The sequence below is a fragment of the Corynebacterium sp. MSK012 genome, assembly GCF_030232435.1.
GTDB classification, from domain to species: domain Bacteria; phylum Actinomycetota; class Actinomycetes; order Mycobacteriales; family Mycobacteriaceae; genus Corynebacterium; species Corynebacterium jeikeium_D.
The window spans coordinates 57,180-114,850 of the sequence record NZ_JASPJU010000011.1 but is presented as its reverse complement, the minus strand read 5'-3'; the positions used below and the strand labels follow the sequence as shown (position 1 = coordinate 114,850).

General features: G+C 59.6%; 50 protein-coding genes (2 of these 50 cut by a window edge). 12 read left to right on the top strand and 38 right to left on the bottom strand.

Annotation, left to right across the window (positions count from 1 at the left end; genetic code table 11):
• Positions 1–2,766: the 5' portion of an error-prone DNA polymerase gene (locus tag QP977_RS08995; RefSeq protein ID WP_070827284.1), read on the bottom strand. The gene continues 474 nt to the left of window position 1, outside the view; 2,766 of the gene's 3,240 nt are visible here — the first part of the coding sequence; its start codon is at positions 2,764–2,766; its stop codon lies off the left edge, out of view.
• 247 nt (positions 2,767–3,013) lie between these two features.
• On the opposite strand from QP977_RS08995, the gene QP977_RS08990 reads away from it, so the two are divergent.
• The 3 genes from QP977_RS08990 to QP977_RS08980 all read left to right on the top strand — a co-directional run bounded on the left by QP977_RS08990 (position 3,014) and on the right by QP977_RS08980 (position 5,692).
• A complete protein-coding gene (locus QP977_RS08990) occupies positions 3,014–3,880 on the top strand; it encodes a MetQ/NlpA family ABC transporter substrate-binding protein (protein ID WP_070827280.1) in 867 nt (288 codons plus the stop codon).
• 64 nt (positions 3,881–3,944) lie between these two features.
• Positions 3,945–4,994 (top strand): methionine ABC transporter ATP-binding protein, encoded by a 1,050-nt coding sequence (locus tag QP977_RS08985; RefSeq protein ID WP_187406697.1) that lies wholly within the window; start codon positions 3,945–3,947, stop codon positions 4,992–4,994.
• A 65-nt stretch (positions 4,995–5,059) separates the two neighbouring features.
• Positions 5,060–5,692, top strand: a complete 633-nt coding sequence (locus QP977_RS08980) for a methionine ABC transporter permease (RefSeq protein ID WP_242458708.1) — start codon at positions 5,060–5,062, stop codon at positions 5,690–5,692.
• A gap of 24 nt (positions 5,693–5,716) precedes the next feature.
• On the opposite strand, the gene QP977_RS08975 is transcribed toward QP977_RS08980, so the two are convergent.
• Entirely contained in the window at positions 5,717–6,628 is a 912-nt protein-coding gene (locus QP977_RS08975; RefSeq protein WP_187406696.1) for a sucrase ferredoxin, read from the bottom strand.
• 164 nt (positions 6,629–6,792) lie between these two features.
• On the opposite strand from QP977_RS08975, the gene QP977_RS08970 reads away from it, so the two are divergent.
• Positions 6,793–7,473, top strand: coding sequence for an AMIN-like domain-containing (lipo)protein (locus QP977_RS08970; protein WP_187406695.1), 681 nt, complete (start codon positions 6,793–6,795; stop codon positions 7,471–7,473).
• Positions 7,474–7,513: 40 nt separating this feature from the next.
• On the opposite strand, the gene QP977_RS08965 is transcribed toward QP977_RS08970, so the two are convergent.
• From QP977_RS08965 to QP977_RS08955, 3 genes are all read right to left on the bottom strand, one after another.
• Positions 7,514–9,178, bottom strand: a complete 1,665-nt coding sequence (locus tag QP977_RS08965) for a Y-family DNA polymerase (protein WP_048731534.1) — start codon at positions 9,176–9,178, stop codon at positions 7,514–7,516.
• Positions 9,178–9,873, bottom strand: coding sequence for a DnaE2-dependent mutagenesis accessory factor ImuA' (gene imuA', locus QP977_RS08960; RefSeq protein WP_187404336.1), 696 nt, complete (start codon positions 9,871–9,873; stop codon positions 9,178–9,180). The genes QP977_RS08965 and imuA' overlap by 1 nt, the downstream gene beginning before the upstream one ends.
• A gap of 216 nt (positions 9,874–10,089) precedes the next feature.
• Positions 10,090–10,395 carry an antibiotic biosynthesis monooxygenase family protein gene (locus tag QP977_RS08955; protein ID WP_070549744.1) on the bottom strand — a complete coding sequence of 102 codons (306 nt, stop codon included), beginning with the start codon at positions 10,393–10,395 and terminating at the stop codon, positions 10,090–10,092.
• Positions 10,396–10,460: 65 nt separating this feature from the next.
• Between QP977_RS08955 and QP977_RS08950 the strand changes: the two genes are divergently transcribed.
• A complete protein-coding gene (locus QP977_RS08950) occupies positions 10,461–11,222 on the top strand; it encodes a hypothetical protein (RefSeq protein ID WP_016422123.1) in 762 nt (253 codons plus the stop codon).
• A gap of 4 nt (positions 11,223–11,226) precedes the next feature.
• Here QP977_RS08950 and guaA read toward each other — a convergent pair whose 3' ends face one another.
• From guaA to guaB, 4 genes are all read right to left on the bottom strand, one after another.
• Complete coding sequence (gene guaA / locus QP977_RS08945) at positions 11,227–12,801, bottom strand: glutamine-hydrolyzing GMP synthase (protein WP_048731530.1); 1,575 nt, start codon at positions 12,799–12,801, stop codon at positions 11,227–11,229.
• 13 nt (positions 12,802–12,814) lie between these two features.
• On the bottom strand, positions 12,815–14,563 hold the full coding sequence (locus tag QP977_RS08940) for an FAD-dependent oxidoreductase (protein ID WP_187406694.1): 1,749 nt from the start codon (positions 14,561–14,563) through the stop codon (positions 12,815–12,817).
• Positions 14,564–14,682: 119 nt separating this feature from the next.
• A complete protein-coding gene (locus tag QP977_RS08935) occupies positions 14,683–15,831 on the bottom strand; it encodes a GuaB3 family IMP dehydrogenase-related protein (RefSeq protein WP_048731529.1) in 1,149 nt (382 codons plus the stop codon).
• Positions 15,832–15,881: 50 nt separating this feature from the next.
• Positions 15,882–17,411, bottom strand: a complete 1,530-nt coding sequence (gene guaB / locus QP977_RS08930; protein WP_016422119.1) for an IMP dehydrogenase — start codon at positions 17,409–17,411, stop codon at positions 15,882–15,884.
• Positions 17,412–17,674: 263 nt separating this feature from the next.
• Between guaB and QP977_RS08925 the strand changes: the two genes are divergently transcribed.
• Positions 17,675–18,043, top strand: a complete 369-nt coding sequence (locus tag QP977_RS08925; RefSeq protein ID WP_038629374.1) for a DUF5319 domain-containing protein — start codon at positions 17,675–17,677, stop codon at positions 18,041–18,043.
• A gap of 137 nt (positions 18,044–18,180) precedes the next feature.
• Positions 18,181–18,504 (top strand): WhiB family transcriptional regulator, encoded by a 324-nt coding sequence (locus QP977_RS08920; protein ID WP_016422117.1) that lies wholly within the window; start codon positions 18,181–18,183, stop codon positions 18,502–18,504.
• A gap of 119 nt (positions 18,505–18,623) precedes the next feature.
• Here the strand turns inward: QP977_RS08920 and groL are convergent, their stop codons facing one another.
• The 10 genes from groL to QP977_RS08870 all read right to left on the bottom strand — a co-directional run bounded on the left by groL (position 18,624) and on the right by QP977_RS08870 (position 29,283).
• Positions 18,624–20,228, bottom strand: coding sequence for a chaperonin GroEL (groL, locus tag QP977_RS08915; protein WP_048731527.1), 1,605 nt, complete (start codon positions 20,226–20,228; stop codon positions 18,624–18,626).
• Positions 20,229–20,247: 19 nt separating this feature from the next.
• A complete protein-coding gene (gene groES / locus QP977_RS08910) occupies positions 20,248–20,547 on the bottom strand; it encodes a co-chaperone GroES (RefSeq protein WP_005510054.1) in 300 nt (99 codons plus the stop codon).
• Positions 20,548–20,703: 156 nt separating this feature from the next.
• Positions 20,704–21,345 (bottom strand): hypothetical protein, encoded by a 642-nt coding sequence (locus tag QP977_RS08905; protein ID WP_070827274.1) that lies wholly within the window; start codon positions 21,343–21,345, stop codon positions 20,704–20,706.
• Between the two features lie 103 nt (positions 21,346–21,448).
• Positions 21,449–22,528 carry a tRNA (adenosine(37)-N6)-threonylcarbamoyltransferase complex transferase subunit TsaD gene (gene tsaD, locus QP977_RS08900; protein WP_070595976.1) on the bottom strand — a complete coding sequence of 360 codons (1,080 nt, stop codon included), beginning with the start codon at positions 22,526–22,528 and terminating at the stop codon, positions 21,449–21,451.
• 58 nt (positions 22,529–22,586) lie between these two features.
• A complete protein-coding gene (locus tag QP977_RS08895; RefSeq protein ID WP_042388422.1) occupies positions 22,587–23,015 on the bottom strand; it encodes a hypothetical protein in 429 nt (142 codons plus the stop codon).
• A gap of 55 nt (positions 23,016–23,070) precedes the next feature.
• Positions 23,071–24,807 (bottom strand): pyruvate dehydrogenase, encoded by a 1,737-nt coding sequence (locus QP977_RS08890; RefSeq protein ID WP_016422112.1) that lies wholly within the window; start codon positions 24,805–24,807, stop codon positions 23,071–23,073.
• Positions 24,808–24,845: 38 nt separating this feature from the next.
• Positions 24,846–25,325, bottom strand: a complete 480-nt coding sequence (rimI, locus tag QP977_RS08885) for a ribosomal protein S18-alanine N-acetyltransferase (protein ID WP_187404339.1) — start codon at positions 25,323–25,325, stop codon at positions 24,846–24,848.
• Complete coding sequence (gene tsaB / locus QP977_RS08880; RefSeq protein WP_016422110.1) at positions 25,322–25,972, bottom strand: tRNA (adenosine(37)-N6)-threonylcarbamoyltransferase complex dimerization subunit type 1 TsaB; 651 nt, start codon at positions 25,970–25,972, stop codon at positions 25,322–25,324. Before tsaB ends, rimI begins: the two co-directional genes overlap by 4 nt.
• A 30-nt stretch (positions 25,973–26,002) precedes the next feature.
• Entirely contained in the window at positions 26,003–27,616 is a 1,614-nt protein-coding gene (alr, locus tag QP977_RS08875; RefSeq protein WP_070827271.1) for an alanine racemase, read from the bottom strand.
• Positions 27,613–29,283: an NAD(P)H-hydrate dehydratase gene (locus QP977_RS08870; RefSeq protein WP_049193256.1), complete on the bottom strand. Its 1,671-nt coding sequence runs from the start codon at positions 29,281–29,283 to the stop codon at positions 27,613–27,615. The genes alr and QP977_RS08870 overlap by 4 nt, the downstream gene beginning before the upstream one ends.
• A 24-nt stretch (positions 29,284–29,307) precedes the next feature.
• Here QP977_RS08870 and QP977_RS08865 point away from each other — a divergent pair, with 24 nt between their 5' ends.
• Positions 29,308–30,411 (top strand): esterase/lipase family protein, encoded by a 1,104-nt coding sequence (locus QP977_RS08865; protein ID WP_070827270.1) that lies wholly within the window; start codon positions 29,308–29,310, stop codon positions 30,409–30,411.
• Between the two features lie 218 nt (positions 30,412–30,629).
• Positions 30,630–31,982 carry an HNH endonuclease signature motif containing protein gene (locus QP977_RS08860; protein ID WP_049169963.1) on the top strand — a complete coding sequence of 451 codons (1,353 nt, stop codon included), beginning with the start codon at positions 30,630–30,632 and terminating at the stop codon, positions 31,980–31,982.
• On the opposite strand, the gene glmS is transcribed toward QP977_RS08860, so the two are convergent.
• Positions 31,965–33,839: a glutamine--fructose-6-phosphate transaminase (isomerizing) gene (glmS, locus tag QP977_RS08855; RefSeq protein ID WP_049190374.1), complete on the bottom strand. Its 1,875-nt coding sequence runs from the start codon at positions 33,837–33,839 to the stop codon at positions 31,965–31,967. The two genes, QP977_RS08860 and glmS, sit on opposite strands and share 18 nt — an antisense overlap.
• 111 nt (positions 33,840–33,950) lie before the next feature.
• Between glmS and QP977_RS08850 the strand changes: the two genes are divergently transcribed.
• Positions 33,951–34,802 (top strand): dienelactone hydrolase family protein, encoded by an 852-nt coding sequence (locus QP977_RS08850; protein WP_049169967.1) that lies wholly within the window; start codon positions 33,951–33,953, stop codon positions 34,800–34,802.
• A gap of 15 nt (positions 34,803–34,817) precedes the next feature.
• On the opposite strand, the gene QP977_RS08845 is transcribed toward QP977_RS08850, so the two are convergent.
• The 18 genes from QP977_RS08845 to eccCa all read right to left on the bottom strand — a co-directional run bounded on the left by QP977_RS08845 (position 34,818) and on the right by eccCa (position 55,847).
• Positions 34,818–35,099, bottom strand: coding sequence for a hypothetical protein (locus tag QP977_RS08845; RefSeq protein WP_049190377.1), 282 nt, complete (start codon positions 35,097–35,099; stop codon positions 34,818–34,820).
• A complete protein-coding gene (locus tag QP977_RS08840; RefSeq protein WP_284847261.1) occupies positions 35,099–36,361 on the bottom strand; it encodes a hypothetical protein in 1,263 nt (420 codons plus the stop codon). The genes QP977_RS08845 and QP977_RS08840 overlap by 1 nt, the downstream gene beginning before the upstream one ends.
• 32 nt (positions 36,362–36,393) lie before the next feature.
• The gene (locus QP977_RS08835) at positions 36,394–36,729 is read right to left on the bottom strand and encodes a hypothetical protein (protein ID WP_070827268.1); all 336 of its coding nucleotides are present in this window, start codon (positions 36,727–36,729) and stop codon (positions 36,394–36,396) included.
• A gap of 98 nt (positions 36,730–36,827) precedes the next feature.
• Positions 36,828–38,018, bottom strand: coding sequence for a hydroxymethylglutaryl-CoA synthase (locus QP977_RS08830; RefSeq protein ID WP_070827267.1), 1,191 nt, complete (start codon positions 38,016–38,018; stop codon positions 36,828–36,830).
• Positions 38,019–38,228: 210 nt separating this feature from the next.
• Positions 38,229–39,284 carry a hydroxymethylglutaryl-coenzyme A reductase family protein gene (locus QP977_RS08825; RefSeq protein ID WP_016422099.1) on the bottom strand — a complete coding sequence of 352 codons (1,056 nt, stop codon included), beginning with the start codon at positions 39,282–39,284 and terminating at the stop codon, positions 38,229–38,231.
• 93 nt (positions 39,285–39,377) lie between these two features.
• The gene (locus QP977_RS08820; RefSeq protein WP_070827266.1) at positions 39,378–40,463 is read right to left on the bottom strand and encodes a phosphomevalonate kinase; all 1,086 of its coding nucleotides are present in this window, start codon (positions 40,461–40,463) and stop codon (positions 39,378–39,380) included.
• A 12-nt stretch (positions 40,464–40,475) separates the two neighbouring features.
• Positions 40,476–41,453, bottom strand: a complete 978-nt coding sequence (gene mvaD, locus QP977_RS08815) for a diphosphomevalonate decarboxylase (protein ID WP_070827265.1) — start codon at positions 41,451–41,453, stop codon at positions 40,476–40,478.
• Positions 41,450–42,475, bottom strand: coding sequence for a mevalonate kinase (gene mvk, locus QP977_RS08810; protein ID WP_246821800.1), 1,026 nt, complete (start codon positions 42,473–42,475; stop codon positions 41,450–41,452). Before mvk ends, mvaD begins: the two co-directional genes overlap by 4 nt.
• Before the next feature lie 4 nt (positions 42,476–42,479).
• Positions 42,480–43,136 (bottom strand): isopentenyl-diphosphate Delta-isomerase, encoded by a 657-nt coding sequence (gene idi, locus QP977_RS08805; protein ID WP_016422095.1) that lies wholly within the window; start codon positions 43,134–43,136, stop codon positions 42,480–42,482.
• A 16-nt stretch (positions 43,137–43,152) separates the two neighbouring features.
• Positions 43,153–44,496 carry a phosphoglucosamine mutase gene (glmM, locus tag QP977_RS08800; RefSeq protein WP_016422094.1) on the bottom strand — a complete coding sequence of 448 codons (1,344 nt, stop codon included), beginning with the start codon at positions 44,494–44,496 and terminating at the stop codon, positions 43,153–43,155.
• Between the two features lie 102 nt (positions 44,497–44,598).
• Complete coding sequence (locus tag QP977_RS08795; protein ID WP_049193322.1) at positions 44,599–46,287, bottom strand: VanW family protein; 1,689 nt, start codon at positions 46,285–46,287, stop codon at positions 44,599–44,601.
• Between the two features lie 43 nt (positions 46,288–46,330).
• Positions 46,331–48,253, bottom strand: a complete 1,923-nt coding sequence (locus QP977_RS08790) for an acyltransferase family protein (protein WP_049169981.1) — start codon at positions 48,251–48,253, stop codon at positions 46,331–46,333.
• Between the two features lie 219 nt (positions 48,254–48,472).
• Complete coding sequence (gene rpsI / locus QP977_RS08785; protein ID WP_016422091.1) at positions 48,473–49,033, bottom strand: 30S ribosomal protein S9; 561 nt, start codon at positions 49,031–49,033, stop codon at positions 48,473–48,475.
• Positions 49,030–49,473: a 50S ribosomal protein L13 gene (rplM, locus tag QP977_RS08780; RefSeq protein ID WP_005509852.1), complete on the bottom strand. Its 444-nt coding sequence runs from the start codon at positions 49,471–49,473 to the stop codon at positions 49,030–49,032. Before rplM ends, rpsI begins: the two co-directional genes overlap by 4 nt.
• Positions 49,474–49,790: 317 nt before the next feature.
• On the bottom strand, positions 49,791–50,078 hold the full coding sequence (locus QP977_RS08775) for a WXG100 family type VII secretion target (RefSeq protein ID WP_016422090.1): 288 nt from the start codon (positions 50,076–50,078) through the stop codon (positions 49,791–49,793).
• 73 nt (positions 50,079–50,151) lie between these two features.
• Positions 50,152–50,478: a WXG100 family type VII secretion target gene (locus QP977_RS08770; protein WP_005510029.1), complete on the bottom strand. Its 327-nt coding sequence runs from the start codon at positions 50,476–50,478 to the stop codon at positions 50,152–50,154.
• Between the two features lie 207 nt (positions 50,479–50,685).
• Entirely contained in the window at positions 50,686–52,074 is a 1,389-nt protein-coding gene (locus QP977_RS08765; protein ID WP_070827587.1) for a type VII secretion-associated protein, read from the bottom strand.
• Positions 52,074–55,847, bottom strand: coding sequence for a type VII secretion protein EccCa (gene eccCa, locus QP977_RS08760; RefSeq protein ID WP_284847260.1), 3,774 nt, complete (start codon positions 55,845–55,847; stop codon positions 52,074–52,076). The genes QP977_RS08765 and eccCa overlap by 1 nt, the downstream gene beginning before the upstream one ends.
• A 247-nt stretch (positions 55,848–56,094) precedes the next feature.
• On the opposite strand from eccCa, the gene eccD reads away from it, so the two are divergent.
• Positions 56,095–57,510: a type VII secretion integral membrane protein EccD gene (gene eccD / locus QP977_RS08755; RefSeq protein ID WP_224784273.1), complete on the top strand. Its 1,416-nt coding sequence runs from the start codon at positions 56,095–56,097 to the stop codon at positions 57,508–57,510.
• A gap of 14 nt (positions 57,511–57,524) precedes the next feature.
• Positions 57,525–57,671, top strand: the 5' end (the start) of a protein-coding gene (gene mycP, locus QP977_RS08750; RefSeq protein ID WP_240593290.1) for a type VII secretion-associated serine protease mycosin. The gene runs 1,092 nt beyond the window's last position; the window shows 147 of its 1,239 coding nt (coding positions 1–147); its start codon is at positions 57,525–57,527; the stop codon falls past the right edge of the window.

The window sequence follows — 57,671 nt, the reverse complement described above, 5'->3', positions numbered from 1 at the left end:
GCCCTCACTTTCCGTCGCCGCCACGCCCGCCGCCCACAGTGCTTGACGACGGTCAATCCCCAGCGACCCAAGTGCCCCTGCACGCGCCAGTGCTTCCATGTGCCCAACACCCAGCCGAGCTCTGCGGGCGACATCTGCTGCGTTGACAAATGGCCGCGCTGCAACGATACGTTCCGCCACGTCATTGCCCACACTGGCAATGGCGCCGAGCCCCAAACGAATACGCCCATCGATGACGCGGGCTTCCACGCCTGAAACCGCGATATCCGGACCATCGCAGCCGATACCGTGCCGGCGGGCATCGGCAATCAACGACTGCGGAGAGTAAAACCCCATGGGCTGAGCACGGAGCAATGCGACACAGAACTCCGCCGGATAGTGGTACTTAAACCAAGCCGAGAAATACACCAAGGAGGCAAACGACTGCGCGTGTGATTCCGGGAAACCGTAGGCGGCAAAGGCCACTATCTTGTTCCACAGTTGTTCCCCAATATCCGCATCAATGCCACTGGTGCGCTCCAGCCCAGCCAGAAAACGGGCATGAAGCGCTTCCATTTTGGCCACTGAGCGCTTCGACCCCATAGCGCGACGCAGCGAGTCCGCTTCCGCCCCACTGAAACCCGCCGCATCGACGGCCATTTGCATCAGCTGCTCTTGAAATAGCGGGATGCCCAGTGTCTTCCCGAGGGACTTCTCCAGCACTGGATGCTCATAGGTCACTGGTTCGAGTCCATTTCGGCGGCGAATGTAGGGGTGCACGCTACCGCCTTGAATGGGGCCTGGGCGAATGAGTGCCACCTCCACCACCAGATCAAAGAACTCCCTCGGCTTCAGTCGGGGCAAGGTGGCCAGCTGCGCGCGCGATTCCACCTGAAACACGCCCACCGCGTCCGCGCGTGCCAACATCTCATAGACCCCCGGCTCGGCGACATCTATTTCCCACAGGTTCACTCGGCGCCCATGCTGTTCATAGACCAAGTCAATGCAATGGTGGATGGCCTCCAGCATTCCGAGGCCAAGCAGGTCGAACTTCACCAGTCCCGCTGCCGCACAGTCATCCTTATCCCACTGCACTACCGAGCGACCTTCCATGCGTGCCCATTCCACTGGCACGACATCCGCAATCGGCCGATCACAAATCACCATTCCGCCAGAGTGAATACCTAGATGCCGAGGCTGCCCACGAAGCTGCTCCGCCAGTTGCTGCACCGGCTCCGGCGGGCACGCCTCCCGGTCTCTGACCCACGCATCGATAACGCCCGGCGAGTACCCCAACACCCGCGCCGCATCGCGCAATGCACCGCGCCGCCGGTAGGTAATGACATTGGCCACCTGCGCGGCATTGTCACGACCATACTTTTCATAGACGTATTGGATGACCTCTTCCCTACGACCAGACTCAATGTCTACATCGATATCCGGTGGCCCATCCCGTTCTGGCGACAAAAACCTCTCGAACAACAGCCCGGCACTAATGGGGTCAACATTGGTGATCCCCAGCGCAAAACACACCACCGAGTTAGCGGCCGAACCGCGCCCCTGCGCCAGAATTCCCGCCCGGCGACAGAACTCACAGAGGTCATGCACGATGAGGAAGTAGCCTGGAAAACCCAGCTCTCGAATCACAGTCAGCTCATTCTCTAACTGCGCCCACGCCCGCGCTTGCACGGAGCTATCCCCAGCTCCATCGGCCGGACCATACCGCCGCCGCGCCCCCGCACGAGCAATTTCCCGTAGCCACGAATCCTCATCGTGACCAGCAGGAACCTCCCAGCGAGGCAACTCAGGCGCAATGAGATCAAGCGTAAAAGCACACTCACCTGCAATGTCCTGTGTTGCCTGCAGCACCTGCGCCCCCAGATACCGTGTTGCCGCCGATAGCTCCTCCCACGAACGCAACCAAGCTCCGCCTGCGGGCTCCAGCCGTGACTCGAACCCGTCTAAGTCCTCCCGCACAGCAAGGGCCTGCTTCGCCCCGGCCAACCGGCTTGCCGCAGGCGAGGCCGCCGTCGCAGCAGAGGAAACCACCTCCCGCAGGCCATACTTCACAGCTGCGGCCGAAATAGCCTCCTCATCATCGGCCGCCTCTGCTGTGGAGCTCAGGCGGTGCTCGAGCGCCACGTTCTCCGCACCGAAGGCCGCAATGAGCTCTTCCAAGTCGCCGACCCAGCTGACGTCGGCAAGCACCTGCCAGAAACCACCTGCGGCCTCCCCTAACTCTGGCAGCGAGGGATAGCGGACGACGGACTTCTCCCCTGCCGACATATGCGCATCACACAGCGTGTGGCTCAGGCGCCGATAGCCCTCGGGCCCCCGCCCCAGCACTGTGAGGGGCCGCTGCGGAAGCCCCAGCTCCGCGCCGATGATTGTGGCGATACCAGCCTCCGCTGCAGCCTCGGCAAAACGAGCGATTCCATAGAAACCATCGCGATCTGCGAGCCCCAACACGTTTAACCCCAAACGCGCAGCCTCGGACACCAATTCTTCCGGATCCGATGCGCCATGCAGGAATGAATAGCTCGAACGACAGTGCAATTCCGCCTTAATATCCGCAGGCGAAAATGACACGCCACCTCCGCCACTAACACCGCTTTCCGGAGCTTCAAAAGCCCCAACGATGGAATCTGACAGCTGCCCCCTCCAGCCGTTGAAGCTGCCATTAGGCTGTAGTTTTCCTGAAAATTTACCCGATAGAATACGCTCAATCCGCGACCAGCTCAGTGGCCGACCGGACTGCTCCGACTGTCCGTCCGAGATGTTTTCCATGCCATGAACATTAACCCACCCTACGGACTGCATTCAAACGTATTTTCGATTAGTATGTGCATTAAGCGCCACCCCCGGGACGCATCCGTAAGTCACACCTCAGCCACGCTCGACTGTTTAGGCTGAAGTTGAATTTTCAGCACTACCTGGGCAAGTGCTAGCCTTAACCCCAGAATTAAAGACAGCTTGGTCTAGTTCTGCCTTAAAACTTCAGCTAACAAATCCCATTAAATAAGGAGACCCCTCGATGAACCTCAAGCGTTTTTCCGCCGGTGTACTTACTGTCGCGTTCGCCGCAACCGGCCTTACCGCCTGTGGCAGCTCGGATGATGCCATTCGCATCGGCACCACGGATGCCGGCAAGAAGGCCTGGACCGTTTTCGAGCAGAAGGCTTCCGAACAGGGCATCGATCTGGATGTTCAGCCCTTCTCCGACTACCAGACCCCGAACCGCGCACTCGATGAGGGCCAGCTCGACGTCAATCTCTTCCAGCACATCAAGTTCTTGGCTGAGTACAACGTCGGCGCTAAGTCGGACCTGACTCCGATTGGCTCGAGCGAAATTGTCCCGCTGGCTCTGTTCTGGAAGGACCACAAGTCGGTTGATGAGCTGAAGAAGGGCACCGAGGTCGTCATCCCGAACGACCCGTCCAACCAGGGCCGCGCTATTAACGTGCTGGTTCAGGCTGGCCTGCTGAAGCTGAAGCAGGATGACCTGCTGACTCCGTCCCCGGCTGACATCGATAAGGAAGCTTCCACAGTCACGGTCCTGCCAGTGGACGCTGCTCAGACCCCGGCCGCTTACGGCGAGGGTAAGCCTGCCATTATTAATAACTCCTTCCTGGACCGCGCCGGTATCGACCCGAACACCGCCATCTTCCAGGATGACCCGAACTCCACGGAGGCAGAGCCGTACATCAACGTCTTTGTCACCAAGGCTGAAAATGCTGACGACCCGAAGTACGCGGAGCTCTCCAAGATCTGGCACTCCAAGGAGGTCCAGGACGCAGTCGCAGAGGACTCCAAGGGCACCTCGGTTCCGATTGACCGTTCGGCTAAGGAGCTGCAGGACATTCTGAATCGCGTCGAAGAGCAGCAGCGCGAGCAGAACTAACGCCATTGCCACTTAAGTACCGCCCAACACCAGGGAACATAGACCAAGGGGCACTGATTCATTCGTGACCAACAAGGGAACGAAGCTCGAGTTCCGCGAGCTGAACAAGCAATTCGGCGACGTCACCGCGCTCGCCGACATCAACCTGACCGTTGAACCCGGCGAAATCCTCGGCGTCATCGGTTATTCCGGCGCCGGTAAATCAACGCTCATCCGTATGATTAACGGCCTGGAAAAGCCAACATCAGGGCAGGTTTTGCTGGATGACACCGACATCGTCGGCATCTCCGAGCGCCGGCTACGGGGCCTGCGCCGCAATATCGGCATGATTTTCCAGCACTTCAACCTCTTCCATTCGCGCAACGCGATTCGCAACGTTGAATACCCGCTGGAACTGGCCGGTATGCCGAAGGCCAAGCGCCGCGCTCGCGCCCAGGAGCTGTTGGAGTTCGTCGGTCTCGGCGACAAGGCGGAGTCCTTCCCAGAGCAGCTCTCGGGTGGACAGAAGCAGCGTGTCGGCATCGCCCGTGCGCTCGCCACCGAACCGACGCTCCTGCTTGCCGACGAAGCCACCTCGGCACTCGACCCGGAAACTACTTCCGGTGTCCTGGATCTGCTGCGTCGCATCAATCGCGAAATGGGTGTCACTATCGTGCTGATTACCCATGACATGTCGGTTGTGCGCGGTATCGCTGACCGCATGGCCATCATGGAAAATGGGCACATCGTCGAAACTGGTACGGTTCACGGGGTCTTTGCCAATCCCAAGACTGAGGTTGGCCGCCGCTTCGCCACCACCGCACTGCGCGATGTTCCGATTGGCCGTGAACGCGATTCGGTGAATCAGTCTGCCGAGAGCGCAGCGGCTCGCCTGGTCACCATCACTATCAATGACGGTGTTGACCTCGGCGCCCTGGCACAGGCCACTAGTGCCCACGGTGTCGCCGCCTCGGTGGCACACGGCGCGGTCGCCAATGTGCAGGCGAAGTCCTACGGCCGCCTTACTTTGCGATTGACTCCGCTGACAGGCAATTCCGCCTCGGATCCCTCTGATTTCGATGCCGCCATTGCTGCTATTTCCGAACTGACACAGGTAGAGGAGCTTGCATCATGATTGGTCTCTTAAACTCTCTGCCATCAGTGAGTGGCAAGGACACCAACTGGGATAGCCTCGGCCCGATGCTGGGCGAGGCATTCGGCCAGACGCTCTACATGGTCTGTGTCGCCATGCTGATTGGTGGTGTCGCAGGTCTGGCAATCGGCGTGCTGCTCTACACCACCCGCGATGGTGGCGTACTGCGCAACAGGTTTGTCTACCAGGTCCTCAATGTCCTGATTAACTTTGTTCGACCAATCCCGTTCATCATCTTGGTTACAGCCATCGGCCCACTGACAAAGAACGTGGTCGGCACCACGATCGGCACCGAAGCCGCAGTGTTCGTCATGTCGATTGCCGCCACCTTCGCCATCGCGCGCCTGGTGGAGCAGAACTTGATGTCCATCGACCCCGGCGTGATTGAGGCCGCCCGTGCGATGGGCGCAAGTCCGTGGCGCATCATCCGCACGGTCGTCGTGCCGGAGGCACTGGGCCCGCTGGTACTGGGCTACACCTTCGCATTCATCGCCGTGGTCGACATGTCAGCTATGGCCGGCTACATCGGCGGTGGCGGACTGGGCAACTTCGCAATCACCTACGGCTACCAGGCATTCGACTGGAACGTCACTCTGGTGACAACCCTGGTCATTATCTTCATCGTCCAGTTGGCGCAGATCTTCGGCAACTGGCTCTCCAAGAAGATTATGCGCAGGTAGCCGCACACATTAGCTAGCCACTAGCTAGCAGCGGGTCACTTCGACCGCAGCCCAGCCCTTCTTTGGCCCTGGAGCATCACCGCAGGAAGACACAACGCCTTCCGTGGTGATTTTCTCCAGGGCCACTTCATATTCCACGACCTTGTCGCGGTCGCTGGGGCCGTCGTAAAGCGCGACGACTGCAGTCGTGCCGTCGACGTCAACGCGTGCGACATCGTCTACGCCCCACGTATCGGCTTGACGACGCACAGCCAACTCGGCCGCCTGCCCCTGCGGGGTGTAGATACCACGGCCGCGGCAGCCCTCTGCATGCACGATGCCCTGCTGAGCGTCTTCGATGACCCCCTTGGCATCCACCGCACTCAGACGTCCAAAGCTGTAATTCCATGGCAACAGCACACTCGCCGGCGCAAAGCGGTGCCCCTTAGAGTGCGAGGTTTCCCACACGACCTCTGGGTAGAGATTGTGCATCGCAGCAGCGAGCGGGCGACCTTTAATCGCACAGCAACGATCGCGCTTACCGTGCGTACAGATGAGAAACAGTGGATGGTCCAGACGAGTGGCTCCCTCGGTGGGCTGACCAAGGCGAATATCCAGAGTCATCAGGTCTTCAACATCGGCAACCATGCGGTGTTCGAGAAAAACCTCAGAGCCATCCACTGACTCACAATGCGCTATATAGACGTTAACGCCATCACACGGCTGCTGGCCGATTCGGCCTGGCTTTCGAATCAGTTGCAACGCGCCGCCGCGTTCGGACAACCAGGCTTCTAATCGACCGGTGATCTCTGCTCCCCATACCCCGCCGTCAAAAATATCGTGCGACCAACCGAGTTGGTGCTCCAACGCAATAAAGAGTTTTCCGGTCTTCGCAGTACCGGGAAGCGGCTCAGTCATCTGAGCGGAACAGGTAGTATCAAATTTGGCCTGGCTCATACGCCTAAGCGTAATTGAGTGCCCCCTGCGATTGGGGCTTAGGTCGCAGCGTTCACCCCTGTTTTATTACTATTGTGCAACACTTTGACAACAAATACTTCTGACCTCGACTTTTGTAGTTCAGCTTGTTGAAATTCCGCAACTGCGCACATACCGTCAGACGTATGAATACGAAATCGCTGGATGCTTCGCGCAACCGTACCCGTATCGCGGCATCCCTGTGCCTCGCATTGGGCCTGGCTCTCGGCGCTTGCTCCTCTGACTCATCCCCAGACTCGGCTGCTGCAGTGTCTATGAAGACTGACTCAACCGCTGGCACCTCCGATTTGTCAAGCAGCTCTAGCAGCTCCACTAGCTCGTCTGCGGCAGCGCAAACCACCATGGATGACGATGCTGCTCCGGAGGGCGATTTCAATAGTTCCTCCTCAGAAGCTGCCCCTTCCGATGGCGCTTACTTGGGTATTGAAGATGTTCGTGTCGGTTCCCACGACGGTTACGACCGCATTGTCTTTGAACTCACGGGCGAGGGCACTCCGGGATATTTCGTCCGTTACGAGGATGTGCCGACCCAACAGGGCTCCGGCAAACCGATTTCGGTCGACGGCACAGCCAAGCTGGTAATCGACTTGCGGGGCATGGGTTACCCCTTTGATTTCCAGATGGAGGACTTCCCCTCTGACCCGGTCAAGCCGACATCGACTTCCGTTATTAAGGAAGTCGTCGGCGCCGGCACCTTCGAGGGACAGACTCAGTATGTCGTCGGGCTCAAGGGAGATAAGACCCCATTCAAGGTTTTCTCGTTGAGCAATCCGAACCGCCTGGTTATTGACTTCCAATCGAAGTAATCGGGTTGCCCATCCCCGGTGCCGGCCCCTCGCTACGCCTCTACGCGTAAGCCCCCTCGATTCTCCATGCGCCGGCATGCCCTATGAGCAACCAGGCGGCGATGGTACCGTCATTCGCCATCGCACGGATTTGTATTCTTGCCGCTCGACGAGCCTCATCGGGCACCCACCAGCGCTCATCAATCGGCCAGGGCCCAGCCCACGATGACACGCGGTACGTTGTCACTCCATGCCGCACCAGAGATGGTTCCGCCGTCATGGTCGCTCGCCCAGTTACGCCCACGGTCTGCCCATTGGCATCGAGCACTTCCACCTCAGCATTAGCAGTCGCGGGAATAGTTGCCGGATTGGGGGCAAGAACGGCTCCCGGCCACGGCTGATTATTTTCCGCGGTTTTTGTGCTTTTGGGTTTTTCTCCGAAAGCGACAAATCCCACTCTTTCTCCTGGGCCACGCCCGCCCTGCATGATTGGTTGCTGTACTGCCTCTGACCCCAGTAACCCCTGCACACGCTCGGCAGCCCGGCGCGCTTTGGCTCGCGCATCATCGCTGCCGTGCCACAGATCCTGTTTTACAGTACCGGCGGCGACCACATCCAGTGGCTCTAACTGCAGCTCTACAATTCCGCGGCTGTCATCTCCATCATTTTCCTCAGCGCCGTCAACAGTTCCAGCAACAGTGCCGCTGCCTCCTCGTGGCTGCTGCCGATTCCTGTTATTCAGCCAGCCATCGAGCTGCCACCGAACCCTGTCAGCCGTAGTCTGTTCTGCCAGTGGCTCAGTGCAGCGCCATACTCTGCGCACCTCTGAGCCGTCACTAAATTGCGCCACCACCGCTAAGCGGTAACACGAATACCCATGGTTAAAAAGTTTTTCATGCAGTTGCCCAGCTAGAAAGCGCGCGACGAATGAGGCCTCATCCACTCTTCGGAGTGGACTCTCCCAAGACTGGTAGCTCACCGCCAGTCCTGGCGGCAAAGATCGCGGCGCCACCAACCGCACTTCCCCACGGCAGGCCAAATCGTGCCATCTAGCCCCCTGCGCCCCAAACCTGTTGGCTATATCCCGCTTCGGTAACGCAGCGACATCCCCCAATGTGCGCAGGCCGAGTTCCTGCCACGACTTCGCAAGCTCTGCGGGCATCTCCAGTGCACTTTCCGCCCTCAGCTCCACCAGAGAGATTCCCTGCCGAAATCTTTTGCCTTCATCTTCCCCGGGAGCTACCAGCACTCCCCTGCGCGCTGCCAAAATAGCTGTCACAATATCGTCCGCGAGCCCCAAGCTGCAGTCCACGCCCGGTACCGCAGCGGCATCAAGCAGCTTTTCCAAGGCCACATCCTGTCCGCCGTAATAACGCATTACCCCTCGCGCTGCCACAACCGCCAAGCCTGGCCGTAGAGCTTCGACCCCAGCTGCCACCGCCTCCAACCGTTGCAGCACGGACTCGAATTCTGCAGCGTCGCGCACCGCACTTTCCTCGACAACCTCCAGCTCCGGGCACAACGCTTCCGCATGGCGACGGCTTTGCCCGCGCCGTACCCCTGCACGGCGCGCACTCGGAGAACAAGCAGCTACTCCGCTATCACCCACAATCGCAACTGGACTGAGCGGATTAGCCTGCGACGTCACAGATGCTAGATGTGCTGCCTGCACTGGCCAATCAGGAAGCCATAGCGCCACCACACGGCTCGATTCCGCCGCTACCACTAGGACCTCCTCTGCGCGGGAAACGCGACCACATTGTTCTGTTCCACCTGTTCCCCCACCCGCCAACGGCACTGCCTCCGCGGAAACCGCGTCCCCGACACACTGACTTGGTAATCCACTGCTCGAATCCGGCCATAACCAGTGCCAAGCCCGGAAACACCAGCGACAGAGCTGGAAATTTCCGCAGCAGCGCCCGGCCACTGCTGCCCGACAAAAACCAGAGCACAACCACTCGTGCGCAGTCGTGCCTGCAGCGGACGTGCCTGCGACGGCGGCGGAGTGCGCGCCAACGAAGCCACCACCAAGTCAACGCCGCCCGCCAACAGCCCAATTACTTCAAGCGGCTGCATTCCAGGATCTGGCACACAGACAATGTTCGATAGCTTCCCGCCCAACTCCACCACGGAGAGCAACCCCTGTTCAGCGAGTCCAACTAGCGCAACATGACCTGTCTTCGTAACTTCCGCGATTAGACCTGCCAATACCGCACCGGGCTGTTCAATGACACTGACAGCCCCTTTTCGCACTGCTCCCGCCAACGTATTTTCCAACGCCTCCGGCACCGGCAGAGCCTCACCGAGCCCAAAGGTTGCACCAGTTGCAGTCCCACCAGACTGGGCTGCCATCGCCTGCCGCAATGCCGCAATAGTCTGTTCCTTAGACTGCCCCGCAGCAATATTGACCGCCGTTGTCACTTCTTGTTCCACCTCATCCCGCTGCTATCCCACTGCCATCTCACTGCCATCCCCACTGCCCTGCCCACCACGAACACTGCTCGAATATTCTTTCCCAACAAGCGGATTAAACACTACCCTAAATAGAATGTACGTTCGATATTAATGTGCGAAGAAAAGCGCCGCACACCACCGCGCGACGCTCTAACCTCAGCCGAGTACTACATTTCGTACTACTTAGGCCTTCACATCGAGAACTACATCGAATTCGAGCAAATCAGCCGACGACGACACCGGCTTGCGCTTTTCGCCCTCATGCGAAGCCTTGAAGGCACGGCCCTCACGCCACCCCTGGTAGGCCTCCTCGCTCTCCCACTCGGTAAAGACAAAGTAGCGGCTCTCTCCTGCAGTTGGACGCAGCAGCTGGAAACCAATGAAGCCCGGCACATCGCTCATCTTTGAAGAGTTTGCGGAAAAGCGACGTTCGAGCTCTTCTCCCGAACCCTCAGGAACGGTAATAGCGTTAATTTTTACAATGCTCATGGTCATAACACTAGCCACACAACTCTCAACAATCTATAGTTCCATCGCTACTAAAATTAAGAAGTATGACAGATTCCAGCCGGCACCAACACTCTTCAGGCTCTTACCAAGACGGGGCCGAACGCACGACAAAATTTATCAATAGTCCCGTGCGCCTGGGGACGGCAATTGGCGTCACCACCGCAGTGATCGCACTGCTCGCATTGCTTAAAGCCCACATCATCGGCTCCATTGGCTGGTGGATCATGATAGCGCTTTTACTGGTACTCATCGGCACCACACTTTTCGTGCGCCAGGCAAAAACACCCACCAAAGAAACTCGGCCCTCCTACTTCGCAGAGCCGATGCGTGAGTCACCAAACGACATCTCGTGGAATAGCAGTATAAGCGTGCTGCTCATCTTCCCCGGAGCATGGATCATTGCCGCCGTCGCCGAACGAATTTCCTCTACACCGGTCGCCTGCATAATGACCCTAGTTCTGTCCGCCATCACCGCTACCTGCGCAATCCTGCCGCGGCAATTCGGATTCCTCCCTCTCGCCGCGCATCTTCCTGACAATTTCGCCCAGCGCTGCCCCTACCCCGCCGACTCACCAGAGGCCCGCATCCTCACAGTCCTCTTCATCGCACGTCTACGCGACGGCTACGTCTTCTTCACCGACCAGCTCCCCTATTTCGCCATGCTTGACGACGATACCGTGAGCGCAGCTCTCCACACCCTAGCCGCCGATAAGCGCATCACCATCGCCAAGAACAATTCGGCCCTGACGGAAAAGGGCCGTGCCCGCGAGTTTGCACAACTCACAGACACGGCCCTTGCCAACTAGTGGCTTACTCCCACTCAATGGTTCCCGGTGGCTTGGAAGTCACATCCAGGACCACGCGGTTGACCTCAGGCACCTCGTTGGTGATACGAGTGGAGATTTTCTCCAGCGTATCGTAGGGAACACGAGTCCAGTCAGCGGTCATCGCATCCTCAGAGGAAACCGGGCGCAGCACGATTGGGTGGCCATAAGTACGACCATCACCCTGGACACCAACCGAGCGGACGTCGGCAAGCAGGACGACCGGGCACTGCCAGACAACCTCGTCCATACCTGCGGCCGTCATTTCCTCGCGTGCAATGGCGTCGGCGCGGCGGAGGGTATCCAGACGCCCCTCATCGACAGCGCCGATGATGCGGATACCAAGACCCGGACCCGGGAACGGCTGGCGAGCGACGATTTCTTCCGGCAGCCCCAGTTCGCGACCGACCGCACGGACCTCGTCCTTAAACAGCAGGCGCAGCGGCTCAACGAGGGTGAACTCAACGTCATCCGGCAGACCGCCGACGTTGTGGTGGCTCTTAATGTTGGCGGTACCAGAACCGCCACCGGACTCAACCACATCCGGGTACAGGGTGCCCTGGACCAGGAAGTCCACGGTCTCGCCCTCCGGAGCGCCCTCCAGCGCCTGTGCGACAGCGCGCTCGAAGGAGCGGATGAACTCACGGCCGATGGTCTTACGTTTGGTCTCCGGATCGGTGATACCAGCCAGAGCATCCAGGAAGACCTTGGAATCGTCGACGGTAATCAGCTTCGCACCAGTTGCGGCAACGAAATCCTTCTCAACCTGCTCGCGCTCGCCCTGGCGCAGCAGCCCATGGTCGACGAAGACACAGGTCAGACGGTCACCAATAGCGCGTTGCACAAGTGCGGCGGCAACTGCGGAGTCAACGCCGCCAGACAGACCGCAAATTGCGCGACCGGTCTCACCGACCTGATTACGGACCTGCTCAATCAGCTCTTCCGCGATGTTAGCGGCAGTCCAGTCCGGCTCCAGGCCAGCAATCTCATACAGGAACTTCTCCAGAACCTGCTGACCATACGGCGAGTGGTTGACCTCCGGGTGGTACTGCACACCGGCCATGCGCTTTTCCAAGCACTCGAAAGCCGCTACCGGAGCACCCTTGGTGGACGCCGTAACGGTGAAGCCCTCCGGTGCCTTAGACACCGCGTCACCGTGGCTCATCCACACCTCGTGTGTCTCCGGCACACCAGTGTGAGCGACACCGCCACCGTCGACGACGTTCAGCTGCGTGCGGCCGTACTCACGGTCACCGGTAGCAGCAATCGTGCCGCCGAGCACCTCAGTCATCGCCTGGAAGCCGTAGCAAATACCAAACACCGGAATGCCCAGCTCAAGCCACTCTGGGTTGAGCTTCGGGGCACCTTCGGCGTAGGCACTGGACGGGCCTCCGGACAGCACCAGCGCAGCCGGGTTCTTGGCCTTAATTTCTTCGGTCGTCGCATCATGCGAGACCACTTCGGAATAAATTTTTGCCTCGCGCACACGTCGCGCGATGAGCTGCGCATACTGCGCACCGAAGTCCACGACGAGGACGGGCTTAGTCACCTGTTCAGACACGCCCTAAAGCTTATCAAGACTTACGGACTGCAGGCATACCCAGGTTCAGTGCAGCCGGAGCATCTTCCGGCACAGCCGGGTTCACCGGAGCAATCGGATCCAGGCGCACGTAGGAGTCACCCTGCGCCGGACGCAGATCTTCCTCACCCTTATTCGGCCACAGCGACGTTGCACGCTCCGCATTCGCGGAAATCGACAGTGACGGGTTCACTCCCGGGTTGGCTGCCATCGCCGAACCGTCGTGAATCGAGAGCGTCGGGTAACCCCACACACGCAAGTACGGATCAACAACGCCGTTTTCGGGTGAATCCGAAATCGTTGCGCCGCCAATGAAGTGAGCTGTCAAAGGAATGTTTGCCAACTCACCGATAGTGCCCCCAGCCAGCACACGACCATTCCGACCACGTGCACTGAGCTTGTCCGCCGCACGTTGCGTAGCTTCGTTACCCGACGGAATCCACGTCGGATTCGGCTCCCCCTCGCCCTGCTTACTCATCAGGAAACGCACCGGCCCGATCTTTTGCAGGTACGTCGTAATCGAGTTGTCGCGATTCTGCATCACCAGAGAAATCACGGTGCGCTGCGACCACTTACGCAGATTCACGAGCTGCGTCAGGTAGTTAGGATGCTTTACGACGGTTCCCACAGCCTGCAGCCAACGCGGAGTTGCACGACCTCCTTCGGTCATAATCATCTGCAGCATTGCGATGGCATTAGAACCCTTGCCATAGCGCACTGGCTCGATATGGGTGTCCTCATCTGGGAAGAATGACGAAGTGATGGCTACACCGTTAGAGAAGTCATTTTCCGGGTCCACCTTCGTACCCATCGCGCCCAAAATAGCCTCGGAGTTAGTGCGGGTCAGCTTGCCCAAAGACTTCGGCAGCAGCGGCAAGTGCCCATCGGCCTGCTGGCGATGCAGCAAATTCTGGGTGCCCCATGCACCGGCGGCGAGAATGACGCGCTTAGCGCTAAACTGCTGCTTGCCCTTAGCTACCCAACGACCAGTGCGCTCAGTGTCAATAACCCAGGAGCCATCAGCCTGAGGATGCAGACCGGTAACGGTAGTGCGGTCAAAGACCTGCGCACCAAACTTCTCCGCCAAGTAGAGGTAGTTCTTAACCAGGGTGTTCTTAGCATTGTGACGGCAACCAGTCATGCACTCACCACATTCCGTACAAGCAGTACGGTCCGGGCCAATCCCCCCGAAGTAAGGATCGGAAACTGTTTGCCCCGGCGCACCCTGACCACCGGTCTTGGCGCCAAAGAACACACCCACCGGAGTCGAGCGGAAAGTATGGCCCACACCCATATCTTCGGCTACCTCACGCATGACGACGTCGGCAGGCGTGTCGGATGGGTTGGTGACCACCCCGAGCATGCGAGATGCATTGTCATAGTGCGGAGTGAGTTCTGACTCCCAGTCGGTAATGTGCCCCCACTGACGGTGCTGGAAGTACTCGGTGCCCGGCTTATACAGAGTGTTTGCGTAGTTAAGAGAACCACCGCCGACGCCGGCACCAGCGAGAATCATGACATCTTTCAACATGTGCACACGCTGGACACCAAAGAGTCCCAGCTTAGGAGCCCACAGGTACTTGTGAAGCCGCCAGCTGGTCTTGGCAAAGTCTTTATCTTCGAACCGTCGACCAGCTTCGAGAACTGCCACTCGGTAGCCCTTTTCAGTCAACCGCAAAGCAGAAACAGAACCACCGAAACCGGAACCGACGATTACAACATCGAAATCACGTTGTTTACTCATGGGAAAAGCCACCTTCTCTAAGGGCGTAACGCTAATGCGCGGAACTCATGTTCCTAACCCTAAGCGGAGGTGGCTTTTCAGTAAGGTAGTTTTGCGAAAAAACTATCCGATTACTTTAATTAAAAACCCTTTGGACGTACCGACAGCTCAACGCGGTGGAAGGACTTCAGGTTGGTAAAGCCGCACTTGGCCATTGCGCGACGCAGGCCACCGGCGAGATTGCGGTCACCGAACGGCGAAGCGGAAGGGCCAAACAGAGCCTCTTCCAGGCTGACCAATTCCTTCTCATCGTCGACGACCGGCCACACCGCACCGCGCGGGTACTTCGGATGTGCCGCAACAGACGGCCAGGCGTAGCCCTGCCCCGGAGCTTCGTGGACGGTTGCCAGCACACTGGACAGTGCCACAGCATCCGCACCGCAGGCGATTGCCTTGGCGATGTCACCGACGGTATCAATGCCGCCATCGGCAATGATGTGGACGTAACGCCCCTCGGTCTCATCGAGGTAGTCCTTACGAGCAGCTGCAGCATCCGCAATAGCGGTAGCCATTGGCACATCGATACCGAGCGCATCCGGGGACGTCGTAAAGCCCGTACCGACAATCACACCAGCTGCGCCTGAACGCATCAGATGCAGCGCAGTCTGGTAGTCGACAACGCCACCGGCGATAACTGGAACGTCCAGGCTGCCGATGAAGTCCTTGAGGTTTAGCGGTTCACCCTGAGCCGTGACATGCTCTGCGGAAATCAGCGTGCCCTGGATAACCAACAAGTCGATGCCGGCCTTGATAGCCAGCGGAGCCAGCTCACGGGCATGCTGCGGGGAGACACGAACTGCAGTAATCGCGCCGGTTGCGCGAATCTCCTTGATGCGCTCAACCAACAGGTCAGTATCAATTGGAGCAGAGTGCAGTTCCTGCAGCTTGCGGTTCGCTGCCTCGGATTCACGCTTGGTGGCGGCATTCTTTGCCAACTCCACCAGCTCGGCGATCTTGTCCTGCGCATCGGCGTGACGGGCCCAGATACCCTCGGCGTTGAGAACCGCCAAACCGCCCAGGCGAGCAAACTCAGCGACGGATTCCGGGCTGGCGATGGCATCTGTCGGATGCATCATCATCGGGAGTTCGAAATCGTAGGCGTCAATTCGCCAGGAGGTATCGACGTCCTTGGACGACCGGGTACGCCGAGTGGGAACGAGTGCAATATCGTCCAACTCGTAGGTCCGGCGTGCCTCGCGGCCAATACCGATTTCAACGATGTCGCGCATGAGCTTTCCTCACATGCCCTTTCCGTGGAATTTAACTCGACTAAGCCAGTTTAGCGCTGGTAGTAGTTCGGCGCTTCGACAGTCATCTGGATATCGTGCGGGTGCGACTCGCGCAGGCCTGCAGCGGTGATCTGGACGAACTGTGCGTCGTGCAGCTGCTCGACGGTAGCGGAACCGGTGTAGCCCATAGCTGCACGCAGACCACCGACCAGCTGGTGAACGATGGAGTCGATACTGCCGCGGAACGGAACACGACCCTCAATGCCTTCCGGAACCAGCTTCTCTTCGCTCTTGACATCAGCCTGGAAGTAGCGGTCCTTGGAGTAGGAGCGCTTCTCACCGGTCAGGCCGCGGCCCTGCATGGCACCCAGCGAGCCCATGCCACGGTACATCTTGTACTGCTTGCCGTTGACGAAGGTGACCTCACCCGGAGCCTCAGCGGTACCGGCCAGCATCGAACCGAGCATGACGGAGGATGCCCCGGCTGCCAGAGCCTTGGCGATGTCGCCGGAGAACTGCATACCGCCATCGGCGATAATCGGAACGCCAGCCTTCTTAGCTGCGACAGAGGCTTCCATGATGGCGGTGATCTGCGGGGCGCCCACACCTGCGACAACGCGAGTGGTGCAAATCGAGCCTGGGCCGATACCGACTTTGATGGCATCTGCACCCGCGTCAATCATGGCCTGTGCAGCGCCACGGGTAGCCAGGTTGCCGCCGATAATCTGGATGTTCTCGCCGAATTCCTTCTTAACGCGGGAGACCATCTCAAGTACACCTGAGTTGTGGGCGTGAGCGGTATCAACAACGAGCACGTCTACGCCTGCGTCAGCCAATGCGTGCGCGCGCTTCCAGGAGTCCTCGCCGGTACCGATGCCAGCACCGACCAGCAGACGGCCGGAACCATCCTTGGAAGCATTCGGGTACTGATCCTTCTTGACGAAGTCCTTGACGGTAATCAGACCAGTCAGGCGGCCTTCGCCATCGACGATCGGCAGCTTCTCCACCTTGTGAGCGCGCAGCAGGTTCAGCGCCGCATCGCCAGACACACCCTGCTCAGCCACGACCAGCGGCATCGGGGTCATGATTTCGGAAACCTTGCGGTTCAGGTCTGCCTCAAAACGCATGTCGCGGTTGGTGCAGATACCGACCAGCTTGCCGTCCTTGTCGACGACCGGCAGGCCCGAGATGCGGTAACGAGCGCACTTGGCATCTACTTCGGCGATGGTGTCATCCGGGGAACAGGTCACCGGGTCGGACACCATGCCAGCCTCAGAGCGCTTCACAATCTCGACCTGCTGCGCCTGCTCCTCAATGGACAGGTTGCGGTGCAGGATACCCATACCGCCCTGGCGGGCCATAGCAACAGCCATGCGGGCCTCGGTGACGGTGTCCATAGCAGCGGACACAACCGGAATGTTCAGACGCAGCTCACGAGTGAGCTGCGTCGAAGTATCAACGCCGGAGGGGATAACGTCCGAAGCATCCGGCAGCAGCAGGACGTCATCGAATGTAAGGCCGACTAGTGGAATCTTGTTGGGATTGTCTCCGCCGAGGCTAATTCCCGTGGGGTTGGTCATGGACTCCTCCTGCTCCACCCTTGCCGACATCCGGCCAGGGGCGCTATCGCTTCGTGGTTGCCAAACGTTATATACAGGGTAGTCCTTCAGTGATGAAACGCGACAATTAGGCGGAGCGACAGGTGCCCGACAAGGGTTAGCCGAAAGCTAGCTGAGGGTTATTCCAAGGTGAACTAAACCCCAACTAAGTGCATCGCCAATCGACAGGATTGCCGTACAGAGCTGTTACGGTAGTGGTTGTGAACCACAACTTTTTCTCATCCATGCCGCGGGATCCGTTCGAAGGAGATCCCAATGACCCGGCAAGCTTTCTCGAGCCGGATGAGCCGTTTGCTCCACTGACAGACCAGGAACGTCGAGAGGTTCTTGAAGATCTGGCCGCAGTTCGCCTATTCCGCACCGCTTTGAGCCCAGAGGGATTACTGGGCGTCTGCATGTTGTGTGAGGACTGCGGTGACGAGCACTTTTATAACTGGGAGGTTTTGGAAAACCACTACCTGATGCTCCTGTCTGGACAGGCATCTCCGGTTCACGAGCCACAATTCGATCCAGACCCCTCCCGTTACGCCCCATGGGACTACTGCGCAGGCTTTGTCGACGGTCTGCGTTCTCGACGACCTGGCCGTTTCTAAAAATTTGGTAAGAGTTTGACGGAATTGTTTGCGTAGTATCCCGGCTGGCCTCCTTAGGTTTACCAACCGTTCATTGTTGGCCTCCACACTTGAGCTCACTGCTTCAAGAAAGCTCAATGAAGGAGACATCAATTCCGATGACGTACATCGACCACTTGCCCGGGCCCAATGCGGATTTGTGGGATTGGCAGCTGCACGGCTCTTGCCGCGGGCAGGACTCCGCGACCTTCTTCCACCCGGAAGGCGAGCGCGGACGCGCACGCAGCCTGCGTGAAGCCCGTGCGAAGGCTATCTGCCGTTCTTGCCCTGTTCTTATGCAGTGCCGTAGTCACGCACTCAAGGTTGGTGAGCCATACGGTGTCTGGGGCGGTCTCAGCGAATCTGAACGAAATGAAATCCTTCGAGCTAAGCCGGCCGCACGTGAACGCGAACTTGAACGCGTTCTAGTTACTGCCATGTAGTCCCTCTCCTCTCTCGGACTCCAGCCAGTTCACATAAAACCCAAAATGCTCCCCACCCTCAGATTGAAAGGTGGGGAGCATTTTACGTGCCAAAGGCCAGGGCACTAGCACACTTGCGATTAGTGAGCGTGATCGTGCTGTGGTTCTTCTTCCGGCTTATCCACAACGGAAGCCTCGGTGGTCAGCAGCATACGCGCCACGGAGGTTGCGTTGACGACTGCGGAGTGAGTGACCTTGACCGGGTCGATGACGCCGGACTCAATCAGGTTCTCGTAAGTGTCAGTAGCAGCGTTGTAGCCGTTGCCGTTCTCCAGCTCACCAATGTGGTAGACAACGACAGCACCGTCCTTACCAGCATTCTCAGCAATCCAGAAAGCCGGACGGGTCAGAGCCTTGGCAACTGCACGGACACCGACTGCCTCGTCGCCCTCGAACTCGTCAGCGAATGCCTCGAGTTCACGGGAGATCTGCACCAGTACGGAACCGCCACCGGCGATGACGCCTTCCTGAGCTGCCGCACGAGCAGCGTTAATGGCATCCTCGACACGCAGCTTGCGCTCGTTGACCTCGGTCTCGGTAGCAGCGCCGACCTTAATGACAGCCACACCGCCAGAGAGCTTCGCCAGACGCTCTTCCAGCTTCTCGCGATCCCAGTCAGAGTCAGTGCGCTCAATCTCGGCACGGATCTGGTTACGACGCTCTTCCACAGCCTCAGCGGTGCCAGCACCGTCAACTAGGACGGTCTCGTCCTTGGTAATGGTGATGCGGCGTGCGTTACCCAGCACCTCAAGTCCAACGTCCTTCAGCTGCATGCCAGTGTCAGCCGTAACGACGGTTGCACCGGTGACAACTGCCAGGTCATCCATGAACGCCTTACGACGGTCACCGAAGTACGGTGCCTTCACTGCGGCAACCTTCAAGGTCTTGCGCATAGCGTTGATGACCAGCGCGGACAGAGCCTCGCCCTCGATATCCTCAGCCATGATCAGAGTCGGCTTGCCGGACTCGGCAATCTTCTCCAGAATCGGCAGGAACTCTGGCAGGGAGGAAATCTTCTCGCGGACCAGCAGCACCTGTGCACCGTCGAGAATTGCCTGCTGAGCCTCAACGTCGGTAATGAAGTACGGCGAGAGGAAGCCCTTGTTGAAAGACACGCCCTCGGTCACGGACAGCTCGGTGGCAATCGACTGCGACTCCTCCACAGAGACGACGCCGTCCTTGCCAACCTTGTCCATGGCACCTGCAACCAGGTCACCAATTTCAGTGTCGCGCGAGGAAACGGTTGCCACCTGTGCGATGGCAGCAGAGCTGCTGACCGGGGTGGCGCGCTGCTTCAGCAGCTCAACCGCCTTGTCGGATGCAGCGTGAATACCGCGGTTCAGCGAAATCGGGTTTGCGCCGGCTGCAACGTTGCGCAGACCCTCGCGGACCAGCGCCTGTGCCAGCAGCGTTGCGGTAGTAGTACCGTCACCGGCAACGTCATTGGTCTTGACCGCAACGGACTTAACCAACTGCGCGCCGAGGTTCTCAAACGGATCCTCAACGTCGATGTCGCGGGCGATGGTCACACCATCATTGGTGACCAGCGGACCGCCGAAGGCCTTGTCCAGGACAACGTTGCGACCCTTCGGGCCAAGCGTGACCTTGACTGCGTCGGCAAGCGTGTCCACACCGCGCTTGAGGCCTTCGCGAGCCTCTTCGTTAAAAGCAATAAGCTTCGCCATGTGTGGGTACGTCCTCCCTTTAGTTCTCGATAACAGCCAGGATGTCACGCTGCGACAGCAGCAGGTACTCTTCGCCCTGGTACTTCAGCTCAGTGCCGCCGTACTTGGAGAAGATGACGATGTCACCCTCCTTGACGTCCATAGGAATGCGGTCATCGTCATCGGCCCAACGACCCGGACCAACTGCGATAACGGTAGCCTCCTGCGGCTTCTCCTTAGCGGAGTCCGGGATAACCAGGCCAGAAGCCGTGGTGGTCTCTGCTTCGTTGATCTGGACGAGGACGCGGTCCTCCAGCGGCTTGATGTTGACGTTCGCCACGATGAATTCCTCCATACATGCGGTGATGTGATGTTCTTGTGCCGGTTGGTCTGCCGTGCACAGCCGTCGTCGCGGGTGAACAACTGTGTGTCAAACAACCTTCGTTAGCACTCTACCCCTGCAAGTGCTAACACTCAACAATAGTGAGCGCTAATGCTAATTGGTCAGCTTGTCGGGGTTACACGCCATACGACCGAACGCAGTAACCGTCATTCCGTGTTCCTTGATGTACTCATCGCTAAAGCAGGGACCACCAGAACCGGTTGTGTAACGACTGTCTGGCTCCCTCCTTTGCCAGGCACCTTCGTCCCATTGGTAAACCGCAAGTCCACCACTGTTTGCGCGCCCACCCAGCGCCCACCATCCGTCACAGGCGACGATCGTAAAGTTTTCTTCCGTAGTCGGGAACGCCGACGCCTCGCAATCCCCACTAATCGGATAATCGGGCGTAGCCTTACTCGTAGTTTCCTTCTCCACTTTCTCCGGCGACTTCACCTTCACGGTCTCCGTCGCAGTCGCAGTAACAGTGAGCTTCGGCGCTACTTCATCCTTGGCACCTGCACCAAACCATTGCTCACCTCGACCACTCACAACTAGGTAAAGCACCGCCGCTACAGCGACAATCACCACAAGCAGCAACGCGATGACTGCCCATAACACGCCCCGAGCACGACCGCGCTGATGTTCAACTTGCGGTGCTTGCGTTGTTTGCGGTTCGCCCTGCGGTGCAAACAGCTCAGTCTGATTTTGCGAATTATCGGATGGCTGAAGTTCCCACTCGCTGTAGTCTTTACTCATTTTTGGGCAAGCGCTTTCCTGTAATTGTCCTGCGATCCATGGCAGAGAAACAAGTCAAAGTCAGTTAACGAAACTGAACATGGATCCGAGGGGCAATCACTGCTTATTGCATTACAGGATCTTCCACTGGCATCGATGGGTCGGTCGGGCAGGCGTAGCCAGAGGGCTTGACCCCCGCGGCAATGAGGTAGGCGGCAGCTGCGCCAATCATGACACCGTTGTCGGTGCACAACTTAATCGGTGGCACGTGCAGCGTAATTCCCGCCGAGGTAGCTCGCGCCGCTGCGAGTTCACGCAACCTCGAGTTCGCAGCCACACCACCACCGAGCAGCAGCGTAGTGGCCCCCACATCCTGAGCTGCGCGAACGGCCTTCTTGGTCAATACATCGCAGACCGCCTCCTGGAAGGAAGCACAGACGTCCTCTACGGAGTATTCACGACCTTCCTTCTCCGCCGCCTCGACATAGCGGGCCACGGCGGTTTTCAAGCCGGAGAAGGAGAAGTCATGGCGCGCATCCTGCTGGCGCATCATGGCGCGAGGAAACGCGATGGCCTTGCGGTTACCCTGCTTAGCCAACTTATCGATAATCGGGCCGCCCGGGTAACCCAATCCGAGCAACCTCGAAACCTTGTCGTATGCCTCTCCGGCCGCGTCGTCAAGCGTCGATCCGAGCTCCCCCATCGGACGACCAACCCCCTGTACGCGCAGCAGCTGCGTGTGCCCGCCGGAAACTAGCAGCGCCACTGCGTTGGATAGATCTGCGCCATCGAGAGCTCCGACAGCAACGTGGCCACCAAGGTGATTAATGCCGTAGAAAGGCACACCCCAGGCGGCGGCATAAGCCTTCGCGCCTGCCGAACCGACCAGCAGCGCACCGGCGAGACCGGGCCCCACGGTAGCGGCGACGGCATCTGGGATAAAAGTATCGATACCGAGCTTGGCAGCTGCTTGCGCGCGCGCCTCGGAGACTACTGGCTGCAAGGCTTCCAAATGAGCGCGGGAAGCAATCTCCGGGACCACACCACCGAAGCGGGCGTGCTGCTCCATGGAGGATGCGACGACGTCGGCAAGCACTTCCACCTCGGGAATGGCGGGGGTGCTGGTGTCGGTGTCGTCGTAGCGCACACGCATCACTGCAGCGCCAGTCTCATCGCAGGAACTCTCGATTGCCAGCAGGGTCAACTCGGTCATAGCAGTCATGGTACTAGCGCACCACCGGGTCGCTTACCAGCGACCGAGTTTAAATTTCGAGGCGACCGAGGTTCCGCACAGCGGCACGCCAGAGAGCGTATTCCTCTGGGTAGTCATCGCGGTAGTGGCGCACGGCGCGCATACCGTGCTTAATACGCTCGATTTCCTCGTCGCCGATATCCTTGCCCTCGGCGTCGACAAATACGACCGTTCCGCAAATTGCGGTGGTGGGGTCGGTAAAGAAAGCCGAGTTGCCCGTAGCAGCCTCATTGCGGCCGAGGGACGCGACCGGATTCGGTTCAGCGCCCTCAGCCTTGGCCGTCGGGTTGTAGAGAGCGGCGTAATCGGCGCCGTCTTCCTGAAACGCCACCGAAACACGGTCGGAGGAAACTCCGCCGAGGAATGTAGCAGCGGCCTCCAACTCAAATTCGACGATGCGATGCGTCAGGTCAGGGTTCACCAGAAAACCTTTAATCATGGAAACAGAGGTACCGCACCGCACCCGCTCCCGCATCTCGAGAGCGCTACCCCCACTATGGCCGCGGGATGTTGCGGAGGTTCGACCGTGCCATGTTGATCATCTGACCAACGCCGCCGCCGAAGACGGTGCGAGTAGCGGCCTTGGAGAATCCCATCAGCATGTCCCAGGTGATGTTTGCCGGGATGGACAGGGCATTCGGGTCGGTGATCATATCCACCAGCACCGGACCGTCGTATGCCAGCGCCTCTTGAATCAGGCGAGGCGCATCGGCCGGATCTTCAATTCGGATGGCCTTGATACCCAACGACTCTGCGACTCCGGCGTAGTCCACTGCGTCGTGGTCGGTCTCGTGCTCCGGCAGCCCCTGAACCAGCATTTCCAGCTTGACCATGCCGAGCGAGGAGTTGTTGAACACAAACATCTTGATGGGCAGCTGCTCCTGCTTCACGGTGATGAGCTCACCGAGCAGCATTGACAGGCCACCGTCACCGTTGAAGGTAATGACCTGACGGTCCCGGTCAGCAGCCTGCACACCAATGGCCTGCGAAAGTGCATTGGCCATAGTGCCGTGACGGAAAGAACCAATCTGCTCTCGCTTGCCATTCGGCGTGACGTAGCGTGCAGCCCAGACATTGCCCATGCCGGTATCCACGGTGAAGACGGCATCGTCATCGGCGTACTTATCAATCAGGTCGGCCACATACTCCGGGTGAATCGGTCGCATGTTCTCAACGTCGTGGGTGTATGCCTCGATGACGTGGCTGAGCAGGCGCTCGTGGTTCCGCAGCTGCTTGTCCAGGAAGGAACGGTCAGTCTTTTCATCCAGGTGCGGCAGGATGGTTTCAATCGTGGCAGCCACATCGCCGACGACTGGGTACTTCACCGTGGTACGACGACCGATGGCACGACCATCGATATCGACCTGGGCGACGTTCTTGGTCGGCAGGAAGTCGTTGTACGGGAAGTCAGTACCGAGCAGAATCAACAGATCAGCATCGTTGGAGGCATCGTGGCAGGCGCCGTAGCCCAGCAGGCCGGACATGCCGACGTCATAGGGGTTGTCGTACTGGATGTACATCTTGCCACCCAGCGCATGTCCCACCGGCGACTTAATCTTCTCCGCAAGCTTGAGCACCTGTTCGCGGGCGTCCTTCACACCTGCGCCACAGAAAAGCGTGACGGTTTTAGCCTCGTTGATTGCGTCGGCAAGCGCGGCGGCCTGGCCGGCGTCAGGGAATACGACTGGGCGACCGCTGCTGATAGTGGAGGTGACGAACTCATCATTTTCCACTTCATGCGTTGTAATGTCGCCCGGCAGAACCAGCACGGAAACACCGTGGCCAGTCATGGTCGACTGGATAGCGTGATGCAAAACGACGCCACCCTGCTCAGCGGAGTTGACCATCTCGCAGTAACCGGAGCACTCGTTGAAGATGAACTCCGGATGGGTCTCCTGGAAGAAGTTCGAGCCAATCTGGCGGGAAGGAATGTGCGATGCCAGCGCCAGCACCTTTGCGCCGTTGCGGTGGGAGTCATACAGGCCCTGAATGAGGTGGGTATTACCCGGGCCACAGGAGGCCGCACACACTGCTAATTCGCCGGTGACCAGGGACTCCGCGCCGGCGGCGAAGGCGGCAGCCTCTTCGTTGCGAACGTGCACCCACTCAATGGAGGACTCGCGCACAGCGTCGACAATGGGGTTCAAACTATCTCCAACGAGTCCGAAGATTCGCTTGACACCCTGCTTCTCTAGGGTTTCTACGAGCTGTTTTGCAAAGGTTTTAGCCATGTGCCCGGTCTAACGCAGATTAGTCAATACGTCAACATCTAGCTGGCCGACTCAGGCCGACACATCGTGTACGCATCCGCCCCAGAGCCCGGATAATAGTTCTTTCGCAGCCCCATATTTTCGAAGCCATAGCGCCGATACATGGCGATTGCGGGTTCGTTATCTGTGCGAACTTCCAAAAACACCGGGCCCGGATCCTCCGCCACAGCTGCCATCAGCGCGTCCATCAGCTGCGTCCCAAAGCCCCGGCGCTGCCACTTCTTCCCCACCCCGATGGTGTGAATCTCGTATTCGGCGGCCCCCGCAGGCCCCAGCTTGGTAATCCCCGCATAGCCGCACAGTTCTTCGTCCCCGTCCGCCTCTGCGATCAGCCCGATGTAGAAATTGTTCGGCGCGGCCAGCTCTGCCATAAAGGCCGATTCCGGCCAGGGATCGTCGCCGGCAAACAGCTCCGCCTCAATCGCCGCACACGCCTTGGCCTCAGGAGGTCCGAGACGCACTAGCTTGACGACGCTCATCTCATAGCCTTCGGGACAACGGCATCCGGACGGCGCAAGTACAGCGGCACCAGTGGGCCCGGCGCGGAGTCAAAGTCGACCGCTTCAACCATGGCTGTCGGAGTGGGAAAGACTTGTTCGGCAGCAACCTCAAGCCCGGTAATTTGCTCGATGTGGCTGAGGCTGCCGCGGGCCTGGCTCGGCGCGAAGTCGGCGGCTTCTGCTGCAAGTTCTTCCTTGAGCAGCTCCATGACGTCGGCTGGCTTGGCCACTCCCGGGCCGAAAACTCGCTGGCCATCGCGGTAGGCGGCGAAGTACACCTCGCGGCGGCGGGCATCGGTGACGACCAGTTCATCGCCAACGCCACCCGCGAGCGCATCCAGGCTGCAGATGCCGTAGCAGGGAATTCCCAGAGCGTCGGCGAAGGAGGCTGCGGTGGCCATACCAACGCGCAAGCCCGTAAACGGCCCCGGCCCACAGCCGACAACCACGGCATCTAGCTCGGTTGCCGCCACCCCACTGTCAGTGAGGCACTGCTGAATCAGCGGCACCAGCACCTCGTTGTGCGCACGGGCATCCAGGTGCAGCTTTTCGGCCACGGTTTCACCATCGCGGACAATTCCCGCGGTGACCTGTGGAGTCGATGTGTCAACGGCCAAAATGTTCATACTCAGTAACCTACTTGAACCGACTTGGAGCTACTTGCTCCACTTCCAGGTGACGACGCGGGCATCGTCGTCACGCGAACGATCGATACTCACCTGTAGATAGCGCTCGGAGAGCACCTCGGCGAGCCCCATTCCCCACTCGGCGACCACGACGCTGTCCTCGAGGTCGGTATCCAAATCGAGCGAGTCCAGCGCATCGAAGGCCTCGCCATCGGAGCCGGGGCCCTCTTCGCCAAAGAGTCGATAGGCGTCGACGTGGATGAGGGTGACGCCGTCGGTTGCAAGCGGACGGTGCTCGCGGGCGATTGTGAACGTCGGCGACGTCACGCGACCGCGCACGTTCATGCCACGGGCGATGCCCTGCGTGAGGGTCGTTTTGCCCGCGCCGAGTGGGCCATCGAGAATCACCAGATCCCCAGCTGCCAACTCCCGGCCAATCTCCTCGCCGAGGTCACGCATGTCCTCTGCGGTTGGCGCGAGCCGGCTGCGCACCCACTTTCGCTCGCTACGCCCCTTCGGTGCGGTGAGGATTTCGTAGTTAATGGTGCCGGATGCCTCCGCGAGGTCATCGAGACCGGGCTCCCCCAGTGCGGGATCACCAACGATAACCGCAGTGTCGCCGGCCTCGACATCGGTGTCGGGTCCCAGGTCGACGACGAATTGATCCATACACACGCGCCCTACCTGCGGATAGCGCGTGCCATTGATGCTCACCTCGAAATGCCCGGAGGCCGAGCGCATCATGCCGTCGGCATAGCCACAGGGCACGATGCCGACGGTGGTATCGCGGTCAGCTGTCCACGTCTGCCCGTAGGACACCGACTGCCCCGCCGGCAGCTTCTTGACCAAAATGACCGACGCCTCCCACCGCATCGCCGGACGCAATCCATGGGTGGCACCCACAATTGGCTCGCCACCATAAATCGCCAGCCCTGGGCGCACCATGTCGAAGGCCAGGTCCGGACGCGACAACGATGCCGGCGAATTCGCCGCATGGTTAATCAGCTCGTCCAGCCCCGCCTCACGCAGTGCCGCAATCGCAGCACGGAAATTCTGCGCCTGCTTATCGACGCTCTCGTTGCCCGGCTCATCCGCGCACGCAAAGTGCGTGAAAGCACCGGTGATATTCAGAGCACCGGTCTTGTGCAGCTCAACCAGCTGAGCGACCGCATGCTCAAAGTCCCCATTGGCCATAGAGAATCCCGAGCGGCCCAAACCCGTATCGACCATCACCGTCACACGTGGTGTCACCGACAGCGCCCGCCCGGCATTGGCCACGGCCAGCGCATGAGCCATCGACGGCAGACCGAGGTCAATATCTGCAGCCACAGCGCGCTGCACCAACGAGGTGGCTGCTGCGTCCCAGATCCAGGCGAGGATGGGGATGGTGTGGCCGTCGTCAAGCGTGGCGCGGAGTTCCTCGCGGAGGGAGAGCGCCTCGTCGATTGTTGCGACACCGAGCTGCGTTGCCCCGCCGGCCAGCGCGGCACGCGCGGTCTGCAGCGCACCCTGCGAGTAGCCGTCCGCCTTGACGACGGCCATGAATTCCGACACCCCTGCGATGGCCTTGACGGTCTTCACATTGTGGGTGATCGCGTCGAGATTAACGGTATGGGTCAGGATGGCTGGTGCCGAGGAAGTCATAGCCGTATTTTGCCACTGCTGCCTTCGTTGGTGAACCATGCGGTGGCATCTCGGATGGATTCGGCGATGTCCTGGGCGCTGCAGGGTGCTGGTCCGAACTCTGTCTGCGCGGCCAAAAATGCGGCGCGCGCATGAATAATTGCTGGTAGATAGAGGGCTTCGCCACGCGCTACCCAGGCGCCGAGGAGCCCGGACAGTACATCGCCAGAGCCCGGCGTGGCTGCCCAGGAGCTACCCGCGTCAACCACGACTGTGCGCTGCGTTGTCGGATTGACCATCACAGTGCGGCGTCCCTTGAGCAACACTTCGGAGGAGAACTGCTCGGCAAGTTCACGGGCGTCTGCGATGGGGTTAGTGACCTCGTGCCCGGTCAGGCGCTCGAATTCACCGGCGTGCGGCGTGAGAACAGTGCGCAGGTTGCGCTCCTGGCCGCGCTCACGAACGAGCTGTCGGATGTCCTCATGCTTCGACAGCAGTGTCAGTGCGTCAGCGTCGATGACCACTGGTTTGTCAGTGGTCAGAATGTCTCGCAGTTCCTCGGCGGCTTTCTCATCAGTGCCCCGACCGGGACCGACGACCCAGGCATCGACGCGTACCTCTTTGCGATCCACCGAGTCCTGCTGCGCAATGACCGTCGGCAAGGCTGCGGTGATGCGGTTGCGTGCGGCCGCGTCGCCGACATAGATGACCGCGGGACTGGTCGCATGCACGGCAGCGGTGGCGCACAGCTGACCTGCGCCCGGATACGCTTCGCTTCCGGCAGCGATTCCTGTAACTCCAGTGGAGTACTTGTGGTCAGCTGCACCGGGTTCGAGCGGGGTCATCGCGCCAAGTGGTGCCGGAAAGCTCCCGCCTAGGGCTTCGTAGAACTCCACGGTCGGAGTCTGGTGGTGGACGGCATTGTAGGTACCGTTTTCATAGAGCGTCTGCCCCAGTCCTGGAAGTTCGAGGGAGAAGGCATCGAGCGCAATTTCGTGTAATTCGACGGTGCCACAGGATTCGGACAGCGAGTGCGCGTAGCGCAGACCGCCGAAAGTCACCGTTGTCGTGGCCTCCACGTGAGATGGCAAGTACGGGTTCTGTCTCTCCTCCAAATCAGGGTCTGGATTGATGGTCTGGGCAGGCGGGTCAAAAGTACGCCCAGTATCGGTTTCTACGCCGCTCGGCACATCAACCGCGAGAATGGGAACTTTGCCCAACCGCGCTTCGCGCACCAACCACGCGGCCTCTTCACGCAGCGCGCCGTGACCTCCGAGCCCCACGATGCCGTCGATGATCAGTGCGTAGTCTTCACTAATCGACCACAGAATCTTCGATAAATCCGTCTCCCGGTCACACCCCAACGGCAGCACCCGCCCACCTGCGAGTTCAAAAGCTTTCAGTGCCCGCTCGTGTGGCTTCGAGCCCAGCAAAACCGCATCCACGCCATGCCCATCCGAGGACAAGTTTCGGCCAGCATAGAGTGCATCGCCACCATTGCCTCCCGATCCAACCAACAGCAGCACGCGACCGCGACCAGGCTCCGGAGATGCCTCTGAGAGCATCCGCTCCGCCACCTCCGACACAGCGGCGGCTGCGTGGCGCATGAGTTCGTCGTCACGCGTTTGTGCGTCCAGATAGGGCTGTTCCGCGGCGCGAATTTCGGCAGCTGTGTAGCAGTACGTCATAAACCCAGCCTACGATTAGCCCCTATGGATGACTACTCCCCGAGCACGCGAGTTTTCGGCCCTCTACTGCGCGCCTTTCCCCAGGCATACCTGCGCTCGTTGCGTCATCCCGAATGGATCCCCCACGGCGTGCAGGACGTTCGCGAAATCCTCGACGGCAAAATCACTCCCGACCTGGACAGATACAACGGTCGCATACCAATTGTCCTGGTTCACGGCACCTGGATGAACTCGTTCAACTCCTTCGCCATGTTGGGGCCGTTCCTCGCCCGGAATCGCCCCGTATTCTCACTCGATTACGGCTCCGACCCCGCCACGCTGGTCAGCCGTCTCCGTAGCGTCAAAGCCACCACCGATTTAAGCGATGCGCTCGCCGAAGTCACCGACCTTCTCGACCGCTTCCGAGCCCAACTCTCCCTACCCCGCATCGACCTCATCGGTCATTCCCAGGGCGGTCTACACTGCCGCAGTTACGCCAACGCGAGCATCGATTCGCTTTACGACGACGCCCTCAACCATGGCCTCAACGAAGAAGAAGCCGAGCAGTACGCCTCCGACAACAGCCCCGTGCGGGCAGTGATCTCGCTTGCGGGAAACCATCGCGGCACTACTGCGTGGGGCATGCGCCGAAGGCTCAGTGCCCTTGAGCGATGCGGCCTACCGATGCACAAGCTCGTCGACCGCCTTGTCGGCCGTGCCTGCATTCAACAGCTGCTGGACTCTGACTACATTGCGACTCTGAACCGCGCAGCGCGTGGCATTACCCGACGTGGTCCGCACTACCTGAATATCGGCACCCCTTTTGACACCGTGGTTCGCCCGTGGACCGGCGCCTTTTTGCCCGAACAAGAGGGTCACCACATTACGAACGTCAACAACGCCACCGGCGGTGGCGACTGGTCTGATCACCTCGCGCTGCTCTACTCCCCCAATACCTTAGAACTCATCCACGAGTTCTTAGACGAGCTGGATCGCGCCGAGGAGGGTGGCGCCGAGGAGGGTGGCACCGAGGACTCTTCGACCAACAAGCAAACGCTGCGCCATGTACGGCAGCGAGTCCTGCCTTTGTACGGCGCCCTGCCGAGGGGCCTCGGACGGAGGAGGCTCGGACGGAGGGGCCGGATCTAATTCAGCACAGAATTTTAGAACATATTTCCAGAATTCTATTGACAGTTTTTCAAACAGGTGTACGATTTGGGTTGTAGGGAAAATTTGTAAGCGAAAGTTCTTTGTCCGGTGCACAGGGGTTGGCGGGACTGGTTGACACAGCCTCTCCATGCTTCTCTCCACCACAGAACTCAATCTTCAATTCTCCGGCGGACACGTAGTAATCAGGGGGATAACCAATGTCATCGCCGCCCACAGAACTTCCAGCACCAGGTCAAAAGCCCTCATGGGCCAACCAGCAATCCGACGACCCGATTAGCAGCGCGGCCCGTGCCATCAACGCCGCAGACCTTCAACTGATCGATATCTGCGCTCCCGGTGAGGAGGTCGATGTCAATCACCATCTTGCCCGCATAAGCATTCGAACCGGCCTTAGCCGCGGCAAGTGTTCTACGCTGTGCGAAATTGCGCTGATGTTCGAACGCCTACCAAAAGTCCGGGCTCTCATCGAATCCACCTTCTGTTTCTCGTTAGCCCATCTCCGCGCCATCGCCAATGGCGTTGCCGGGCTGTCACCAGATCAGTTCGACACGGTAGAGCCCCATCTTTTGGAAATGCTCACTCCGACGCGACCTCGACAAGCAATGGTTGGTGTCTACACGCTGTCTCGTCTAATCGGCGACTTGGTTTCTGAGTACAACGACTGCGCCCGCAACGACGGCACCCAACGGGTTCCAGAAGGCGAAGCGGTCGCACTCTCCGACACGGGCGATGGCAAGCACAAAAAGGTCACAGCAATCCTTGAAAACGACCGCGCGACCGAGCTCATGGCCAGGATTCAGGGGATTCGCAACACAGCAATCAATCGTGGTGAACAGTGCACGCAGGCGGAAGCGCTACTACAGCTGGCACAGAAATCGACCAATGCCGAGATTGTCATCAATGTCTACCGCGAGGTCGGCGGTGGGCCAGCATGGATTGATGGCGTCGGCTGGTTGAGCGAGGTAGCCACCGAAGAATGGCTTGCCCGCGCAACTCACATCCGTATCTCCGCCGACAGCAAGGTGGATGGTTACCGCCCCACCGAGAGCCAGGTGGCTCGCGTCCGTGGGCGTGACGGTACCTGCCGCTTCCCCGGCTGCGACGTCCCGGCAGCCAAGTGCGACCTGGACCATATTCAGCCGTACAACCACGACAATCCCAAGCAGGGCGGGCCGACTGACACTGAGAATCTGCACTGTCTCTGCCGCCGACACCACAATCTAAAAACGCACGAGGGCTGGGATATCGACAGATACCCCGACGGAACAGAAGTGTGGACTTCCCGTAATGGGGACACCGCGACTAGCGTTCCGGTTGGGCCGCTAAAGAACGTCGGCAAGCAAACTTTTCATCAGCGTGTGACACGGAAGATGAAGACGATTCAGAAACGCAACCTCGATTGGATGTTGTCATTTTGCCATGTATCCGATGAGGTCTGGGACCTATCCGAGGAAGAAGCAAAACGCATCGAGTCCCTCACGGATGAAGAACTCGATGCGGAGATTGAGCAGTACCGACGAAAGCAGGACGAACTACTCGACGGTGACTGACTTAGCCAGGTTGCGCGGCTTATCGATGTCCTCGTTACCGCACTGGCGAGCAATCTCAGCTGCCAGGAACTGCATTGGAATCGTAGACAACAGCGGCTGGAGCAGCGTGGAGGTCTCCGGGATCTCAATCAGGTAGTTCGCAAAAGGAACCACCGACTGATCCCCTTCTTCGGCAATCACGATGGTCTTGGCACCTCGGGCTCGAATTTCCTGGATGTTGGAGACAATCTTGGAGTGCAGCACGGCGCGCCCCTTCGGCGATGGCACTACGACGACGACCGGAAGATCATCCTCGATGAGTGCAATTGGGCCATGCTTGAGCTCGCCTGCCGGGAACCCCTCTGCGTGAATGTAGGCAAGCTCCTTGAGCTTCAGCGCACCCTCAAGTGCGACTGGGAAACCAACGTGTCGGCCGAGGAAGAGCATCGTCGGAATAGCACCGATTTCCTTGGCCATGTCGATGAACTCATCGCCCTTAGCGACGACCTTGTCAATCAGTGCCGGGATGGTCTCCAGCTCTTCAAACTCGCGAGTGACCTCATCCGGGTACTTAGTGCCGCGTGCCTGGGCAAGAGCCAATCCGACCAGGTAGTTTGCGGCTACCTGCGCCAGGAACGACTTGGTTGCAGCAACACCAATCTCCGGGCCGGCGTGCGTATAGAGCACGGCGTCAGACTCACGCGGAATCTGTGCACCGTTGGTATTGCAGACAGCCAGCACGCGGGCGCCCTGGCTCTTTGCGTGTCGCACGGCCTCAAGGGTGTCAGCAGTCTCGCCCGACTGCGAAATAGCGACCACCAGCGTCTGGCGGTCCAGCACCGGATCGCGGTAGCGGAACTCGGAAGCGACCTCAATCTCGACCGGGATACGAACCCAGTGCTCAATGGCGTACTTGGCCAACAAACCGGAGTGGTATGCGGTACCACAGGCGACGACGAAGACCTTCTCGATGTCACGCAGATCTTGGTCACTCAGGCGAGACTCGTCGAGAACGATGCGGCCGTCAACGAGGTGACCGGCCAACGTATCGCGGACGGCGGCAGCCTGCTCGTGGATTTCCTTCATCATGAAGGAGTCATAGCCACCCTTTTCGGCTGCGGCGAGATCCCAGTCGATGGTGAATGGTCGACCCTGCTGCTCATTGCCGGCGAAATCCAGAATGCGGTAGTCATCTGCGGTGATGATGACGACGTTGTCCTGCCCCAGCTCCACGGCCTCGCGGGTGTGCGCGATGAAAGCCGCAACATCGGAGCCGAGGAACATTTCGTTTTCGCCCACACCGACAATCAGCGGAGTGGAGCGACGAGCAGCGATGATGCGGTCCGGGTGGTCTGCATGAGTAAACAGCAGCGTAAAAGCACCCTCGAGGCGGTTGAGCACGGACAGCGCAGAGGCCTCGAAATCACCAGCGGTAGATCCGCCGTCGGAACCGTCCAGGGCACGGGCGAGCATGTGCGCGGCGACCTCGGAGTCGGTTTCGGACTTCAGCTCAATGCCGGCATCCTCCAGCTCCTGACGTAGCGGAGCAAAGTTCTCGATAATGCCGTTGTGGACGATAGCCACCTTGCCGTCATAGGACTGGTGTGGGTGGGCATTCTCATCAATTGGGCGACCGTGGGTAGCCCAGCGGGTGTGCCCAATTCCGGTGGTTCCAGTGATTTTGTCGCGCCCATCCGCATCAAGGGCAGCCTCGAGGTTGGCGAGTTTACCGGCCTTCTTCTCTACAGTGATATGCCCCTGATCGTCGACAATGGCAACACCCGCGGAGTCATAGCCACGGTATTCCATGCGTCGTAGCGCATCGACAGCAATATCCAGGGCGGGCTGATGGCCCACATATCCAACGATTCCACACATGCCCTACAGAATAACCCGCGAAGCGGAAAACCGTCATAACGAAATAGACATTCTCGCTCATCCTGGCACTTTTTCAGCAAAGGTATGCACCTTATAGTTAAGCTATTCACTGTGGCTGACAACTTGAAGACTCTGACATCTAATCTTTCCAAGCGTGGACCGCACCGCGTCATGGTCGGTGATCTCGCTTTTACTGGCCTGCCGGGAAAGGTCTACACGCCTGCCGAGGGCAATGGCATCCCCGGTATCGCTTTCGCACACGATTGGCGCACACCGATTGAGGAGTACCACGCCACGCTGCGTCACCTAGCTTCGTGGGGCATCGCGGTCGCTGCTCCGGACACCGAAAATGGCATCGTGGCAGACCACCGTGGTCTCGCCAACGATTTGGAGACAGCGCTCCAGATTCTCGCTGGTGTCCGCCTCGGTGAGGGCAAAGTCGTCGTCCACCCGAAGAAGCTTGGCGTTGCCGGCCACGGCATGGGCGCAGGTGTAGCCGTCCTCGCCGCTGCTGGTCACGACCTCATCTCCGGCGTTGGCTGCGTCTTCCCCGCAACTACCGCGCCTTCCTCCAGCGCCGCTGCAACTAATGTCTCGGCCCCGGGCCTCGTCCTGGCTCCTGGCGAGGATCAGTGGCTCGATCGCGGCAACCCGGCTCGCCTGGCTGTTCAGTGGAAGGGCGATGTCGTTTACCGCGAAGTAGACAAGGCTGACCAGGGCAGCTTCTCGGAAACAACTCTTCTCCGTCGTCTAGCGGGCTTCTCTTCCTCCAAGGTGAAGTACCAGGAGGTCGCGCGCGCCGCACTCACAGGCTTCCTGCTGGCCACGGTCGGTGACGACAAGAAGTACTCGGATTTCGCAGACCCGACCGCCACTATCAAGGGCACAACTAACCGCGATATGGAGTGGCTCATCAAGGAGCTGCCGGAAAACCCGGAGCACTCGCTGATTCCCGGCAAGTAGTCACTAGGCCACGCTTCAGGACACGCCCCGAATCGACTTCACCGTCGGCGTCCCTTTCCCCGCCCGCCCGAACAACCGCGTAACGGTTCCCTTCGGTCGGGCGGTTTTTTGTTGCTTTTCGACGCCCGCCGCCACCTCCCTCTCCTTAATTTCGCGTGCTTTACGACGCTCCTCCAAACCCTGCAATTCTTTCTGTGCCCTCTGTACCGCCGTATCGAACTCCTGCCTAGTCATTGCAGCAGCGTCGTAATAGGCCTGCCCAATCCGGTCATATTTCGCGGCATGCTTACTCCCCATTACCACTCACCTGCCGTTGGCGAATTGACCGCGCCCACAAGCTCCTGGGCGTTGGGCTGCTCAGGGGGCTCGGGCACAGCTGAAGCAGATTCCTGCACTGATGCTGCCGAATCCTGGGCTGGTGCTGGCTGCGGCTCTGCTTGTGGTTCTGGCTGCGGTTCCGCTCGCTGTTCTGCTTGCGTCTCCTGTGGCAGCTCGATTCCCAAGTGCTTTAGTTTCTCAGCTGGAGGAGGCGGTTCAGGAACATTTTCAGGTTCGGGCTCGGGTTCAGGTTCGGGCTTGGGTTCAGGTTCGGGCTTGGGTTCTGGTTCGGGTTCCGGCACACAGTCCTCCGGCGCAGGAGCTGGTGCTGGTGCTGGTGCTGGCGCAGGTGCCTGTTCGCACACTGGCTCTTCCGTCTCCGTGCACATGTCTAAGTTGAGCAGTGAGGACGCGACACTGCCTGCAACCCCGACAGCTCCCGCAATTCCAGCGATACTGGCCGCCCCGGCAGCGCCAATGGCACCTCCAACGGATATTCCAGCAGCAACGCCTGCCTCTATCCCAATATCAACGTTGGCAACGACCCCAATTCCACCAGCGGTAGCACCGTTGCCACCGGTTACAGTAGCTCCTTCGCCACTCCCAGACTCAGCCACCTCTGCACAGGCCGCCGAGGTAGCACCCGAACTGGCTGGAACAGTAGGAGGCTGCGGCGGGGTGGCGACCACCGCGGCCTCAGTGTCACACGCTGCCTGCTCAAGACACTGCTCGATGCAACTATTACGCGCATCGTAGAGCTGACCAGTGGAGTCGACGAGACTGTTACACACCTGCTGGGCCACTTGTGCGGCTTCGGCGCCGACCTCCGGATCGTCGACAAGCGCTTCGCACTGAGAGAGGATGCCGTCGGTTTGCTCAGCCATATCTTCTGCCTGCTTTTCGCAATCCTCGAGGACCTCGTCGACTTTCTTGCCACACTCGCCGACACTCTGCGCGCCATCGGCGGACTGCTCATCCTGATTCGCACAGTCCTGCGCGGCTTTATCACAGCGCTCTTTGGCAGCGTCGGCAGCATCGCCTTTCAAACCGCCCCAATCGAAAGCCATAACAATAGTTATCGCGGAGGCTATCAACCCCACGGAGTTGGAGAACTTGGATAGGGCGCTGCCTTTCCAGCCGTCAGCGCGTCGCACCTTATCCAAGACTTTGGGCAGATTCTTGCCGATGCCGCCGACCCCGCGCTTGGCTCCAATACGGCTTCCACGGCCAATAACACGCACCAATATCGGAAGAATTCGAGCAACCCACGGCATCAGTCCACTACCTCAATTCCACCGAGGTCGGCACTCCCGTCGCTGTCACAGCTTGCAAAGACACGCCACTGTTCCCGTACTGCCGGAGCATGGTTGCCAAGTCCCGCGTACATCGATTGCCCGTGCTCACGCAGCCGCACTGCCGCCTGCTGCAGACGACGCCCCTGGGCGGCAAAACCCTGGCCACAGTCTGCTGCGGAAATATCGGGAGCGCTTCCCCACCGCTCATGGCCGTCACGGCCGCGCTGCTCAATCTCTCGGGCAGCCGAGGTCACTGCATCTTCCGAAAAGTGCAGCAAGCCTCCGCCACGGCCTCCAGTAAAACTTGCGGACACGAAAAATCCCCTTCCCTGCGAAAAACAGTTCTTATTACTGTTAGGCGCGAAAAAAGGGGATTCGGTTCCGTTGAAGTACTAGTGCGGGTGCCCCCGGGCTAACGAGCGCGGTAGATGCGCTTACACCCCTCAACACCGGTGAAGCTGAATGGGCCGGTGCCAATCAGGGCGTCGTCTCCCAGGTTGGAGTACTCCCCCGGATCTTCATGCGTCACCTGAGCGTGGCGGTAGTAGGTCGGATCATCGAGCTTCACGCGTTCATCCAGTTCACGCGCATTATCTGCGGCGCGCAGCTGGGACTCGTAGCCCTCGACCACATTGCCGGTGAGGAACTCAGCAACCGAGCCGGAACCGTAGGAGACAACAGCGACCTTCTTACCAGCCAGGTCCTTCTCGGTGTCCAGCAGCGAGAGCAGGCCGAAGTAGGCCGATGCTGTGTAGGAGTTACCGATGATGCGGTTGTACTCAGTGGTTGGGCCGAGCTGGCGGGCCTCGTCCTCCGCGGTGAGCTCCACACCGTTATTGGCCGAAAGCTGCCGGTGCGCCTTGTAGGCCATCTTGGTAAACGGCTGGTGGTAGCTGAAGTAGTCAATCTCGCTGAAGTCCACGCCGCCGCGGGCACGGTAGTCCTCGTAAGCGCCCTGAACAGCGTCGATGTAAGCGCTAATAGAGAGCTTGCCCTCCACCAACGCCTGGCTGCGGTGGTTCGGACGCCAGAAGTCCATAACTTCGCGGGTGAAGACGCCCGAAGCCGCATCGATAGCCAGGATGCGCGGATTAGCGGTCACCAGCATGGCTACAGCACCTGCACCCTGGGTCGGCTCCGCAGCGGAGTCCAGGTCATAGCGGGCAATGTCGGAGGCGACAACGATGACCTTCTCCTCCGGATTGCGGGCCACCAGAGCGCACGCGAACTGCAGCGCCGCGGTACCGGAGTAGCAGGCCTGCTTCAGCTCGACAGAGCGCGCATGCGGGTCAAGACCGACCAACTCATGCACATAGACAGCAGCGGCCTTCGACTGGTCAATACCGGTCTCAGTGGCGAACATGATGGTGCGCACGCCGTCGATACCGTGGCGGTCGACGATCTTCTTCACCGCGGTCGCGGCCATCGTCACCGGATCTTCATCAGAGGCAACCACGCTGGAGCGTTCCTGCCCCAGGCCCTTGTGGTACTTTGCCGGTTCCGCTCCGAGTCGGGGCGCAATATCGGCGAGGTCAATGCAGTACGAACCCGTCGCAAAAGCGATGTCATCAATACCGACCGGGGTCACATTGCTTGTTGTCATCAAAACCGTGCCTTCACTACCTCTACAGATTTTTAAGAAATAACGGGCAACGAAACATCCCTATGTCATCAGAACGGCCATCAGAGCAGTCATCAGACCACGGGATATTTTGCCCACAAAATGTTAATTGCCTACTACAGAAATCTAGCGCGTTTACCTGAGATTTGTCTTAGGTTTTGCGAATTGTCGCAAACGACTATTCACAAAGCACTACTTCGCACGCTCGATAGAAACGTGCGCCTCCATCAGCTCACCCGGGTTCGTCTGTGCCGCGAGCAGGGAAAGCTCACCACACCAGACGATTGCCGCGCAGCACGCTGCTAGACGACGGGCATTCTCGCCCGGCTCACGGTCCTCCTTGCAGCCCAGCGCCGTGAGATTCTTCTCCACGAAGTCCAAGCCCTTGCCGTTGCCCACGGAACCGACGATCAAATGTGGCAGGGTGCAGCTAAAGCGCACGGAGCCGTCGTCAAGCGCCTCTACCTGCGTCAGCCCCTGCGAGCCTTCGACGATATTCGCAGCGTCCTGACCGGTAGCGAGGTAAAAGCCCAGCAGCATATTGGCGTAGTGCGCATTACCGCTGCGCAGCGAACCGGCCATGATGGAGCCGACGAGGTTCTTGCGTTCGTTGAGCTCAGCCAGGCGCTTGGCAGTTGTGCGCAGACGCTCGCGGACAACCGGCTCCGGAATGACGGCCTCGGCGATTACGTACTTACCGCGGCCCAGAATGCCATTGACTGCGGAGGTCTTCTTATCGGTGCAGTAGTTGCCCGAGATGGAGCCATAGCCCAACTCTGGCATCTGCTCCATCAGGTAGGACATCAAACGCTCAGACGCCAGCGTGGCCATGTTGTGGCCCGAGGCATCACCGGAGAAGAAGTCAAAGCGGACAAAGAGAAGACGCGATGCGATCTGGAAGTGAATATCTACCAGCTTGGCAAAACGCGAGGAGGACTCCACGACCTTCTTCAGCTCGTCATAACGAGACAGGATGTTGTCGCGCGCAATGACGGCATCCGCTGCCGAGTCGAGAGTGAAAATCACCGATCGGGTCATCTTCTCACCGACGAAAGTGCAGGTAATGCCACCTTCGATCATGCGGGAGACCTTCGCACCGCGACCACACGACGGCCACAGCGGGGTCTCGTAAGTCGCCAGCGGAATCTTCACCTCGTCATTCATGACGTTGCCACTAATGCGCACCGGACCAATCCAGCTCAGCGGTACGTGTGCATATTCCAGGTCGTGCGAGCTCTTTTCAGCCATTGTCCTAAGCGACCCTTTCTAGCTGCATGCAGCTTCGGTTCCCAGCTTCTGTAAATTTCAGCTGTCTTAAATTCTACGGTCAAAAAACTGTGGTCAAAGTTGAGCGGCCAGCTTCAGCGGCAACGGCCGGATGCCAGCTGCTTGCCAGCGCGCGGTGATGTCCGCGGCAGTCTCCTCGGCATCGACACCATCTGAGACTCCCACCAGCGCGATTCCGCAGTCACCACCACCGGAGCCGCTGCTCTTGCCCGCAGCCCCCGCGCCATCGGCGATGTCGGCGAGCGCTTTCAGTTTCTCCGTCTCGATGCACACAGCACGCTCACGCTCATAGTCCTGCAGCAGCGTCCGATTCTCACGCAGGCAGGCAAACGCCGCGGTGTGGTCGCCGTCGGCAAGCGCCTGCCAGAGTCTTTCGCTTATCGACGAGACCCCGCGCACAAAATCACGGTCTGCGCCACCGGCCTTCTTCAACTGCGAGTCCGTCTTCACCGGACTGCCCGTCCAGCCGACCAACAGTTGTAGCCCACCGAGGTCGGCACGGGAGTCAATGCGAAGATTCGGCCACGGTGCCGCCACGGCAGCGACAGGATCAGCCGCCACGAGCTCTGCGAGCGCCGTCGGGTTCGGCCGACGATAGAGCACCACCCCGCCGTGCGCGGAGCACGCGATATCGCCGCCGGAACCAGCCGCACCAGCCAGAAGCGTGGCCACCATCGCAATCTTGTACACATCCAGCGGATCGAGCTCCAGACCCAGGTGGGTCCCCAGCGCACGAGTCACAGCCACAGCGACAGCCCCGGAGGACCCCAGGCCATACTTCGCACCGCTGTCGGCATCATCGAGGTCTGATTCAATGACGATATTGATGGGACTCTCTGGGATATTTTCCAGCTCGCCCGCAGCAATGCGATAGACCAGGGAAATCGTATGGGTCGCGATGTCATCTGGTGCATCGATATCAGTGACACGCCCCTGCGGGCCGTAATAGCTGGAGTACACGCGAGAGACCGGCTGCGTTGGGTCGGCATCGTGGCACCGAACCGTCACATAGCGGTCGACGCCTGCGATGACGGCCAGACCCTCGACATCCATCACCGCATACTCACCAGTGAGGTACAGTTTGCCACAGCCACGGCCGATGGACTCGCCTTCGATAGGTCCGCCTTTAGCGTTGCTCAACTACTCCCCCAGCTACACCAGGTAAGCGCCAGGGCCGGAACCGGAAACCAGCACGTCAATATCCTCGAACTCTGCGCGGAAACGATCCGCGATGGTCTCGGCATCGCCGCTGCGGCACAACACCTTCACGTTCGGCCCGGCATCCATGGTGGCGTAGCACTCGGTGCCCTCGTCACGCAGCGTAGCGACGAGATCGAGAGCCGCCACTGAATCCGGATTCCAGTAACGCACCGGAGGCAGAGCCCCCAGCATGGTGGCGTGCATGCGCATGGCGTTGGCCTCAGCGAGCTCACCGACCGCAGTGAAGTCCGCAGCGGCGATGGCGGCCTTCATATCCTCGATATCACAGGGTACCTGCTCCACCCAGGCCGGGAAGAACGGTGATGTCTCGACCGTGCGACGCATGGCGGCACGGCTGTCAATCTTCTTGCGGCCCGGGGCCAAAACCGCCACGACCAGGGAGAGGTCCAGGCCGGAATCCGGCAGAGCCACTGCGTGGCTGGAGGCATCGTCATCGCCGGGCAGCCACTCAACGAGGCCGCCGAAAATGGAGCGACAGGCCGAGCCCGAACCGCGACGGGCCAGAGCCGAGAGCTTTTCCGGAGTGTAGTCCAGGCCGTAGGCCTTCGCCGCGGCCAGCGCGAGAGCGCCAAAACCCGACGCGGACGAAGCCAGACCCGCACCCGTCGGAATCTCGTTGGTGCTGGTCACCTCTGCGAAGCTCGTGCTGCCCGCACGCTCGCGGACCAAATCCAAAAACTTCTGGACACGGGAGAGGTCCTTGCCCACCATCTCCTGGCCGTTCAGGGTGCCCGAGTCGGCGGTGACGCTGGGATCGTCGATAAGCGACACCGTGGTCGTCGTCGGAGCGATGCCCAGAGTAAGGGACAGCGAACCTGTGGCCGGTAGCTGCACGGCCTCATCGCGCTTGCCCCAGTATTTAATCAGGGCGATGTTGGGATGAGCGACGGCGGTAGCGGTCGTGGTCACGAGGGATTTACCTCCACAGTCCAAGTAGCAACGGCATTGGCGCCCATCATGGCATGGCTAATCAGTTCCGCGTGATCGGCGGACTCTGCCAGCGCCATCACACAGCCACCGCAGCCGGCACCAGTGAGCTTTGCCCCGTGGGCACCTGCCAGACGCGCGGCAGTGACGAGATCGGTGATGGACTCATGCCCAACACCTAGTTCCTCTAGCGCTTCCTGCGCCGAGTCCATGCGATGTCCCAGACGGACAAAATCGCCCTTGGCCAGGTTGTGCACCGCGCCATCGGCCAGCTGCCCCAAGTGGTCCAGCAACTCTTGGCCGTGGACTCGGTGGGAATCGACGAAACCACGCACGCGGGCAACGGCCAGCGACGTCGAACCACGCACACCGGTATCCCCCAGCACTAGCCACATCTTCTTGGCCACCTTCAGCGGATGGAACTCACCCTGCTTGAAGTAAACCGGACGCGATGCGCGGGCAACCGTGGCATCCAGGCCAGAGGGGTTACCGTGCGCCAGACGCTCAGCTTCCTGCACCAGGTCAAAGCGCTGACGCTCGGTCAGAGTGCCATCGGCGAGGTCACGCACTGCGTCGATAAGCGCATGTGCCACTGCGGCAGAACCACCCAGCCCTGCGGCGGGCGGGATACCAGAGCGGAGACGAACCAGCAGGTCGCGTTCGGGAATACCGAAGGTGCGCAGGCCAGCGCGGAGTGCAGCGGCGATAGAGGCAAAGCGCTCCGGCAGCTCATCGATGTCAATGACCTCGCCGTCCATGGAAAACAGGACTGGAGAATCCTCCACGCGGTCAATCCACGCCATCGTGCGCAGCGACGTCACCGGCAGCGCGATAGCCGGCTTGCCATAGACGACAGAGTGCTCGCCCAACAGAATCGACTTGGCATGGCCTTCACCGAATGCGGCACCCTGCTCATTGGCCAGGGCATAGAACTCCCCGGTCTCCAATTCCTCGGACTTGTCGAGGCCGAAGTCGTCGACGCTGGCGTTTTCTACGCTGGTCACGAAGCTACACATCCTTTTCCGAAACCGACTGCGCGGCAGCCTGCGCCTCCGCTGGGCCATGGATACCCGGCACACCCGCAATGTCGAAACCGTACTTGGAGAACTTCTCCGCCCCGACACCCCAGACGTGGTTAAACCACTCCGTCATCGGTTCGTTCGCACGACGTTCTGCGAGCTCCTGCGGGGTCACGTACACCACTTCATCGACCTCATCGGGGTTGATATCCACCGACTTCGGATCGACGATGCCGGCGTACACGTGGTTGTACTCGTGCTCCGCCAATCCCGAACGATCATCGATGACCTGGTAGATAACAATGCCGATTTCCTCCAACTGGGAGACATCCGCACCGAGCTCTTCCTTCGCACGACGCTCAACGGCATCGGCCACCGGCTCCCCCGGCAGTGGGTGCGAGCAGGTCGCATTCGTCAGTAGCAGTGGTGAGTGATACTTCGACTCCGCACGGCGCTGCAGCAGCATGCGTCCCTGCTCATCGAAGAGGAAAAGAGAAAAAGCACGGTGCAAAATTCCCGGTGGAACGTGTGCTTCAAGCTTGCCGACGGTACCGAGAACCCGACCGTCACGATCGACTACCTCTACCTGGATGTCGGCTTCACCCGGGGCAAAGCGGGCTTTAATGTCCTCTGGCGCATCATTCATTTCCACACTCCTGACTCTAGACTGCGGCCACAACCGCAGCTAACTCCCCGGCAATCTTGCGGGCCGATTCCGCATCGGCGGCCTCCACCATGACGCGGAAGAGCTCCTCGGTGCCGGACGGGCGCAACAGCACGCGACCGGTGGAACCCAGCTTCTCCTCGGCTGCATCGATGGCGGCCTTGACCTCATCAGACTCCAGAATTGCGGCCTTGTTGGACACCGGCACGTTGATAAGAGTCTGCGGCAGCACCTTCATTACGGAGGCCAGCTCAGCCAGAGACTTACCGGTGCGTGCCATCCGCGCCATGAGGTACAGACCCGTGAGGGTGCCGTCACCAGTGGTCGCATGATCCGGAATGACCACGTGTCCCGACTGCTCACCGCCGAGCGAGTAACCGCCAGCGTTCAAATCAGCCAGCACATAGCGGTCGCCGACCTTGGTGGTACGCAGGGCGATATCGTTTTCCTCCATCGCCAGCTTGAGGCCGAGGTTACTCATCACAGTGGCCACCAGCGTGTTGTGGTGCAGTAGCCCCTCTTCCTTCATGGCGACGGCCAGGATGGCCATGATTTGGTCACCATCGACGATGTTGCCCTGCGAGTCCACAGCCAGGCAGCGGTCGGCATCGCCATCGTGAGCCAGCCCCAGATCCGCGCCGTGCTCCAGCACTGCCGCGCGCAAAACCTCAATGTGGGTGGAACCGCAGTTGTCGTTGATGTTGTAGGAGTTCGGCTTGTCATGAATAGCGACGACGTCGGCACCGGCGGCCGCGTACGCCATGGGGGCGGCCTGCGAAGCAGCACCATTTGCACAATCCACCACGACACGAATGCCGTCGAGCTTGGTGCTGACCGCACGGGAGAGGTGGAACAGGTAGCGGTCGAGCCCGTCTGGGGCCTCCTCGATGACACGCCCCACTCCGGTGCCCGTGGGTCCGGTCTCCGGCAAGTTGTGGAGAGCGTGTTCGATTTCCTTCTCCACCGCGTCGTCAAGCTTGGTGCCGCCCGCGGCGAAGAACTTGATGCCGTTGTCCGGCATGGGGTTGTGAGAAGCCGAAATCATCACACCCATGTCGGCACCGTAGTCGTCGGTGAGGAAAGCGACAGCCGGAGTGGGCAGCACGCCGACACGCAAAACGTCGACGCCCTGGGAAGCCATGCCGGCAGACAGCGCTGCGGCGAGCATCTCACCGGAGACACGCGGATCGCGGCCAACAATGGCCAGGGGACGACGCCCCGACGGATTCGTGCCGCTAGTCAGCACAGTGGCCGCAGCAGCGCCCAGCCGCATTGCCAGCGGTGCGGTCAGAGTCTTATTCGCCAAACCGCGGACGCCATCAGTTCCGAAAAGACGTGCCATTGTTGCTAGACCACTCCTTGGGGGTTTTATGAGTTTTGGTATCGCGGACTATTGCATTGTCAATGCTGTATTACTTTAGCCGGTCGCGCAGGCGAATCCAGACTAGCCACAGGACACAATTGGCTGCGGGTCATAAACCGTAGTCTGAGTTTCACGCGAGATTTCCGCGCCCGAGAGGTCCCGAATGACGCGTGTGTCGGAAGTGGTAAAGCCCTGCGCACCCGACGACGGCTGGCAAGAGCTGCCACTGACCTGCATACGCTGCGGTTGCGTGTATGCCCAACGGCCACCATTGATGGACTCGACGTTGACCTTCTTCACACCCTTGATGCGCACAGTGACGTCGGAGCCAGTAGTAACGGCTTCGATGAGAATCGGAGTGTCGGAACTGTTCTTAAACGCTAGGTCGATTGCGCCCTCGTACACCGTCGCCTCACGGCCGGCCGGGTAACGCGAAATGTAGTAGCTGTGCGGGGTGTGCGCGACATCCTCCATGCCCGCAAAGTACGAAGCATTGTACAAAGTGGTGGCGAACTGGCTAATGCCACCGCCGACAGCCTTATCCGCATGGCCGTTGAGGATGATGCCCGACTCGACAAAACCCTGCGCAGTACCGCGCGGCCCCGTGTAGCCGTTCAGGCTGAATGTATCGCCCGGCGCCACGAATGCGCCGTTGACCATCTGCGACACCAGGGCAATGTTTGTTCCCGATGCCGAGCTGAAGCCACCGGTGGTGAACTCACCAATGACATCATCGAAGGTGGCACTTTCCGCTTGTTCGGTGGTGTAGGTGGCGGGCTTGTCCTCGTAGACCGCATCGAACTCGCGCTTATCCGTCGAAGTCACACGCTCGGCGAAGTCCTTCATAGTTTCATCCCACTTCACGGCTACGCCATCAACCGAGGGGACCACTTCACGCGCACCACCGCTAAAGCGTATCGACGCATTGCGCTTATCAACCTCGGAAGCAGCCAGCCCCTCCTCGAGGATCTCGCGTGCGCGGTCGACATTGATATCGGCGGCCAATCCACCGTCGCGCGGCACAAAGCTGATGATTTCAGCCATGCGCTCCGGCGGAATTACACCATCTTTGCCATCGCGGCCCTTGGCAACAATGGGGCCCGACACCGCATCGGCGGCCTCTCCTTCAGCTGCCTCACGGACCTGATCCTCACCGATAGCCGGGTCGTGCGCGGTGGTCTCTACATCGATGCCCTCCGGCGACAACCACTTGGCGGCCAAATCCCCGCTGACCGCATTGCGGTCGACATCTTGGCCGATGACCGGTGGAGTTGTTTCCACGCGGCCGTCGACAAGCTTGACCTCGCCATCGACGGGAGCAATAGTCAGTTCGCCGACGAGACGGTCGACCTGCGGCTCGAACTTAGAGCTATCGATATCGCTGACCAAATCCAGCTCACGGGTAGTAAAGAAACTGCGCACCCAGGTAACTGGGTTCGCCGTCTGCTTACCCGCCTGCGCGACCGTCTTCTCCCAGTCGATGCTCAGCCCCGCCTCCTCGGGCAGAACCTCCGCCGTGCGTTCGCCGGCACGAAACGCCACTGGATGAGTGGAAAGATCACCGAGCTGCTCTTCGAGCTTCGCCTCAGCGTGATTCGCGCTCAGCGTGCTGATGTCAATACCCGCGACGGTAGACCCGCGCGGGACATGGTCCTTGTTCAGCACGTAATCGACAGCGTAAAACACACCGAAGAGTGCGAAGATACCGAGGACGATGCCGAGGAAAATCTTTAATCCACGGTGACTGGAGGAAGACTTTTGTTTGGCCACAGCCACTTACTTTACCGTGGAAACACTACTAACTAGATTTTTATTAGATTCCGCAGGTGTCCGGAATGCGTTTCTTGTTCTTCGCATACTGCTGGAAAGCATCGACCACGGCATTGGCATAGACCTCGGCGCCATCCGGGGTCGGGTGGATAAGGTCCGCGCGCAGCTTGGACAAATCATCACGCACACCATGACACCAGTCAGACACATAGACATTGTCGCGCTTCTTTGCCGCGTCGAGGACTTCCCTCTCCGACTGCGGCATCCACACACGATCACCGTACGGGTTGATGAGGACAATGATGCGGTCTTCACCCAGCGAATCGAGGATCTCATCCAACAGGTGTTCGTCCGATGCCGCAGCCGACTGATTGATACCAAGACCCAGCACGACGAATGGATCGAGCGTACCCGCCGCCTTCATACTGGCGATAATCTCTGGCGCAGCCGGATAACCACGAGAAACAGCCGCATCGATATAGATACCGGGCAGCTTCTCTTCCAACGCGGACGCCGAGGCGAGCATCACAGAGTCGCCGATAGCGGTGATCTGGTCACCACGCGGCATAACGCGCTTGGCCAACTCGGCTTCCTCCGCCTTTTGTGCCTGTGCACGGCGCTCAGCTGCCTCCTGTAGCTGTGCCTCCAAACGCGTCATCTTCGGCGCCGTGGCCATTCCCACAACTGCACCAACCACGACGACCAGCGCCAGCCCTGCTGCAACGCGCGGCTTCCAGGAACCGGCAAACTGCGTGCCCGAAAACTGCGACATCCAACGGCGGTAACCCATCCGGCGGATTGGCGATTCCACATTCTTGTACGACCAGTTCGCCAAAAGCAGCGATAGCGCGATGCCTGCGAAGGCAGCGAGGTTCTCATACTGCATGGCCTCATTGCGCTCCAGCAGTTCGCGGATGAGCACGATGACCGGCCAGTGCCACAGGTACAGCGAGAAGGAAATCTTTCCCAGCCAGCACAGTGGCTTGAACTCAAAAATCTGACGCACGGGTGAGACACCGCGAACGACAAGATAGAGAATCGCCACCGACAGCAACGAGGCGAACACCAACCCACCGCGGTAAGTCGCCGACGCAGTATCCGACATCATCAGCAGAACCAACGAAAGGAAGATCAGAGGCAGCGAGGCCACTACGAAAGCTTGGGCAGAACTGCCAAAGAAGTCCCGCAGCAGGGGTTCTGTGCGTGGCCAGGAGTCCGCCTCTGCGCGTGACGACGTCGATGTCAACCACAATGCGAGGGCCGCGCCAAACAGGAGTCCAAAGGCGTGAGTATCGGTACCGTAGTAGACCCTCGTGGGGTCGACCTTCGGATCGTAGAGCGAGACCATCCACACGAAAGAAGCAACCGCCCCAATGCCCGCCACTGCTGCCAGCTTGCGAGATGCCAGCTTCAGGGCGAGAAGAGCCACAAAGATCAATGGCCAGAGCAAGTAGAACTGCTCCTCCACCGACAGTGACCAGTAGTGCGCTAACAGCTGCACTCCGGAATCCGCGAAATAGGACTGAGAACCCGCAATCTGCGTCCAGTTATTGACGAAAAAGACCGTGCCGAGAAACTGCGTCGACAAGCCAACAGCGGGATCCCCGCCGACCAGACCTGCGACGGCGATGGAAATAAACAACACGAACATCGCAGCCGGAGCGATGCGGCGCAGTCGACGGAGCCAGAAGTCCTTTAGATCGATGCGCCCAGTGACCGCGCGTTCGCGCACCAGAAGCGAGGTGATAAGAAATCCGGAGAGCACGAAGAAGATATCCACACCGATGTAGCCACCGGGCAGCACATTATCGAAGTAGTGGTAGATCACCACTGTGGCAACGGCCAGACCGCGCAGCCCATCAATGCCTGGTACGCGTCGAATGCGGAAGGGATGCTTCGCCACCGACGACGAGCTAGAGGAGCTCTTCGCGTCGGAGGTCTTGGTGGCTGTGGTGCTCACCGCCATACGGTTTCCTTCTTCCCATCGCACTGCAATCGCACTTTCATCGCACTGCAATCGCACCGCGATAAACGATTCTCGCGGCAGTTTTTAACGGATAAAAGTCTAACGTACGGGGCTTGTCCCAAAAATGCAGCCATGCCTGGTCACTGCGGACTTTAACCAAAAAAGCACCTCGGCTTGCGTGTAATACGCAAACTGAGGTGCTTTTCGAAGCAGTAAAGCTTAACGCTTGGAGTACTGCGGTGCGCGACGGGCCTTGTGCAGACCAGCCTTCTTGCGCTCGACAGCACGAGCGTCGCGGGTGAGGAAGCCAGCCTTCTTGAGAACGCTGCGCTCCTCCGGGTTGAACTCGTTCAGGGCACGAGCAATAGCCAGGCGCAGAGCACCGGCCTGACCGGACGGGCCACCACCGTTGATGTTGGCCTTGATGTCGAACTGGCTCTCGCGCTCGACCAGGACCAGCGGATCCTTGATCTCCTGCTGGTGCAGCTTGTTCGGGAAGTAATCCTCGAGCTCGCGGCCGTTGCAGACAATCTTGCCGGAACCAGCGGTCAGAACGACGCGGGCGACAGCGCGCTTACGACGACCGACAGTCTGAATCGGACGATCCAGGGTCAGCGGTGCAGCCGGAGCAGCCTCAGCCTCGGTCTCGGTAGCAACTGCGTCGCCGATGGAAGAGGTGAACTCTTCAGTGGCAGCAGCAGCGGCAGCCTGAACATCATCGTAGGAAGCCTCGGTGGCCTCTACGTTCTGGTTCTCATTGACGTCCTGTGGGTTGGTCACTGTGCCACCGCCTTGATCTCGTAGTTTTCAGGCTTCTGACCGGCGAACGGGTGCTCGGAACCGGCGAAGACGTGCAGCTTCTTGATGGACGCACGCGAAAGCTTGTTGTGCGGCATCATGCCCTCAATAGCCTCAGCGATAACACGCTCCGGGTGAACCTCGAGGGAACGACCCAGGGTCATCGACTTCAGGCCACCCGGGAAGCCCGAGTGGCGGTAGCGCATCTCACGTTCCCGCTTGTTCGAGGAGACGTGCACCTTATCGGCGTTGATGATGATGACGTGGTCACCGCAGTCGACGTTAGGGGCGAAGTAAGCCTTGCCCTTACCGCGCAGCAAGTCTGCGGCGTGAGTAGCCAGACGGCCGAGAACAACGTCGGTAGCGTCGATGACGTACCACTTGCGCTCGATGTCACCGTCCTTCGGATGGAAAGTAGACAACATGACTCCTTTTAGGGTCCGTGTAGATTTGCCAGCCACCGTGCACACTGTTGTTATTCCCCGGCGGCCGGTGGAGACCCGAGGCAACATTCACGTGTGCGCACACAGTTTGACTACTCTACCTTGAGATGGCACTAGAACAAAAAATGCCAAAGCCAGTCTCAGCCGCAAACTGCTGAGACTGGCCTTTCCCCCCTGGAGTGCTGCTAGCAAGAATACTTCAAAGGCAGATACCTAACTGAAGATCTCAATTGAGCAATGTCCTCCCCTCCCCCGGTTACATAGCTCAATCAAAAGTGCCTCAAGCAGGAACCAAGCTATCCCCAGCTAGCTGCCGCGCGGCGGTTAATATCCGCCATTCGCTGGCTACCTGCGCTGACCGTATCCGCGATAGTCGTGAGAATCATATTGAGCTCCTCCGCTGCTGTGTCCCATTCACGCTGAGCCTCCTGGTAAGAATCCGAAGAGTCACCCTCCCACGTAGAGACCATCGGCGCGATGCGCTTCTTCAAATCTCCGAGCAGCCCGTTGATGGTGCCAGAAGTGGACCGAATGTCATCGGCAGCACCGTCGATGCCGCCAAAACTGTACCTAATTGGTTGCATTAAGAACCCTTTCCCCAAAAGGTGATGTGTGTTGTGTGATTCAGTGTTGTGGTTGTGCGATTCGATAAAACGTTTAGAGGTTCAGCAACGACGCACCCGCTGCTGCCACCTGCTTGAACGACGACGCCCCCTCGTCCTCGCCCGCATCGAAGCTGCTGGAATTTGCGCGGATGTTATCCGCGATATCCGTCAGCGCATTGGATAGACGCATAGCTGCGTCATCCCAACGAAGCATCAGATCATCGAAGCTGTCTTTAGCCTGGCCCTTCCATTCCCCCGCCAGACCGTCCACGACGCCTCGAATGCGACCCAGCTCGCCCTGTACTTCCGAGTTGACGCCATCGACGTCCCCCGCGGTAGTGGTCATTTGATCTGATTCGGCTGCAAATAGGTTTGCCACTGTTTCCCCCTTATTCGTGTTGAGTGACTGATTAACGACGGCATTTTTACCTCCCCGCGCGAGCCAGCCAGCTTCCCGCGTTAAAAACCCGTCATATTGTTTGGCGCGAAAAACCCCGATTCGGTTCCATTTTGGTTTTCCAACCTTTACCCCTGCCTACCCCCCCCCCGCCCATCCCCTGGTCACCTTCTCTACGCCCCTTGCGTATTACGGCACCGGCCGAGCGCTTACTACTGCCTGGTCGCATACGGGTCGTACCGGCGCAATAGTCCTTCCTCTGAACTGGCACCCCACACTGACTTGAGTTCCGTCCATCACTTTGTGATGCCAGAGCACTATCGAATTACCTGACGGCAGCCGCTCCTCGACGACTACGACATCGGTGCCCAGTACTTGTCTGCGTTCCGGCGCGGACTTTGTCTCATCCCCGGCAACGGAGCTGCTCAAAGCGGCGGCTAGATGTTCAAGCGCCATGTCCTGCGAAAGCGGGCTAGCGAGCACCAAGACGCGCATATCTCCGCCATCCACCGCAATCAGACGGTCTAACGGACTTGCCGAGTCAAGCTCCCACCCGCCGGGAAACCGAGCTTCCACGCCCGCATTGGTCAGTTTGACTATTGGAGCAGAATCGGGAACCGGTTTCGATGTAGGTGGAGGCTTAGTTACAGGTGGCGTAGTAACAGGAGCAGCCTGTGCGTGCGACGTCTCACGCTGCTTCTGTCTTCCCTCGTTCTCGCTGGCTATGCCGCCACTAACGAGCCATGCAGCGATCCCAACAATCAGAACCACCAGCGTCAACAAACCAACGGCAGCTACTGACACAACTGTGCTTTGCTTCGACGCTGAGTTGACTTCTGCCCTGGCTGCAGGACGCCGCCCCGCGAAATCCTCCGACCGCTCCACTTCACCGACTTCAGCGTCGCCGATGTTTTTCAACCAGGCCGGATTTACGCACTCCCCGAGCCGCGAGGCTGGGCAGTCGAAGACTAGAAATCCACGGTCGCGCAGACGATCGACTAGTAGAGCTCGCCGCGGGTTCGCTAGCCCGGGTGGAACCTCGCCGACGATGAACTCAATATCCTCCTGCCAGCGGGGCGGATACTCGGTGATACCGCGCCCACCACTAACTTCCACATCATCGGGTATCCCCTGGGGCGCATCCGGATACATGGTCAGCTGATAAGCCAGCGCAATGACTGTTTCCACCAATGGTGCGCTGTCGTTCGCTCCGACCAAATGTGTCATCCGACTGGCAATGTGCCCACCGCTCAGACGAGTGACACAGACACGCGTTTCCTCTACTTCCACCAACACGCTATGAGACACAGTTGCCTCATCGAGTTCCACAACGGCGTCGGCAAGCGTCAGGATGTACGGATTGAGTTCGGCAGCCAATAGCGCGGAGGCCAGCCGGCACTGTCGCACAGCACCCCAATAGCTGGGCACAATGACTGTTTGCATGCTCTCGAGAAGCGGTCTAGGGCCATGCACCGCCAGTTCTGTGGTGTCTGCAGGTGCCGCGAGTCCCCACAGATGCCAGGTACCGTGGCGCAGCGTCGGGGTCTGAGTGGTGTCAGGAGAATCGACCCGAATCATCAACTGTCCTCCTGGTCACCAGCAGTATCCAACAAACCCAACTGCACAACCTGCGGACTCTGGCCGTGCGCCACCCAATAGCCACGACCCGGAGGCTGTTCGCAGGGCTTTACGCCGAGGATGGGGCCGTCGTCGCGTGTGCCATCCATGACAAAGACGCTGGCGCCCTGATCCTTAACCGCACCCATGACCGGGTCGTGGAGGGAACGCAACGCCCCGCTGATTCGACGGGCGAAAAAGATATTGAGCCCAATGTCGGCGGCGTGAGCGATGACTTCTACCAGCGGCTGCAAGGGGTTACCCCGTGAGCCAGCCACGAGGTCATAGTCATCCACGATGACATTGATGGTTGGACCACTCCACCAATTTCGGGCCTTCAACTGCGCTGGGGTGATATCCGGTTGCGGGAGACGAGCCTTCAGTACCTCTGCCAGCTCTGCCAGCATGGGCGTCGCCACCGCAGCCGAGCCTGCATAGCCGGCCAGCCGCTCTTCGGGCACGGCCTCCATGAGCCCACGGCGGTAGTCAATCACGACGAATTTCGAGTCCAACTGCGAGTACCGCAGCTGGTGCACGATGCCCCTCAGCGCGGCGGTTCTGCCACTGCCCGCCGAACCGAATATCAGTAGGTGGCGATCCTTTTCGGGGTGGAATATCACCGCGCCCAGACCGGCTTCTTCGAGACCCACTGCAATCGCACCTCTCGTCGCGGCCGCTGGTCGCGGCAAACGCGCAATATCAATCCGCCGTGGCAACAACTGGAGCTTGGGGGCCTGCTCACCGTGTGGCACCGTCTCTACAATCCGCTTGGTGTCCGCAGCACCGGTGAGAGCTACCAACATCGCAAACCCGCCCGGCGCGACCCCACGTCCTGGGCTCTCCGGCACCAGCTCCGCTGCCTTACGATCAATCATTGAATCCATCGACTCCGCCTGACGCAGCTCAATCCGAGTACCAATCAGGTCGCGAACGGCAGGTCTCATGTCCGTCCACCGATGGGCTGTCAGCAGGACATGAATTCCCACCGCCAATCCATCTGCAACCAGCGCCTGCACATCGTCACTCAGCGCCGGAAACTCCGTTTTGAACGCACCCCAGCCGTCAATGACCAACACCGAATCTGGCTGCCCTGCCGCCCGTGCTGCTTCCGACGAGAGCCATCCATTAGTGCGAAAGAGCTGTTCCCGACAACTTACCTCACGACGCAAAAAACCAATCGTACGGCGAATAAGCTCCTCGTCTCCGCGGTGTGCAACCGACGCGACATGCGGCAACTCAGCCAGGTCGCTCAAGCCGCCCGCACCACAATCAACGATATAAAAATGCAGGTCACGGGCGCTGATGCCGTCGGCAAGCGCGAGGATCGCTGTGCGTGCGACAGTGGTCTTTCCTGACCGCGGCGCTCCGACGATTGCCATGTGCCCGCCGGTCGTGCGCAGGTCAATACGCAGTGGGTCCTGACGCTGAAACAGCGGCTTGTCCACCAGCCCAATCACACCGGTCAATCGCTGTCGCGGCAGCTGCTCGTCGGGCTGAAGCTCGATGGCCTCCGGTAGTGGCGGCAGCCACACCCGATGCGCACGTGTCGGTACGTGCGACACCGCTGCCACCACGGCACCGAGCACCGTCTGCTCCGATGTCTGCGCAGGCGGGTCCACCATTCCACCATCGCTTAACGACGCACCGAAAGCCTCCCGCGTCCAATTTTCAGCGGTAAATTCAGCGACAGCTGCGACCTGGCCCTGCAGCCCCTGCTCTGCCCCAGCCGCTGCACCGTCAACAGGCTGCGGACGGACCACCGGGCCGGAAACATACGCCGACCGAAAACGCACCGGCTCGGCGGCAGCAGATTTGATATACCCAATGCCCGGGATGGCCGGCAGATGATAGGCGTCCGGAACCCCCAGCACGCTGCGGGACTCCGCGACGGAAAAGGTCTTCAACCCAATGCGATAGGAAAGATGGCTTTCCAGTCCGCGTAAGCGGCCTTCCTCCAGACGCTGACTGGCCAGCAGCAAATGCATGTGCAAACTGCGCCCCAACCGACCAATCGCAACGAAGAGCTCGGCAAACTCCGGGCGTGCGGAGAGCAGCTCCGAAAACTCATCCACCACAATCAGCAACGCGGGCATAGGTGGCGCATCTATCTGTCCAGCGCGCCGGGCCTGCTCATAATCGCTGACACCGGCGAAATTCCCCGCAGCACGTAGCTGCTCTTGGCGCCGCGTCATCTCACCGCGCAGTGCGTCTTCCATGCGGTTGACCAGGATAAGCTCCTGCTCCAAGTTGGTAATCACCGCCGAGACATGAGGCAATTGATCCAGTCCCAGAAACGTCGCACCGCCTTTGAAGTCCACCAGCACAAAGTTCAACTGATCCGGACTGTGCGTGGCTGCGAGCCCTACCACGGTCGTTCGGAGGAATTCCGACTTACCCGATCCTGTGGCACCAACGCACAGACCGTGTGGCCCCATGCCGCCCTCGGCGCTCTCCTTAAAATCCAGATAGACCGGCGCGCCGCCGTCATCAGCCCCAACGGGAATACGCAGACGAGCACTGCCAGAGCGCGGTCGGTAGCGCAGAGTTGTCGGAGGCGGATACAACCCGAGCTCCTCCATAACCGGATCTTCCGAGGTCTTAACAGAATCATCTGCGCTTATTGGCACTTCAAAACGCGCCAAGCTCCGCCCAAGAACCTCCGCTTCTGCTGGACTCAGCTGATCAGGTACACCAATCTCCTCCCTTCCGGACGCGGTTTCCGCATGCACAGCAGTAGTGGAAACGACCAGCGCGATGCCATGGTTAACCGCGGCCTCCCACAACGTTGACTGCGCTTCCACGACGGTCAGCAGAACTACCGAGGTCTCCGACCCCGCCGCGTCAAAAATCGGTGTCAGTTCAGTGACATCGAGCTGTCCGCTCGAATCCGCCAGCACAATCAGCACTGCAGCTGGCAGTGTGTCGATAGCCGTGAGCAGCTCCGTCAGCTGCGCACACGTCGCTGCCCGCAACCGCGCTGAGCCACAGGCATCAGTAACTGCGGGGTGTCCGTGGTGTGGTGTCCATTTCAGCCATTCCCACCCATCTCCCACAACTGCAATCAGGCAATCCTCCGGATGATGCAACGCAGCGGCTTGGGCGACCATCGCTCGAGCCAGCCCCTGCGCCGCGGTATCTCCAGTGAGCGCGATAATCTCAAAGGCCGACACATCTATGGCAAAGGGCACTCCCTCAACCTGACGAGCCGATCGAATAACTTCCCGCAGTGCTACGGCGGAAACCGGATCCAGTTTCTCGGGCGCCGGAATTGCCGGTGGTGTTACAGGCGTTGCGGGCTGCTGCGTTGCCACCCCGATGCGCAGCTGCAAGAAATCCGAGTCCCCCTTTCGACGCTCGCACGCCCGCCCCATCGCCCCCAGCTGCCACAGAGTTCCAGGCCGAGGGTGGATAAACTGCGCCGATTCACGCTGCATCCTCGCTGCTTTCGCCACCGCCCGGCGAATACTGGACAAATGCCTCTGATAGTCCTTTCGCGCCGGTGCCATGTCCTTATTTCCCGCCCCGCCCGACACCATCATGCCCACAGTGGAAAACACCATCATCAGCGGAAACATAAACGACATCGGGTTACGTCCCATCCCAGAGACAAACATCAACACCACCATGCCGACCACCGCCACGACCATGATTAACGGCATGAGTGCACGCATCAGCGGCACCGGCTGTGGCTCCGGCGCTTCCGGTGGCGCATCCGGCGCGATTGTGCCCGTCATAGGCTGTGGCCCCGCTTTTCGGGTAGCCGAAATCCCCGCCCGTGCACTAGTCACAAAAATCCCCCCGCTATGTGTCGCCCCTTGTGTTCACTCGACGGCCAATCCCCCGACCAATCGGTGTGCACATAGCTTAAAACACACTCCGGATTCTCGCAGCGCATGGCCGAAACTGATAGCGGGGGCACGCGCAGTTACTACCCCGAGTAGCGCTCTAACGAGTTGTACGCCACTCTAGAGGGACTAAAGCATGCAGAATTCATGGGGGAAATACATGCTGGGGGAACTCATTCGCGTGCGCATTGATGCCGCACACATGCCCGAAGACACCAACCGAGCACACGCAGACCTTGCGTTACCGACCAACGTCGCAATCGCCGCACTTGTACCGGATATCCTGCAAATTTTCGATATCGACATTGCGGACTTCCCGCTGGCACAGTGGCAGCTACGGACCGCCACTGGCACGATTTTGCTTGCCGACGACACCCTGAACGATGCCGGTATTGCACCAGGCGAACGCCTGGTTGTTATCAACGACCCAGGTCCCGTGCCCAAACCTCGACTCTTCGATGCCGCCGATGCTATTACCGACACCACCTATACCGACGGTATCGGGACGGCTGATTTGGTTGTTGGCTGTACCGCCGCCCTCGTGGCCACGGCTTCAATCGCAGCTGCCTCACTGAGCTTGAGCAGTACCGATTCCACACTGGCCGCGGCAATCAGCTTCATCGCGCTGCTGGCAGTAGCCGGTGGACTGCGCCTGGCGCTGTTGCGTAGCGCAAAACCGGCGATTGTCATGTCCCTGGAGCTGCAAGTGCTCATTCTGGGCACCGCTTCGGGACTCTGCTTCGTTGGCCTCGACCTACACCGCATACTCACCGACTGGCCGCCGACTGCTGCGATTAGTGTCGCGCTTGCCGTCATCGGTTTGATTTTTCTCATTTCCAACACCGGCGACGGCGACAACCGCATCACCGTTACCCTGGGCGCGGCGAGTCTCAGTGCTGCAGTTACCTTCGGTATTTACGCTGCGGCTGTCGCACTTTTCCACAACTCGGTTCAATCAGGAGCGCTCACCGCTGCTAGTGCAGTCATCCTGATACTGCTGGCACCTTCCATCGCTATCAAGGCTGCCGGTATTCGCGTACCCAAAGTCCCTGCCGCCGGCGAGAGCTTCGATGACAGCGAAACTCCCGAAATATCCCACAACGCACCTAAGCGAGCGGGGTGGATTCTCGATGGCATCCTCTGCAGTGGCACCGGAAGTCTCAGCATCTTCACCCTGGTGGTACTTTTCTCCGGAGCCTATGGGAACAGGTGGTGGCCTCTGGGCATGGCTGCTGCTGTCATAGTCTTTTGTGCAATTCATTCCCGTGGCCAAGCCCGGAAAGTAGCTTCCACCTGCACTGCTTTAGCTGGTCTTGCCGTCATTGTGGCCGTCGCTTTTCAACAGTGGTTCGAGGGTAATTGGCCAGTCTCCGCTGGCCTTGTCGCCCCAATGCTTGCAGCCACCGCCTTAGCCGCATTTCCCGCGTCACGCATCTCACCTACAACGCGCCGCATAGCTGAGCTAACCGAGGCCTGCAGTATCGCCGTTATTTTGCCCATTGCGGCCATCATTGCCGAATTCCCTGAGTTCGTAAGTGGGTTCTTCCAGTGAAAAACCCACTTTTCATGAATGCCATAAAAACTCGTCTCACCGCCACGGCCGCACTTTCCACAGTGCTTATCTCGACGTTGACGGCGGCCACCGCAGTAGCACCGTCGGGCATCGCACCAATAGCGGCTGCCCAGAACAGCCAGGACTGCGTGGCCACGATG

Excerpts from the sequence above, each read along its gene's own strand:
- QP977_RS08990 (WP_070827280.1), top strand. The coding sequence starts at position 3,014 with ATGAACCTCAAGCGTTTTTCCGCCGGTGTACTTACTGTCGCGTTCGCC.
- QP977_RS08980 (WP_242458708.1), top strand. The coding sequence starts at position 5,060 with ATGCTGGGCGAGGCATTCGGCCAGACGCTCTACATGGTCTGTGTCGCC.
- QP977_RS08975 (WP_187406696.1), bottom strand. The coding sequence starts at position 6,628 with ATGAGCCAGGCCAAATTTGATACTACCTGTTCCGCTCAGATGACTGAG.
- QP977_RS08970 (WP_187406695.1), top strand. The coding sequence starts at position 6,793 with ATGAATACGAAATCGCTGGATGCTTCGCGCAACCGTACCCGTATCGCG.
- QP977_RS08955 (WP_070549744.1), bottom strand. The coding sequence starts at position 10,395 with ATGAGCATTGTAAAAATTAACGCTATTACCGTTCCTGAGGGTTCGGGA.
- QP977_RS08950 (WP_016422123.1), top strand. The coding sequence starts at position 10,461 with ATGACAGATTCCAGCCGGCACCAACACTCTTCAGGCTCTTACCAAGAC.
- QP977_RS08940 (WP_187406694.1), bottom strand. The coding sequence starts at position 14,563 with ATGAGTAAACAACGTGATTTCGATGTTGTAATCGTCGGTTCCGGTTTC.
- QP977_RS08935 (WP_048731529.1), bottom strand. The coding sequence starts at position 15,831 with ATGCGCGACATCGTTGAAATCGGTATTGGCCGCGAGGCACGCCGGACC.
- guaB (WP_016422119.1), bottom strand. The coding sequence starts at position 17,411 with ATGACCAACCCCACGGGAATTAGCCTCGGCGGAGACAATCCCAACAAG.
- QP977_RS08925 (WP_038629374.1), top strand. The coding sequence starts at position 17,675 with ATGCCGCGGGATCCGTTCGAAGGAGATCCCAATGACCCGGCAAGCTTT.
- QP977_RS08920 (WP_016422117.1), top strand. The coding sequence starts at position 18,181 with ATGACGTACATCGACCACTTGCCCGGGCCCAATGCGGATTTGTGGGAT.
- groL (WP_048731527.1), bottom strand. The coding sequence starts at position 20,228 with ATGGCGAAGCTTATTGCTTTTAACGAAGAGGCTCGCGAAGGCCTCAAG.
- QP977_RS08905 (WP_070827274.1), bottom strand. The coding sequence starts at position 21,345 with ATGAGTAAAGACTACAGCGAGTGGGAACTTCAGCCATCCGATAATTCG.
- QP977_RS08895 (WP_042388422.1), bottom strand. The coding sequence starts at position 23,015 with ATGATTAAAGGTTTTCTGGTGAACCCTGACCTGACGCATCGCATCGTC.
- QP977_RS08890 (WP_016422112.1), bottom strand. The coding sequence starts at position 24,807 with ATGGCTAAAACCTTTGCAAAACAGCTCGTAGAAACCCTAGAGAAGCAG.
- rimI (WP_187404339.1), bottom strand. The coding sequence starts at position 25,325 with ATGAGCGTCGTCAAGCTAGTGCGTCTCGGACCTCCTGAGGCCAAGGCG.
- tsaB (WP_016422110.1), bottom strand. The coding sequence starts at position 25,972 with ATGAACATTTTGGCCGTTGACACATCGACTCCACAGGTCACCGCGGGA.
- alr (WP_070827271.1), bottom strand. The coding sequence starts at position 27,616 with ATGACTTCCTCGGCACCAGCCATCCTGACCCATACCGTTAATCTCGAC.
- QP977_RS08870 (WP_049193256.1), bottom strand. The coding sequence starts at position 29,283 with ATGACGTACTGCTACACAGCTGCCGAAATTCGCGCCGCGGAACAGCCC.
- QP977_RS08865 (WP_070827270.1), top strand. The coding sequence starts at position 29,308 with ATGGATGACTACTCCCCGAGCACGCGAGTTTTCGGCCCTCTACTGCGC.
- QP977_RS08860 (WP_049169963.1), top strand. The coding sequence starts at position 30,630 with ATGTCATCGCCGCCCACAGAACTTCCAGCACCAGGTCAAAAGCCCTCA.
- glmS (WP_049190374.1), bottom strand. The coding sequence starts at position 33,839 with ATGTGTGGAATCGTTGGATATGTGGGCCATCAGCCCGCCCTGGATATT.
- QP977_RS08845 (WP_049190377.1), bottom strand. The coding sequence starts at position 35,099 with ATGGGGAGTAAGCATGCCGCGAAATATGACCGGATTGGGCAGGCCTAT.
- QP977_RS08830 (WP_070827267.1), bottom strand. The coding sequence starts at position 38,018 with ATGACAACAAGCAATGTGACCCCGGTCGGTATTGATGACATCGCTTTT.
- QP977_RS08825 (WP_016422099.1), bottom strand. The coding sequence starts at position 39,284 with ATGGCTGAAAAGAGCTCGCACGACCTGGAATATGCACACGTACCGCTG.
- idi (WP_016422095.1), bottom strand. The coding sequence starts at position 43,136 with ATGAATGATGCGCCAGAGGACATTAAAGCCCGCTTTGCCCCGGGTGAA.
- glmM (WP_016422094.1), bottom strand. The coding sequence starts at position 44,496 with ATGGCACGTCTTTTCGGAACTGATGGCGTCCGCGGTTTGGCGAATAAG.
- QP977_RS08790 (WP_049169981.1), bottom strand. The coding sequence starts at position 48,253 with ATGGCGGTGAGCACCACAGCCACCAAGACCTCCGACGCGAAGAGCTCC.
- QP977_RS08775 (WP_016422090.1), bottom strand. The coding sequence starts at position 50,078 with ATGCAACCAATTAGGTACAGTTTTGGCGGCATCGACGGTGCTGCCGAT.
- QP977_RS08765 (WP_070827587.1), bottom strand. The coding sequence starts at position 52,074 with ATGATTCGGGTCGATTCTCCTGACACCACTCAGACCCCGACGCTGCGC.
- eccCa (WP_284847260.1), bottom strand. The coding sequence starts at position 55,847 with ATGACGGGCACAATCGCGCCGGATGCGCCACCGGAAGCGCCGGAGCCA.
- eccD (WP_224784273.1), top strand. The coding sequence starts at position 56,095 with ATGCAGAATTCATGGGGGAAATACATGCTGGGGGAACTCATTCGCGTG.